This is a genomic window from Geodermatophilus sp. SYSU D00697, assembly GCF_054050175.1.
Window position 1 is genome coordinate 1 of sequence record NZ_JBJGYV010000022.1, and the last position, 57,230, is coordinate 57,230.

The 57,230-nt window shown below is 76.1% G+C and carries 50 protein-coding genes (1 of these 50 running past the window's edge); 23 read left to right on the forward strand and 27 right to left on the reverse strand.

All coding sequences use genetic code 11. The features are described from left to right. Positions 1 to 476: 476 nt before the first annotated feature. From tyrS to ACI79C_RS18015, 10 genes are all read right to left on the reverse strand, one after another. Positions 477 to 1,760 carry a tyrosine--tRNA ligase gene (gene tyrS / locus ACI79C_RS17970; protein WP_456947042.1) on the reverse strand — a complete coding sequence of 428 codons (1,284 nt, stop codon included), beginning with the start codon at positions 1,758 to 1,760 and terminating at the stop codon, positions 477 to 479. Between the two features lie 229 nt (positions 1,761 to 1,989). Further along, entirely contained in the window at positions 1,990 to 2,676 is a 687-nt protein-coding gene (locus ACI79C_RS17975) for a DNA-3-methyladenine glycosylase (RefSeq protein ID WP_456947043.1), read from the reverse strand. Next, positions 2,640 to 4,076 (reverse strand): argininosuccinate lyase, encoded by a 1,437-nt coding sequence (gene argH, locus ACI79C_RS17980; RefSeq protein WP_456947044.1) that lies wholly within the window; start codon positions 4,074 to 4,076, stop codon positions 2,640 to 2,642. Before argH ends, ACI79C_RS17975 begins: the two co-directional genes overlap by 37 nt. Next, on the reverse strand, positions 4,073 to 4,609 hold the full coding sequence (locus tag ACI79C_RS17985) for an arginine repressor (RefSeq protein ID WP_456947045.1): 537 nt from the start codon (positions 4,607 to 4,609) through the stop codon (positions 4,073 to 4,075). Before ACI79C_RS17985 ends, argH begins: the two co-directional genes overlap by 4 nt. After that, the gene (argF, locus tag ACI79C_RS17990) at positions 4,606 to 5,559 is read right to left on the reverse strand and encodes an ornithine carbamoyltransferase (RefSeq protein ID WP_456947046.1); all 954 of its coding nucleotides are present in this window, start codon (positions 5,557 to 5,559) and stop codon (positions 4,606 to 4,608) included. The genes ACI79C_RS17985 and argF overlap by 4 nt, the downstream gene beginning before the upstream one ends. 70 nt (positions 5,560 to 5,629) lie before the next feature. Then, positions 5,630 to 6,820, reverse strand: coding sequence for an acetylornithine transaminase (locus ACI79C_RS17995; RefSeq protein ID WP_456947047.1), 1,191 nt, complete (start codon positions 6,818 to 6,820; stop codon positions 5,630 to 5,632). Beyond that, a complete protein-coding gene (argB, locus tag ACI79C_RS18000) occupies positions 6,817 to 7,842 on the reverse strand; it encodes an acetylglutamate kinase (protein WP_456947048.1) in 1,026 nt (341 codons plus the stop codon). The genes ACI79C_RS17995 and argB overlap by 4 nt, the downstream gene beginning before the upstream one ends. Then, positions 7,839 to 8,990, reverse strand: coding sequence for a bifunctional glutamate N-acetyltransferase/amino-acid acetyltransferase ArgJ (gene argJ / locus ACI79C_RS18005; protein WP_456947049.1), 1,152 nt, complete (start codon positions 8,988 to 8,990; stop codon positions 7,839 to 7,841). Before argJ ends, argB begins: the two co-directional genes overlap by 4 nt. A gap of 55 nt (positions 8,991 to 9,045) precedes the next feature. Then, entirely contained in the window at positions 9,046 to 10,086 is a 1,041-nt protein-coding gene (gene argC / locus ACI79C_RS18010; RefSeq protein WP_456947050.1) for an N-acetyl-gamma-glutamyl-phosphate reductase, read from the reverse strand. 62 nt (positions 10,087 to 10,148) lie between these two features. After that, the gene (locus ACI79C_RS18015; RefSeq protein ID WP_456947051.1) at positions 10,149 to 10,619 is read right to left on the reverse strand and encodes an Lrp/AsnC family transcriptional regulator; all 471 of its coding nucleotides are present in this window, start codon (positions 10,617 to 10,619) and stop codon (positions 10,149 to 10,151) included. Between the two features lie 116 nt (positions 10,620 to 10,735). Between ACI79C_RS18015 and ACI79C_RS18020 the strand changes: the two genes are divergently transcribed. Beyond that, positions 10,736 to 11,620, forward strand: coding sequence for an EamA family transporter (locus tag ACI79C_RS18020; protein WP_456947052.1), 885 nt, complete (start codon positions 10,736 to 10,738; stop codon positions 11,618 to 11,620). Here the strand turns inward: ACI79C_RS18020 and ACI79C_RS18025 are convergent. The 3 genes from ACI79C_RS18025 to pheS all read right to left on the reverse strand — a co-directional run bounded on the left by ACI79C_RS18025 (position 11,593) and on the right by pheS (position 16,082). Beyond that, on the reverse strand, positions 11,593 to 12,369 hold the full coding sequence (locus ACI79C_RS18025; RefSeq protein WP_456947053.1) for an SDR family NAD(P)-dependent oxidoreductase: 777 nt from the start codon (positions 12,367 to 12,369) through the stop codon (positions 11,593 to 11,595). The genes ACI79C_RS18020 and ACI79C_RS18025 overlap by 28 nt on opposite strands. 106 nt (positions 12,370 to 12,475) lie before the next feature. Then, entirely contained in the window at positions 12,476 to 14,953 is a 2,478-nt protein-coding gene (gene pheT / locus ACI79C_RS18030; protein WP_456947054.1) for a phenylalanine--tRNA ligase subunit beta, read from the reverse strand. A 46-nt stretch (positions 14,954 to 14,999) separates the two neighbouring features. Further along, positions 15,000 to 16,082, reverse strand: a complete 1,083-nt coding sequence (gene pheS, locus ACI79C_RS18035; protein WP_456947055.1) for a phenylalanine--tRNA ligase subunit alpha — start codon at positions 16,080 to 16,082, stop codon at positions 15,000 to 15,002. 274 nt (positions 16,083 to 16,356) lie between these two features. Here pheS and ACI79C_RS18040 point away from each other — a divergent pair, with 274 nt between their 5' ends. Together ACI79C_RS18040 and ACI79C_RS18045 are read left to right on the forward strand one after the other, a co-directional pair. After that, entirely contained in the window at positions 16,357 to 17,196 is an 840-nt protein-coding gene (locus ACI79C_RS18040; protein WP_456947056.1) for an EamA family transporter, read from the forward strand. Between the two features lie 70 nt (positions 17,197 to 17,266). After that, positions 17,267 to 19,525: an EAL domain-containing protein gene (locus ACI79C_RS18045; protein WP_456947057.1), complete on the forward strand. Its 2,259-nt coding sequence runs from the start codon at positions 17,267 to 17,269 to the stop codon at positions 19,523 to 19,525. Between the two features lie 124 nt (positions 19,526 to 19,649). On the opposite strand, the gene ACI79C_RS18050 is transcribed toward ACI79C_RS18045, so the two are convergent. The 5 genes from ACI79C_RS18050 to ACI79C_RS18070 all read right to left on the reverse strand — a co-directional run bounded on the left by ACI79C_RS18050 (position 19,650) and on the right by ACI79C_RS18070 (position 22,704). Further along, positions 19,650 to 20,444, reverse strand: coding sequence for a TrmH family RNA methyltransferase (locus tag ACI79C_RS18050; protein WP_456947058.1), 795 nt, complete (start codon positions 20,442 to 20,444; stop codon positions 19,650 to 19,652). Between the two features lie 104 nt (positions 20,445 to 20,548). Then, on the reverse strand, positions 20,549 to 20,932 hold the full coding sequence (gene rplT / locus ACI79C_RS18055) for a 50S ribosomal protein L20 (protein ID WP_456947059.1): 384 nt from the start codon (positions 20,930 to 20,932) through the stop codon (positions 20,549 to 20,551). 34 nt (positions 20,933 to 20,966) lie between these two features. Further along, positions 20,967 to 21,161: a 50S ribosomal protein L35 gene (rpmI, locus tag ACI79C_RS18060; protein ID WP_456947060.1), complete on the reverse strand. Its 195-nt coding sequence runs from the start codon at positions 21,159 to 21,161 to the stop codon at positions 20,967 to 20,969. Between the two features lie 145 nt (positions 21,162 to 21,306). Then, positions 21,307 to 21,891 carry a translation initiation factor IF-3 gene (gene infC, locus ACI79C_RS18065; RefSeq protein ID WP_456947102.1) on the reverse strand — a complete coding sequence of 195 codons (585 nt, stop codon included), beginning with the start codon at positions 21,889 to 21,891 and terminating at the stop codon, positions 21,307 to 21,309. Between the two features lie 324 nt (positions 21,892 to 22,215). Further along, positions 22,216 to 22,704: a PH domain-containing protein gene (locus tag ACI79C_RS18070; protein ID WP_456947061.1), complete on the reverse strand. Its 489-nt coding sequence runs from the start codon at positions 22,702 to 22,704 to the stop codon at positions 22,216 to 22,218. Between the two features lie 40 nt (positions 22,705 to 22,744). On the opposite strand from ACI79C_RS18070, the gene ACI79C_RS18075 reads away from it, so the two are divergent. The 4 genes from ACI79C_RS18075 to ACI79C_RS18090 all read left to right on the forward strand — a co-directional run bounded on the left by ACI79C_RS18075 (position 22,745) and on the right by ACI79C_RS18090 (position 26,779). Then, positions 22,745 to 23,335: a uridine kinase family protein gene (locus ACI79C_RS18075; RefSeq protein ID WP_456947062.1), complete on the forward strand. Its 591-nt coding sequence runs from the start codon at positions 22,745 to 22,747 to the stop codon at positions 23,333 to 23,335. A gap of 62 nt (positions 23,336 to 23,397) precedes the next feature. Next, entirely contained in the window at positions 23,398 to 24,129 is a 732-nt protein-coding gene (locus ACI79C_RS18080) for a GAF domain-containing protein (RefSeq protein WP_456947063.1), read from the forward strand. After that, positions 24,129 to 25,592, forward strand: a complete 1,464-nt coding sequence (locus ACI79C_RS18085; RefSeq protein ID WP_456947064.1) for a PP2C family protein-serine/threonine phosphatase — start codon at positions 24,129 to 24,131, stop codon at positions 25,590 to 25,592. Before ACI79C_RS18080 ends, ACI79C_RS18085 begins: the two co-directional genes overlap by 1 nt. A gap of 59 nt (positions 25,593 to 25,651) precedes the next feature. After that, on the forward strand, positions 25,652 to 26,779 hold the full coding sequence (locus ACI79C_RS18090) for a uroporphyrinogen-III synthase (protein WP_456947065.1): 1,128 nt from the start codon (positions 25,652 to 25,654) through the stop codon (positions 26,777 to 26,779). A 143-nt stretch (positions 26,780 to 26,922) separates the two neighbouring features. Here the strand turns inward: ACI79C_RS18090 and ACI79C_RS18095 are convergent, their stop codons facing one another. Beyond that, positions 26,923 to 28,308, reverse strand: a complete 1,386-nt coding sequence (locus ACI79C_RS18095) for a nitrate/nitrite transporter (protein WP_456947066.1) — start codon at positions 28,306 to 28,308, stop codon at positions 26,923 to 26,925. Positions 28,309 to 28,456: 148 nt separating this feature from the next. On the opposite strand from ACI79C_RS18095, the gene ACI79C_RS18100 reads away from it, so the two are divergent. Further along, complete coding sequence (locus ACI79C_RS18100) at positions 28,457 to 29,257, forward strand: hypothetical protein (protein WP_456947067.1); 801 nt, start codon at positions 28,457 to 28,459, stop codon at positions 29,255 to 29,257. On the opposite strand, the gene ACI79C_RS18105 is transcribed toward ACI79C_RS18100, so the two are convergent. Then, positions 29,241 to 30,719, reverse strand: coding sequence for an aromatic amino acid lyase (locus ACI79C_RS18105; RefSeq protein WP_456947068.1), 1,479 nt, complete (start codon positions 30,717 to 30,719; stop codon positions 29,241 to 29,243). The genes ACI79C_RS18100 and ACI79C_RS18105 overlap by 17 nt on opposite strands. A gap of 171 nt (positions 30,720 to 30,890) precedes the next feature. On the opposite strand from ACI79C_RS18105, the gene ACI79C_RS18110 reads away from it, so the two are divergent. Together ACI79C_RS18110 and ACI79C_RS18115 are read left to right on the forward strand one after the other, a co-directional pair. Further along, positions 30,891 to 32,189, forward strand: a complete 1,299-nt coding sequence (locus ACI79C_RS18110; RefSeq protein WP_456947069.1) for a phenylacetate--CoA ligase family protein — start codon at positions 30,891 to 30,893, stop codon at positions 32,187 to 32,189. Between the two features lie 41 nt (positions 32,190 to 32,230). Then, complete coding sequence (locus ACI79C_RS18115; RefSeq protein ID WP_456947070.1) at positions 32,231 to 33,205, forward strand: methyltransferase; 975 nt, start codon at positions 32,231 to 32,233, stop codon at positions 33,203 to 33,205. 39 nt (positions 33,206 to 33,244) lie between these two features. Here ACI79C_RS18115 and ACI79C_RS18120 read toward each other — a convergent pair whose 3' ends face one another. The 3 genes from ACI79C_RS18120 to ACI79C_RS18130 are packed head-to-tail and all read right to left on the reverse strand — an operon-like array spanning position 33,245 to position 38,768. Continuing rightward, a complete protein-coding gene (locus ACI79C_RS18120) occupies positions 33,245 to 33,652 on the reverse strand; it encodes a Rieske (2Fe-2S) protein (RefSeq protein WP_456947071.1) in 408 nt (135 codons plus the stop codon). Next, a complete protein-coding gene (nirB, locus tag ACI79C_RS18125; protein WP_456947072.1) occupies positions 33,649 to 36,180 on the reverse strand; it encodes a nitrite reductase large subunit NirB in 2,532 nt (843 codons plus the stop codon). The genes ACI79C_RS18120 and nirB overlap by 4 nt, the downstream gene beginning before the upstream one ends. Beyond that, positions 36,180 to 38,768, reverse strand: coding sequence for a molybdopterin oxidoreductase family protein (locus tag ACI79C_RS18130; protein WP_456947073.1), 2,589 nt, complete (start codon positions 38,766 to 38,768; stop codon positions 36,180 to 36,182). Before ACI79C_RS18130 ends, nirB begins: the two co-directional genes overlap by 1 nt. Positions 38,769 to 38,967: 199 nt before the next feature. Between ACI79C_RS18130 and ACI79C_RS18135 the strand changes: the two genes are divergently transcribed. From ACI79C_RS18135 to ACI79C_RS18150, 4 genes are all read left to right on the forward strand, one after another. Beyond that, a complete protein-coding gene (locus ACI79C_RS18135; protein WP_456947074.1) occupies positions 38,968 to 39,900 on the forward strand; it encodes an alpha/beta hydrolase in 933 nt (310 codons plus the stop codon). Between the two features lie 72 nt (positions 39,901 to 39,972). Beyond that, the gene (locus ACI79C_RS18140) at positions 39,973 to 40,620 is read left to right on the forward strand and encodes a GNAT family N-acetyltransferase (protein WP_456947075.1); all 648 of its coding nucleotides are present in this window, start codon (positions 39,973 to 39,975) and stop codon (positions 40,618 to 40,620) included. A gap of 80 nt (positions 40,621 to 40,700) precedes the next feature. Next, positions 40,701 to 41,054, forward strand: a complete 354-nt coding sequence (locus ACI79C_RS18145) for a YciI family protein (protein WP_456947076.1) — start codon at positions 40,701 to 40,703, stop codon at positions 41,052 to 41,054. Next, complete coding sequence (locus tag ACI79C_RS18150) at positions 40,979 to 42,280, forward strand: RNA polymerase sigma factor (protein WP_456947077.1); 1,302 nt, start codon at positions 40,979 to 40,981, stop codon at positions 42,278 to 42,280. The genes ACI79C_RS18145 and ACI79C_RS18150 overlap by 76 nt, the downstream gene beginning before the upstream one ends. Here ACI79C_RS18150 and arfB read toward each other — a convergent pair. Then, entirely contained in the window at positions 42,277 to 42,717 is a 441-nt protein-coding gene (arfB, locus tag ACI79C_RS18155) for an alternative ribosome rescue aminoacyl-tRNA hydrolase ArfB (protein ID WP_456947078.1), read from the reverse strand. The two genes, ACI79C_RS18150 and arfB, sit on opposite strands and share 4 nt — an antisense overlap. A 73-nt stretch (positions 42,718 to 42,790) precedes the next feature. Between arfB and ACI79C_RS18160 the strand changes: the two genes are divergently transcribed. After that, entirely contained in the window at positions 42,791 to 43,414 is a 624-nt protein-coding gene (locus tag ACI79C_RS18160; protein WP_456947079.1) for a hypothetical protein, read from the forward strand. A 3-nt stretch (positions 43,415 to 43,417) separates the two neighbouring features. Here the strand turns inward: ACI79C_RS18160 and yidD are convergent, their stop codons facing one another. Then, entirely contained in the window at positions 43,418 to 43,930 is a 513-nt protein-coding gene (gene yidD / locus ACI79C_RS18165; RefSeq protein ID WP_456947080.1) for a membrane protein insertion efficiency factor YidD, read from the reverse strand. 32 nt (positions 43,931 to 43,962) lie between these two features. On the opposite strand from yidD, the gene mmuM reads away from it, so the two are divergent. Together mmuM and ACI79C_RS18175 are read left to right on the forward strand one after the other, a co-directional pair. Beyond that, positions 43,963 to 44,874, forward strand: a complete 912-nt coding sequence (gene mmuM, locus ACI79C_RS18170) for a homocysteine S-methyltransferase (protein WP_456947081.1) — start codon at positions 43,963 to 43,965, stop codon at positions 44,872 to 44,874. 121 nt (positions 44,875 to 44,995) lie between these two features. Next, the gene (locus ACI79C_RS18175) at positions 44,996 to 45,487 is read left to right on the forward strand and encodes a hypothetical protein (RefSeq protein ID WP_456947082.1); all 492 of its coding nucleotides are present in this window, start codon (positions 44,996 to 44,998) and stop codon (positions 45,485 to 45,487) included. Between the two features lie 66 nt (positions 45,488 to 45,553). Here the strand turns inward: ACI79C_RS18175 and ACI79C_RS18180 are convergent, their stop codons facing one another. Beyond that, positions 45,554 to 46,411 (reverse strand): SDR family oxidoreductase, encoded by an 858-nt coding sequence (locus ACI79C_RS18180; protein WP_456947083.1) that lies wholly within the window; start codon positions 46,409 to 46,411, stop codon positions 45,554 to 45,556. Between the two features lie 387 nt (positions 46,412 to 46,798). Here ACI79C_RS18180 and ACI79C_RS18185 point away from each other — a divergent pair, with 387 nt between their 5' ends. Together ACI79C_RS18185 and ACI79C_RS18190 are read left to right on the forward strand one after the other, a co-directional pair. Next, on the forward strand, positions 46,799 to 49,360 hold the full coding sequence (locus ACI79C_RS18185; protein ID WP_456947084.1) for a DEAD/DEAH box helicase: 2,562 nt from the start codon (positions 46,799 to 46,801) through the stop codon (positions 49,358 to 49,360). Between the two features lie 254 nt (positions 49,361 to 49,614). Further along, positions 49,615 to 52,275 (forward strand): S8 family serine peptidase, encoded by a 2,661-nt coding sequence (locus tag ACI79C_RS18190; RefSeq protein ID WP_456947085.1) that lies wholly within the window; start codon positions 49,615 to 49,617, stop codon positions 52,273 to 52,275. Between the two features lie 144 nt (positions 52,276 to 52,419). On the opposite strand, the gene ACI79C_RS18195 is transcribed toward ACI79C_RS18190, so the two are convergent. Beyond that, positions 52,420 to 53,772 (reverse strand): sensor histidine kinase, encoded by a 1,353-nt coding sequence (locus ACI79C_RS18195; RefSeq protein ID WP_456947086.1) that lies wholly within the window; start codon positions 53,770 to 53,772, stop codon positions 52,420 to 52,422. A 251-nt stretch (positions 53,773 to 54,023) separates the two neighbouring features. Between ACI79C_RS18195 and ACI79C_RS18200 the strand changes: the two genes are divergently transcribed. The 4 genes from ACI79C_RS18200 to ACI79C_RS18215 form a co-directional block, all read left to right on the forward strand. Then, entirely contained in the window at positions 54,024 to 55,217 is a 1,194-nt protein-coding gene (locus ACI79C_RS18200; RefSeq protein WP_456947087.1) for a heparan-alpha-glucosaminide N-acetyltransferase domain-containing protein, read from the forward strand. A 152-nt stretch (positions 55,218 to 55,369) separates the two neighbouring features. Then, positions 55,370 to 56,158, forward strand: a complete 789-nt coding sequence (locus ACI79C_RS18205) for a sulfite exporter TauE/SafE family protein (RefSeq protein ID WP_456947088.1) — start codon at positions 55,370 to 55,372, stop codon at positions 56,156 to 56,158. A 46-nt stretch (positions 56,159 to 56,204) separates the two neighbouring features. Beyond that, positions 56,205 to 56,951 (forward strand): hypothetical protein, encoded by a 747-nt coding sequence (locus tag ACI79C_RS18210; RefSeq protein WP_456947089.1) that lies wholly within the window; start codon positions 56,205 to 56,207, stop codon positions 56,949 to 56,951. Continuing rightward, positions 56,948 to 57,230: the 5' end (the start) of a sulfite exporter TauE/SafE family protein gene (locus ACI79C_RS18215; protein ID WP_456947090.1), read on the forward strand. The gene runs 485 nt beyond the window's last position; 283 of the gene's 768 nt are visible here — the first part of the coding sequence; it begins with the start codon at positions 56,948 to 56,950; the stop codon falls past the right edge of the window. Before ACI79C_RS18210 ends, ACI79C_RS18215 begins: the two co-directional genes overlap by 4 nt.

The following is a 57,230-nucleotide window of genomic DNA, read 5'->3' on the forward strand; positions in this document are numbered from 1 at the left end:
GTAGATGAATTCGAATCCGGGCGAGAACCGAGAGCTGACACTCTCGACATCCATCAACCCAAAGAAACCCACAAAGGGGTTGTTACTTGGCACTGACTTTCGGCACGCTGTTGAGTTCTCAAGGAGCAGACGCGCAACGACTCAACCCTTCCGGGCCTCGTCCCTGGCGGCTTTCTCACGTTACGCCGCTCGTCACGACTGTCAAGCCGGGGGTCTGTCACCCTGGCCGTCCGCGTCGGGCGGCTTCGCCCAGTCCAACCGGCGTTCCCCGGGAGACATTCCCGCGTCCCGCCCGCCTGCTGAGCGATCGGCACCCGGATCGACCGGCGGGCCTCGGGATCTCCTCCCGCGTCCCGCCCCGGTCTCCCCGGGCGCAGAGAGAAAGTTACGTGGATGGGATGCCGGTGTCAAACCGGGAGCAGGTGACGCCCGACACCTGCCGGAGACAGGGGCGTCACACGCCGTTCACCCGCAGGTCACCGCGCCGTCCCGCGGTGCACGCCGGCCACCGAGCGCTTGCCGCGGCGGAGGACCAACCACCCGCCCGGCAGCCACGACTCTTCCCCCGGCACGGCCTCGGGGTCGGTCACCCGCTCGTTGTTCAGGTAGGCGCCGCCCTCCTTCACCGTCCGCCTCGCCTCGGAGAGGCTGCCGACCAGGCCCGTCTGCTGCATGAGGTGGGCGATGGTGGGCGTCTCGCCGTCAACGGTCACCGAGCCGGCCTCGCGCAGGGCGGCACCGAGGGTCTCCGAACCCAGCGCGCCGAGGTCCTCCCGGCCGAACAGGGCGCGCCCGGCCGCCTCCGCCTGGCGCAGCTCGTCGGGCCCGTGCACCAGGAGGGTCAACTCCTCGGCGAGTGCCCGCTGGGCCGTGCGGGCGGCCGGCCGCTCCGCGCTCTCGGCGGTCAGCGCCGCCACCTCCTCGGCGGGTCGCTCCGAGTACAGCGGCAGCCAGGCTCGCGCATCGGCGTCGTCGGCGTTGAGCCAGAACTGGAAGAACGCGTAGGGCGAGGTGAGTGTGGGGTCGAGCCAGACGGCGCCACCCTCGGACTTGCCGAACTTGGTGCCGTCGGACTTGGTCACGAGCGGCGTCGACAGCGCGTGCACCCGCGCCCCCTCCGTGCGGCGCACCAGGTCGATGCCGGCGGTCAGGTTCCCCCACTGGTCGGAGCCGCCGGTCTGCAGCGTCACCCCGTGCCGGCGGTGGAGCTCGCGGTAGTCGTTGGCCTGCAGGATCTGGTAGCTGAACTCGGTGTAGCTGATGCCGGCCTCCGAGTTGAGCCGGGCCGACACCGCCTCCTTGGCCAGCATCTGACTGACCCGGAAGTGCTTGCCGAGGTCGCGCAGCAGGTCGATGGCCGACAGTGGCGCCGTCCAGTCGAGGTTGTCGACGTAGACCGGTCCCCGGGACCCGTCGGTCTCCGCGGGCACCTCCAGGAAGGGAGCGACCTGCTCGCGGATGCGGCCCACCCACTCGGCGACGGTCTGGCGGTCGTTGAGCTGACGCTCGGCCGAGGGCCGGGGGTCACCGATCAGGCCGGTGGCCCCGCCCACGAGGACGACCGGCTGGTGCCCGGCGCGCTGCAGCGCCCGCAGCACCATGAACTGGAGCAGGTGGCCGACGTGCAGGCTGGGCGCGGTCGGGTCGAAGCCGGCGTAGTAGGAGACCGGTCCCTCGGCGAGGTGCGCGCGCAGCGCCTCCTCGTCGGTGCTCTGGGCGATCAGCCCACGGCGGTGCAGCTCGTCGATCACGTCGGTCACGGGTACATCCTCGCTGGCGCTCGTCGTCCCCGTGCCCGGGGTGCCGTGCCCCCGCGTGACCTCGCGAGCTCGGTCACGGCGTACATCCTCGCTGGCGCTCGTCGTCCCCGTGCCCGGGGTGCCGTGCCCCCGCGTGACCTCGCGAGCTCGGTCACGGCGTACATCCTCGCTGGCGCCCGTCGTCCCCGTGCCCGGGGTGCCGTGCCCCCGCGTGACCTCGCGAGCTCGGTCACGGCTGCTCGTCCTGCCCCGCGCTCCGGCGGCGAGGCCGACCGCCCGGGCGGAAGGCGCTCACCGAGACCGAGTCGGTCTCCCAGAACCGCCAGGGCAGCTCGGTGGCGACGCTGATGCCGACCCGCGGCCCGGCCGAGACCGCGGCAGGCGGCGTCCCGCGGTGCAGGCGGACCGAGCTGCCCGGGGACAGGAGGTCGGCCTCCTTGTCCTCCGGCCCGATCGCGAGGGCCTGGGTGAGCCGCGCCGGGCCACGGGCGAGGTCGCGCGCGGCCCGGGCGGCCGGACGCCGGCGGCGCGCCAGCTCCTCCCCCACGACGACGTCCCCGGCCCGGAGCAGCACGGCCGAGCCGTGCCCCTCGGGGCCGACGACGACGTTGGCGCACCAGTGGACCCCGTAGCTGAAGTACACGTAGAGCCGTCCGGGCGGGCCGAACATGACGGCCGCCCGCGGCGTCGGCCCGCGGTGGGAGTGCGCCGCCGGGTCGGTCCCGTTCCCGGCGTAGGCCTCCACCTCGGTGAGGCGCAGGGCCACCTGCCCCTCCGGCCGGTCGGTCACCAGCCAGCACCCCAGCAGCGTCGGGGCGACGAGGTCGGGCGGCCCGAGGAGCTCGTCGGCCGTGAGCAGCGGGCCGGGGGTCGGCGCGGTCAGAGGGCCGCCGCCACGGGCGAGGACGACGCCCACTCGGTGTGCTGCCGCGCCAGCTCGGCGAGGGAGGCCAGCTGCTGGGCGACCCGCTCGGGCGCCGTCCCTCCCCGGGCGCTGCGGGCGGCCAGGGCGCCGCGCACCGACAGCACCGACCGCACGTCCGGGGTCAGCCGCTCGTCGATGCCGGCCAGCTGGTCGTCGTCCAGCTCGTCGAGCTCCAGCCCGGCGCCCTCGCAGAAGGCGACCATCTCACCGCTGATCTCGTGGGCCGACCGGAACGGCACCCCCTGGCGCACGAGCCACTCGGCGACGTCGGTGGCCAGGGCGAAGCCCTGCGGCGCCGCGGCCTCGAGGACCTCGGGCCGGAGCGTGAGGGTGGCGACCATCCCGGTGACGGCCGGGAGGAGCAGGAGCAGCTGCTCCATGGAGTCGAAGACCGGCTCCTTGTCCTCCTGCAGGTCGCGGTCGTAGGCAAGCGGCAGGCCCTTGAGCATCGTGAGCAGGCCGGTGAGGTTGCCGACGAACCGGCCGGACTTGCCCCGCGCGAGCTCGGCGATGTCGGGGTTCTTCTTCTGCGGCATGATCGACGACCCGGTGGCCCAGGCGTCGTCGAGCCGGGCCCAGCCGAACTCGGTCGACGTCCAGAGGACGACCTCCTCCCCCAGCCGGGAGAGGTGGACGCCGATGAGCGCCGCGGCGAAGCAGAACTCTGCGGCGAAGTCGCGGTCGCTGACGCCGTCGATCGAGTTGTCCGAGGCCCGGTCGAACCCGAGCTCGGCGGCGACCGCGTCCGGGTCGAGGGGCAGCGACGACCCGGCCAGGGCGCCGGAACCGTAGGGGCTGACGGCGGTGCGCCGGTCCCAGTCGCGCAGCCGGTCGACGTCGCGGGAGAACGCGTGCGCGTGGGCGAGCAGCTGGTGGGCGATCAGCACCGGCTGGGCGTGCTGGAGGTGGGTCATGCCCGGCGCCGCGACGTCGGAGTAGCGCTCGGCGAGGCCGACCAGCGCGTACTCCAGCGACGCCAGCTCGCCGACGAGCGTGCGGACGGAGTGGCGCAGGTAGAGCCGCAGGTCGGTGGCGATCTGGTCGTTGCGGCTGCGGCCGGCGCGCAGCTTGCCGCCGAGAGGGCCCAGCTTGGCCGACAGCCCGCGCTCGAGCGCCTCGTGGACGTCCTCGTCGGACTCGACCGCGACGAAGGTGCCGTCCTCGACCTCGCGGGAGAGCTCGGTGAGGGCCCGCAGCATCTGCGCCAGCTCGTCGTCGGTGAGCAGCCCGGCGCGGTGCAGCACCCGCGCGTGCGCCCGGGAGCCGGCCAGGTCGAAGGGCGCCAGCTTCCAGTCGAAGTGGGTGGACTTCGACAACGCAGTCAGGGCGTCCGATGGTCCGCCGCCGAAGCGGCCGCCCCACAGCCGGGTGTCCGAGGGTGCCGAGCTCACGGGTGGTCTTCCTCCAGGTCCGACTGCAGTTCCGGGTAGACGGCGGGCGAGCGCTCGGCGAGCGCGCGCAGGCGGTCGGCGAGGGCCGCGCCGCCGTCGGGGTCGCGGGAGACGACCAGCAGAGTGTCGTCCCCCGCGATCGTGCCCAGGACGTCGGGGAGGCCGACCTTGTCCAGCGCGGAGGCCAGGAACTGCGCGGCACCCGGCGGCGTGCGCAGGACGGCGAGGTTGGCGCTGCCCTCGGCGCTGGTCAGCAGGTCGGCCAGCAGCCGGGTCAGCCGGGCCGGTGCGGTCTGCGCCGGGCGCAGCGGGGCGTTCTCCGGGGGCAGCACGTAGGACGCCGGGGCGCCGTCGGACCCCCGCAGCTTGACCGCGCCGAGCTCCTCGAGGTCCCGCGAGAGGGTGGCCTGGGTGACCTCGATGCCCGATGCGGCCAACAGCCCGGCGAGCTGGGACTGCGAGCTGACCGGCTGGGCCTCGATCAGGGCGCGGATCCGCGCCTGGCGGGCCGAGCGGGTCACCGCGCCGGTCATCGCGACAGCAACCAGATGAGGATCGCCTTCTGGGCGTGCAGCCGGTTCTCCGCCTCGTCCCACACGGCGCTCCGCGGCCCGTCGATCACCTCGGCCGCGATCTCCTTGCCGCGGTAGGCCGGCAGGCAGTGCAGCACGACCGCGTCGTCCGCGGCCCGGGCCAGCGCGGCGCCGTCCAGCGCGTAGGGCAGGAAGGGCGCGACGCGGGCGTCGTACTCGTCCTCCTGGCCCATGGAGACCCAGGTGTCGGTGACCAGGACGTCGGCGCCCGTGGCGGCGGCCGCGGCGTCGGCGGTCCACCGCACCGAGCCGCCGGTCCCCGCGGCGATCTCCTCGGCGCGCTCGAGCACCTCCTTGGACGGCTGGAACGACTCCGGGGAGCCGATGCGGACGTGCATGCCGGCGGTGGCGCCGCCGAGCAGGTAGGAGTGCGCCATGTTGTTGGCGCCGTCGCCGAGGTAGGTCAGCGTGAGCCCGGCGAGGGCCCCCTTGCGCTCGGCGACGGTCTGCAGGTCGGCCAGGATCTGGCACGGGTGGTACTCGTCGGTGAGCGCGTTGACCACCGGCACCCGGCTGACCGAGGCCATCGCCTCGATGCGGTCCTGGCCGAAGGTGCGCCACACGATGGCGGCGGCCTGCCGGTCCAGCACGCGGGTGGTGTCCTCGACCGGCTCGCCACGGCCCAGCTGGCTGGAGCCCGCGTCGATCACCAGCGGGTAGCCGCCGAGCTCGGCGACGCCCACCGAGAACGACACCCGGGTGCGGGTGGAGGGCTTGTCGAACAGCACCGCGACGGTCCGCGGGACTCCGTTCGGTGCGGCCAGCGGGGTGGGTGCCTCGGCGGTGTGCCGCGTGCGCTTGAGCTCCGCGGCCAGTGCCAGCACCTCGGCCTGCTCGGCCGGCGTGAGGTCGTCGTCCTTGAGGAAGTGCCGGAGGGTCACTGTGCTCACTGGTCGGCTCCGGTCTCGTTCCGCGCCTCGGTCGCTGGCGTTCCCTGCGATGCCCGCTCGACCGTCGTCCTCACTGGCCCGTCTCCTGGAGTGCGGTGTCGAGCGCGGCCGGCAGTGCGGCGACGAACGCGTCGACCTGCGCGTCGGTCAGCACCAGGGCCGGCGCCAGCCGCAGCACGTCCGGGGCGACGGCGTTGGTCAGGAAGCCGGCGTCCCGCAGCGCCGCCTCCAGCGCCCCGGCGACCGGCGCGGTCAGGACGACGCCCAGCAGCGCGCCCCGGCCGCGGACCCGGGCCACCCCGGCGCAGCCGAGGCCCTCGATGCCGGCGGTGAACCGGTGCTCGATCTCCTTGGCCCGCTCGAGCAGCCCCTCGTCGCGGATGGTGTCGAGCACCGCGAGCGCGGCCGCCGCGGCGATCGGGTTGCCCCCGAACGTGGAGCCGTGCGACCCGGCGGTCATGAGGTCGGCCGCCTCGCCGAAGGCCAGGGTGGCACCGATCGGCAGCCCGCCGCCGAGGGCCTTGGCCAGCGTGACGACGTCGGGCTGCAGCCCGTCGGCCTGGTGTGCGAACCAGTGGCCGGTGCGGCCGGTGCCGGTCTGCACCTCGTCGACGGCGAACAGCGCGCCGGCCTCCCGCGCGGTCCGCGCCGCGGCCGAGAGGTACCCGGCGGGCGCGGGCAGCACGCCGCCCTCCCCCAGCATCGGCTCGAGCAGCACCATCGCCGTCCGGTCGGAGACCGCACCGGCCAGCGCGTCGCCGTCCCCGTAGGGCACGAACCGGACGCCGCCGGGCAGCGGGGCGAACGCGTCGGCCTTGCCCGGCTGGCCGGTGAGGGCCAGCGCGCCCATCGTGCGGCCGTGGAAGGAGCCCTCCGCGGTGATCACCTCGGGCCGGCCGGTCAGCCGGCTGATCTTGAACGCGGCCTCGTTGGCCTCGGCGCCGGAGTTGCAGAAGAACACCCGGCCGGGCCGGCCGGCCAGCTCGAGCAGCCGCTCGGCCAGGGCCACGCCCGGCTCGTGCATCGCCAGGTTGGAGACGTGGCCGAGGGTCTGCGCCTGCCGCGTGATCGCCTCGACGACCTTCGGGTGGGCGTGGCCGAGGATCGTCGTGGCGATGCCGCCCAGCAGGTCGGTGTACTCGCGGCCGTCGACGTCCCAGACGGTGGCGCCGGCGCCGCGTGCGAGCGCGATCGGCGGGGTCCTGTAGTTGCCCATCATCACGGCCGACCAGCGGGTGGCCAGCTCCTCAGTGCGGGTCATGCCGGCTCCTCCCGGTGCGCGGTGTCCGAGTCGGCGGCCGGGACGACCATCGTCCCGGTCCCCTCGGTGGTGAACATCTCCAGCAGCAGGGCGTGCGGCGCGCGGCCGTCGACCACGGTCGCCCGCTTGACCCCGCCGTTGACCGCCCGCAGGCAGGCGGTCATCTTCGGGACCATCCCGGCGTCCAGGGTGGGCAGGATCTCCGCCAGCTCGGCGGCGTCGATCTGCTGCACCAGCGAGTCCCGGTCGGGCCAGTCGGCGTAGAGCCCCTCGACGTCGGTGAGGACGACGAGCTTGACCGCCCCCAGCGCCACGGCGAGCGCGGCCGCGGCGGTGTCGGCGTTGACGTTGTGCACGACGCCGTCGGCGTCCGGGGCGACGGTGGCGACCACCGGGATGTGCCCGGCCTCGAGCAGCGCGGTGACCGGGGCGGGGTCGACGGCGACCACGTCCCCGACCAGCCCGACGTCGACCGGGCGGCCGTCGACCAGGGCGTGGGTGCGGGCGGCGGTGAACAGTCCGCCGTCCTCCCCGGAGAGGCCGACGGCCAGCGGGCCGTGCTGGTTGACCAGCCCGACGACCTCCGGGGTGACCTGGCCGGTGAGCACCATCCGGACGACGTCGATCGTCTCGGGCGTGGTCACCCGCAGGCCGCCGCGGAACTCGCTCTCGATGCCCAGCCGGCCGAGCATCTCGGTGATCTGCGGGCCACCGCCGTGCACGACGACCGGGTGGATCCCGCAGGTCCGCAGGAACACCATGTCCTCGGCGAAGGCCCGGCGGCACTCCTCGTCGACCATGGCGTGCCCGCCGTACTTCACGACGACGACGTTGCCGTGGAACTCCTTGAGCCACGGCAGCGCGCCGGTGAGGACGGCGACCTTCTGCCGGTCCCCCTCGGGGTCGTAGGTGCGCATGACCCGCCGGGTGCCGATGGTGCGCGGCGGCCGGAGCTCGTCGACCCGGACGTCGGGCGGGGTGGGGTCCTGGGGTGCTGCGTCGTTCATGTCGAGGTCGCTCATGTCGAGTAGGCCGAGTTCTCGTGGACGTAGGCGAGGGACAGGTCGTTGGTCCAGATCGTCGCCTCGTCGGTACCCGCCCGGAGGTCGACGTCGATGGTGATCGCCCGGCCGGTGAGGTCGACGCCCTCGCGCGGGTCGCCGATCGCGCCGCCCCGGCAGACGGTGACGCCGTTGATCGTCACGTCCACCCGGTCGGGCTCGAAGGCGGCGTCGGTGGTGCCGATCGCGGCGAGCACCCGGCCCCAGTTGGGGTCGTTGCCGAACAACGCCGTCTTGAGCAGGTTGTTGCGGGCGCAGGCCCGGCCGGCGGTGAGGGCGTCCTCGACGCTGGCGGCGTTGCGGACGGTGATCGCGATGTCCTTGGTCGAGCCCTCGGCGTCGGCGAGCAGCTGCATCGCCAGGTCGGTGGCGGCGGCGGTGAGCGCCTCGGTGACCTCCTCGGCGCCGGGGGTGATGCCGCTGGCGCCGCTGCTCATGACGATGACCGTGTCGTTGGTGGACAGGCACCCGTCGGAGTCGACCCGCTCGACGCTGACGCTCGTGGCCCGCGCCAGCGCCGTCTGCAGGACGTCGGCCGGGACGACCGCGTCGGTGGTGAGGACCACGAGCATCGTGGCGAGGCTCGGCGCGAGCATGCCCGCTCCCTTGGCCATGCCGCCGACCGCCCAGCCGTCGCGGACCTGCACCGTCGTCTTCGGGACGCTGTCGGTGGTCATGATCGCCAGCGCGGCGTCCTGGCCGCCCTCGGCGCTGAGCGCCTTCGCCGCGGCGGTGACCCCGGCGGTGAGCCGGTCCATCGGCAGCCGGACGCCGATCAGGCCGGTGGAGGCCACGGCGACGTCGATCGCGCCGATGCCGAGCTCGGCGGCGACGTGCTCGGCGGTCGCGTGGGTGTCCTGGAAGCCCTCGGCACCGGTGCAGGCGTTGGCGCCGCCGGAGTTCAGCACGACCGCCTTCGCCCGGCCGGTGGAGAGGACCTGCCGGCTCCACTGCACCGGCGCGGCCGGGAAGCGGTTGGTGGTGAAGACGGCGGCCGCGGCGTCGTCCGGGCCGTCGTTGACGACCAGGGCGACGTCGTGGGCGCCGCTGCTCTTGAGGCCGGCGGCGACGCCGGCAGCCCGGAAGCCCTGCGGGGCGGTCGTGCTCATGCCGGGGCCCCCGCGGAGACGTGGAGCGCCAGCGGAGCGTCTTCGTGGGGTGATCTCACGGGGCCACCCCCACGACCGGGAGACCGGTGGTCTCGGGCAGGCCGAGGGCGAGGTTGGCGCACTGGACCGCCGCTCCCCCGGTGCCCTTGGTCAGGTTGTCGACGGCGGCGATCACGACCAGCCGGGCGGCGTCGGCGTCGACCGCGACCTGCAGCGCGACGGTGTTGGCCCCGAGCACCTGCGCCGTCGTGGGCCACTGGCCCTCCGGGAGCAGGTGCACGAACGGCTCGTCGGCGTAGGCCTTCTCGTACGCGGCCCGGGCCCCGGCGGCGTCCGTGCCGGCGGTCAGCGGCGCCGAGCAGGTGGCGAGGATGCCCCGGCTCATCGGCACCAGGGTCGGGGTGAAGCTCACGGTCACCGGGGCGCCGGCGGCCTGGGAGAGGTTCTGCACCATCTCCGGCGTGTGCCGGTGCACCCCGCCGACGCCGTAGGCGCTGACCGAGCCCATGACCTCGCTGCCGAGCAGGTGCGGCTTGGCCGACTTGCCCGCGCCGGAGGTGCCGGAGGCGGCGACCACGACGACGTCGGGCTCGACCAGCCCGGCGGCCAGCGCGGGGGCCAGCGCGAGGGTGACCGAGGTCGGGTAGCAGCCGGGGACGGCGATCCGCCGGGCGCCCGCGAGCTGCTCGCGCTGGCCGGGCAGCTCCGGCAGGCCGTAGGGCCAGGATCCGGCGTGCTCGCCCCCGTACCAGCGCGCCCAGGCCGCCGGGTCGTTGAGCCGGTGGTCGGCGCCGCAGTCGATCACCAGCGTGTCCGCGGGCAGCTGCGCGGCGATCGCGGCCGACTCCCCGTGCGGCAGCGCCAGGACGACGACGTCGTAGCCGGCCAGGTCGGCCGCGTCGCTGGGCCGGACCTCGAGGTCGGCGAAGGGCAGCAGGTGGGGCTGCAGCTCACCGAGGCGTCGGCCGGCACTGGAATTGGCGTGCACCCCGGCCAACCGCAGGCTCGGGTGCCCGGCCAGCAGCCGGCACACCTCTCCTCCCGCGTACCCGGTGGCGCCGGTGACCCCGACCGTCCACGTCTGCCCTGTGTCCACGATGCATGACCATACACGGCTGTGCATGAACGTTCACTCGGGTCCAGGGCGGCGTGCGCCGGTCAGGCGAGCGGGGGCCCGGCACCGCGGGTGGCGGGACCCGGCGCCGGGGCCCGGGGCGGGACGGGGGTCGCGACGACGATCGAGGTGGTCGTCTGCCCGTGCAGCAGGAACTGGTCGAGCACGTCCTCGAGGGCCGCGACCGACGGCACGTGCACCCGCAGCAGGAAGCAGTCCTCCCCGGAGACGCGGTGGCACTCGGCGACCTCGGGCACCCGCGCGGCGAGGTCGGCGATCCGCGGCAGCTGCCCCGGTCCCGGCCTGATCCGCACCCACGCCGTGACGGGCAGCCCGAGGGCCGCCGGGTCGACGTCCACCCGGTAGCCCCGGATCACGCCGGTCCCCTCGAGGCGGGCGATCCGCTCGCGGACGGCCGGCGGCGACATCCCGACCCGGCGGGCCAGCTCGGCGGCGCTGCACCGCGGGTCCTGCTCGAGCAGCCGCAGGAGCTCCCGGTTGACGTCGTCGAGCACCGACCTCCCGTCCGGGAGGTCGAGACGGATCCTGGGGGCGCGACCCGACGGCACCGGCCCATCCTGGCCTTCGATCGCGCCTGGTGTCCGGCCCTCCCGCCTCCGAGGCTCGTCGCATGGCACGACCGGCTCCGCCGCCGACCTCGACACGGCTCCCGCCGCACGTGTGGTTCCTCGTCAGCGCGGTGTTCCACTACCTCGGCCCGGCCTGGGCGGTCCTGCTGTTCGCGCGGGTCGACGTGCTGGGCGTGGCCTGGCTGCGGATCACCAGCGCTGCCCTGGTCCTCGGCCTCTGGCGGCGGCCGTGGCGCTGCCTGCGGGGGTTGGACGGGGCGACCTGCCGGCTGCTGGCCGCCTGGGGCGCGCTGCTCGCGGGGATGAACTGCTGCTTCTACCTGGCCGTCGACCGCCTGCCACTCGGCACGGTGGCCGCGATCGAGTTCCTCCCCGTGGTGCTCCTCGCCGCCGCCGGGGCCCGCACCGGGCGCAACCTGGCCGCCCTGGCAGGAGCCGTGGGCGGGGTCGCGCTGCTGACCCACGTGCGGCTGGCGGGCGAGGCGGCCGGTGTCGCGTTCGCCGCCGCCAACGCGGTGCTGTTCGCCGGCTACGTCGTCCTGGGCCACCGGGTCGCCCGCACCGACCGCCTGGCCGGGGTCGACGGGCTGGCGCTGGCCATGCTCGCGGCCGCGGTCGTGGCCACCCCGGTCGGGATCGCCGGCGCGGCACCGGCGTTCTCCGACCCGGTCGCCCTGCTGGCCGGTCTCGGCGTCGGGATCGCCTCCTCGGTGGTCCCCTACGTCTGCGACCAGCTGGCCATGGCCCGCCTGCCGCGGGCGACCTACGCCCTCCTGGTCTCCCTGCTGCCGGCAGCGGCGACCGTCATCGGGGTCGTCGTCCTGGCGCAGGTGCCCGACGCGCGGGAGGCGCTCGGGGTCGCCCTCGTCGTCGCCGGGGTGGCGCTGCACCGGCCGGCTCAGGCCAGCGGGTCGCCCTCCCCGTAGGGGCGCAGCCGCAGCTGCCGTGCGGCGCCGTCCGGCGTGATCCCCCGCAGCACGGCGGGGTCGTCGACCCCGGCCCGCAGGAAGCGGCCCGACCACGCGTCCAGCTCACCGGCGGCGATGGCGCAGACCAGCGCCACGACCCGGTCGGGCTCGGTCCAGTCGGTGCGGTCGCGGTGGATGGGCATCCGCGCGGTCATGTCGGTGCGGACCACGCCGGGTGCGACGTCGAAGGCGCGGACGGCGGTGCCCTCGAGCGCGTCGTGCAGCGCCTCGGTGACCCGCATCAGACCGGTCTTGGCCACCGAGTAGGCGGAGTACTCCGGGCGGGGCTGCACGCTCATCCCGCTGGCCAGGTTGACGACCCGGCCCCGGTTGCGCAGCACCATCCACGGCACGACGGCGCGGCTGAGGAGGAACGCGCCCCGGATGTGGCTGGACACGACGTCCCACCACTGGTCCGGGTCGGCCTCCCACAGCGGCTCCTCGGCGGCGTCGATGAGGCCGGCGTTGTTGACCAGCAGGTCGACCGGGCCGGCCTCCTCCCGGACCCGTCCGACGGCGTCCTCCACCGCCGCCCGGTCGGTGACGTCGGCGGCGACGGCGAGGGTGCGCGCCCCGGTGGCCGCCGCGACCTCGTCCATCGCCGCGGCCAGGCGGTCGGCACCGCGGGCCAGGCCCGCCACCGTGGCGCCGCGCTCGGCCAGGCCCCGCACGAGGTCCCGGCCGATGCCGGTCCCGGCCCCCGTCACCAGCGCGACGGTGCCGTGGAGTCCAGCGACCCCGTCCCCGGTTCCGCCGGCCCCCTGCAGGGTCTCGCTGCGAGCCTGCGAGTGGCGGGGGGCAGGGGGTCCTTCGTCACGCACGGAGGTGTGCTCCCGTCCGGTCGGCGGCGGAGGCCACCGCGGCGTCGCGCACCGCGGTGGCCTCCTCGCTGGTGAGGGTGCGGTCGGGTGCGCGGAGGGTCAGCGCGTAGGCCAGCGAGCGCGACCCCGCGGGCACCGGCGGTCCGCTGTAGACGTCGAAGAGCCGCAGCGACTCCAGCAGCTCGCCGGCGCCCGCGCGCAGGGCGGCGTCCACCTCCGCGGCGGCCACGTCGTCGCGGACGACGAGCGCGACGTCGACCAGCACCGGCGGGAAGGTGGACACGCGCGGGCCGACCGGCACCGGGGCCGGCGGCAGCGCGTCGACGTCGAGCTCCATGACCGCGGTGCGGGCCGGCAGGTCCAGGGCGGCGCACACCCGCGGGTGCAGTTCCCCGGCGTGGCCCACCGTCCGGTAGCCGTTGTCCCGGTCACCCACCAGCAGCTCGGCGCAGCGCCCGGGGTGCCAGGGCGCCCGCTCCCCCGCGCGCACGGTCAGCTCGACGCCGGCGGCGGCCGCCACCCGGCGCGCGGCCTCCACCGCGTCGGCCCAGACCGCCGGGCGGCCCGGTCCCCACCAGCCGCGGGGCTCGCGGTTGCCGGCCAGCGCCACGCCGACGTGCCACGGCTGGGCGGGCACCGCAGCGAGCAGCGCGGCGAGCGTCTCGTCGTCCGGACGCCGGTCGACCCCCGGCAGCGGAGCGGCGCTGCGCTCCCCGCCGGGGAAGACCGCACCGTGCTCGAACAGGGCCAGGTCGCGCTGCCCCCGGGAGAGGTTGCGGGCCAGTGCTGCCAGCAGGCCCGGCAGCAGCGTCGTGCGCAGCGCCGGCTCCTCCTCCGACAGCGGGTTGCGGACGACGACGACCTCGCGGCGGGGGTCGTCCTCGGCGAGGCCCAGGGCGTCGAGCACGGCGGTCCCGACGAACGGGTAGGACGGCGCCTCGACGTAGCCGGCCTCGGCGAGGCTGCGGCCGATCGCGCGGCGGCGGCGCTGGGTCTCGGTGAGCCCGCGGCCGGGCGGCGCGGTGGGCAGCACCGACGGGACGTCGTCGTAGCCGGCCAGCCGGACGACCTCCTCGACCAGGTCGGCCGGGTCGGTGAGGTCGGGGCGCCACGGTGGCGGGGTGACCGCCAGCGGCCCGGCGTCCCCGTCGACCGTGCAGCCGACCGTGGCCAGCAGCTCGGTCACCTGCGCGGCCGGGTAGGGCACGCCGGCGACCCGGCCGGGCAGCCCCGGGTCAAGGGCGATGGCGGGCCGCGGGCCGCGGGTGTCGACGTCCACCGGCGTGCCGACGACGCGGGCGCCGCCGTACTCCCCGAGCAGCGCCGCGGCGCGGGCCAGCGCGACCATGGTCATCTCCGGGTCGACACCGCGCTCGAAGCGCTTGGCCGCCTCGCTGGGCAGCCGGTGCCGGCGGGCGGTGCGGGCCACCCCGGTCGGCTCCCAGTGGGCCGCCTCGAGCAGCACGCTGGTCGTCCCGTCGCCGATCTCGGTGGAGGCCCCGCCCATGACCGCGGCCAGGCCGATCGGGCCGGAGTCGTCGGTGATGAGCAGGTCGTCGGGGTGGAGGGCGCGGTCGGCGCCGTCGAGGGTGGTGAGCCGCTCCCCCTCACGGGCCCGCCGGACGACGATCGGGCCCTGCACCCGGTCGCGGTCGAAGGCGTGCATCGGCTGGCCGAGCTCGAGCATCACGTAGTTGGTGACGTCGACGGCGAGCGAGATGCTGCGGACGCCGGACTGCGCCAGCCGGCGGCGCAGCCACCAGGGGCTGGGCGCGGTGGGGTCCAGGCCCTCCAGCGCGATCATCGAGAACCGGTCGCAGCGGTCGGCGTCCGCGACGGAGACCTGCCAGGCCGGCTCGCCCGACCAGGCCGGCGGGGTGGCCGCGCCCGGGTCCCGCCAGTCGACCCCCAGGCCGGTGCCCATCTCGCGGGCGATGCCGCGCATGGACAGGCAGTAGCCGCGGTCGGGGGTGACGGCCAACTCGATGACGACGTCGTCGAGGCCGACCACCGGACCCGCCGGGGTGCCCGGGGCGGGGGCGTCGTCGCCCAGCACCAGGATGCCGGTGTGGTCCTCGCCGATCCCGAGCTCCCGGGCCGAGGAGATCATCCCGTCGGAGATCCGGTCGTAGGTCTTCCGCGAGGCGATCGCGAAGCCGCCGGGCAGCACGGCCCCGGGCAGGGCGACGACCACCGCGTCACCGGCGGCGAAGTTGCGGGCGCCGCAGACGATGCCCCGGGGCTCGGGCTCCCCCACGTCGACCTGGCAGAAGCGGATCGGCTTCTTGAAGCCGGTCAGCTCCTCGATCTCCAGCACGCGGCCGACGACGAGCGGCCCGGTGACCTCCTCCGGGCGGTGGATCTCCTCGACCTCCAGGCCCAGCCGCACGAAGGCGGTGTCGAGGTCCTCGACGGCGATGCCCCCGGGCAGGTCGACGTACTCGGCCAGCCAGCCGATGGGGACCCTCACTGCTGCTCCGTCCTGGTGGTGGTGTCGGTGGTCGCGGGCACGGCGGTCACTGCTCCGCGGCGAACGCCGTGGTGAACCGGACGTCGCCCTCGATCATGTCGCGCATGTCGCCCACGCCCGAGCGGAACTGCAGGGCGCGCTCGATGCCCAGGCCGAAGGCGAAGCCGCTGTACTCCTCGGGGTCGACGCCGCAGGCGATGAGCACCCGGGGGTTGACCATCCCGCAGCCGCCCCACTCGACCCAGCGGGGGCCGTCGCGGTGCTCGGGGAACCAGACGTCGAACTCCGCCGACGGCTCGGTGAAGGGGAAGTACGACGGCCGCCAGCGGGTCACCGCGTCGGCGCCGAACAGCGTGCGGGCGAGCTGGTCGAGCGTGCCGCGCAGGTGGGCCATGGTCAGCCCGCGGTCGACGGCCAGGCCCTCGATCTGGTGGAAGACCGGGGTGTGCGTCGCGTCGAGCTCGTCGGTGCGGTACACGCGGCCGGGCGCGACGACGTAGATCGGCGGGGTGCGCGAGAGCATCGTGCGGGCCTGCACCGGGCTGGTGTGCGTGCGCAGCACCAGGCCGGAGTCCTCGTCCTGGTCCCGCCCGCCCGCGATGAAGAAGGTGTCCATCATCGTGCGCGCCGGGTGGTCGCGGCCGATGTTGAGCGCGTCGAAGTTCAGCCACTCGGCCTCGACCTCCGGGCCGTCGGCGACCTCGTAGCCCATGCCCACGAAGACGTCGGCGATCCGCTCGGTGAGGGTGGTGAGCGGGTGCCGGGCGCCGCGGGGCGTGCGGTCCCAGGGCAGCGTGACGTCGACCCGCTCCTCGGCCAGCACCCGGGCGTCGCGCTCGGCCTCGAGCTCGGCGAGGCGGGCGGCGTAGGCGTCGCTGACGGCGACCCGGGCGGCGTTCACCCGCTTCCCGGCGTCGGACCGCGCCGCCGGCGGCAGCGCGCCCAGCTCGCGGCGGGCCAGCAGCACCGGCGCCCGGTCGCCGAGGTGGGCCGGCCGGACGGCGGCGAGCGCCTCGAGGTCATTGGCCTCCGCGAACGCCTCCAGGGCCTCGGCGACCGCGGCCTCGAGGGCCTCGGCGGAGAGCGCGGCGACCTGCTTGGGGTCGTAGGGGTCGTTGGCGCCAGACACGGGAGGCCATTCTGCCCGTCGGCCCCGCTGCGTCGCGCACGGGTTTGCCGCACGCGTGCACCGGTGCCCGCCCGAGCGCCGAGTCCTGCGATCTCGGGGCCATCGGCGGCTGATGGCCACGAGACCGCAGGACTCGGTGGACGGCGACCGCGCGGCCCCGGCCAACGAGGCGAGGAGTCCTGCCGACCTGCCGCGGGAGCCGGATCCGGCCGCGCGGCGGGTGCTAGAACCGGGGCGGGGTGCGCGCCGAGCGTGCCGGGGCGGAGGGTCTGCTGTGGCGGTGCTGCTGGCGCTGGCCAGCGCGGTGGTCTACGGGATGGCCGACTTCTGCGGCGGCCTGGCCTCCCGGCGGGCGACCGCGTTCGCCGTCGTCGCGCTCTCGCAGGCCGCGGGGCTGACCGCGCTGCTGTTCCTGCTGCCCTGGCTCGGCGGCGACCCGACGCCCGCCGACCTGCTGTGGGGCGCCACCGCCGGCGTGGCCGGTGCCGCCGGGCTGGTCCTCTTCTACCGGGCGCTGGCCGCGGGCGTGATGAGCGTCGTGGCCCCGGTGACGGCGGTGTCGGCCGCGGCGCTGCCGGTGGTGGTCGGCCTCGGCTTCGGCGAGCGCCTGGCGTGGTGGGCGGTGGTCGGCATCGGGCTCGCGCTGGTCGCCGTCGTCCTGGTGGCCGCCGAGGAGGGCCTGGGCTCGCTGCGCCGGGCCCGCCCGTCCAGCCTGGTGCCCGCGCTGGCCGCCGGCGCCGGCTTCGGCCTGTTCTTCGTGCTCCTCGACCGGACGCGGGAGGCCGCCGAGCTCAGCCCGCTGGTCGGCGCCCGGGTGGTCTCGGTGGCGCTGGTCGTCGTCCTGGCGCTGTCGACGCGGCAGTCGCTGCTGGTGCCCCGGGCCGCGCTGCCGATCGTGCTGGTGGCCGGCCTCGGCGACATGACGGCCAACGCGCTGTTCCTCCTCGCCACCCAGCAGGGGCAGCTGGCCATCACCGGCGTGCTCGCCTCGCTGTACCCGGTGAGCACCGTCGTCCTGGCCCAGGTGGTGCTCCGGGAGCGGCTGGCCGGCACGCAGGTCGCCGGGCTGGCCGCCGCCGGCGCCGCCGTCGTCCTCATCGCGCTGCCCGCCTGACGTCCTCCGATGGGATGAGGGGACGCCGTCCCGGCTCATCGACGGGACGGCCGTGTCCGATGACGGAGGCGTGGGAACCTCTACGGCCGCGACCCGGACCACGATCGACGACGTGCTCGGGCACGGCGACGTCCGCAGCGTCTTCCAGCCCATCGTCGACCTCGACTCCGGGTCCGTCGTCGCCTACGAGGCCCTGGCGCGGGGTCCGGAGGGCCCGCTGGAACGGCCCGACGCCCTGTTCGCCGCCGCGCGGGCGGCCGGCCGGCTGGCCGAGCTCGACGCCGCCTGCCGCGCCGCGGCGCTGCACGGCGCGCTCGCGCAGGGGCTGACCGCACCGCTGACCCTGTTCGTCAACGTCGAGCCCGAGGTCCTCGACCGCGCGCCGATGGAGGAGCTGCTCGGCATCGCGTCGGCGGCGCCGGGCGGGCTGCGGGTGGTCCTGGAGATCACCGAGCGCGCGCTGGCCACCCGGCCGGCGGAGCTGCTGCGCACCGTCGAGCGGGTGCGGTCGGTCGGCTGGGGCGTCGCCGTGGACGACGTCGGCGCCGAGCCGATGTCGCTGGCCTTCATGCCGCTGCTGCGCCCCGACGTGGTCAAGCTCGACCTGCGGCTGGTGCAGGAGCGGCCCAGCCCCCAGATCGCCGAGATCATGAACGCGGTCAACGCGCACGCCGAGCGCACCGGCGCGGTGGTGCTCGCCGAGGGCATCGAGGACGCCGACCAGCTGGGCATGGCCCGCGCCCTGGGCGCCACCCTCGGCCAGGGCTGGCTGTTCGGCCGCCCGGGCCCCGGCCCGGTGCCCGGCGCACCGACGCGCGCGCTGGACCTGCCCTCGCAGCGGCCGGACAGCGTCACCGAGGACGCCGCCGTCTCCCCCTTCGCCTGCCTGCCCGACGGCGTGCGCCTGCGCCAGGCGCCCAAGGCACTGCTCATCGAGCTGTCCAAGCAGCTCGAGCGGGAGGCGCTGCGCCTGGGCCCGGCGTCGGTCGTGGCCGCCACCTTCCAGGAGGCCCGCCACTTCACCCCCGCGACCTCGTTGCGCTACCGCGACCTGGTGGAGCGGACCGGCTTCGTCTGCGCCCTGGGCGAGGACCTGCCGGTGGAGCCCCTCCCCGGCGTGCGCGGCGCCGCGCTCGACCCGGCCGACCCCGTCCGCGGCGAGTGGGACGTCGCCGTCGTCGGCCCGCACTTCGCCGCGGCGCTGCTCGCCCGCGACCTCGGCGACGACGGCCCCGACGAGCAGCGGCGGTTCGCCTACGCGCTGACCTACGACCGCGACACCGTCGTCCGGGCCTGCGTGGCGCTGCTGGCCCGGGTGGCGCCGCGGCCCGGCGTCCCGGCCTGGTCGGTCGCCCCCGCCGCCGCGGTCCCGCCGCCGGGCACCGTCCCCTCCGGCCTGCCGGCGGCCGACGACCTGCTCCACCGCGCCCTGGAGGCGCTGCCCAGCGGGATCTCGATCGTCGACGTCCGGCTCCCCGACCAGCCGCTGGTCTACGTCAACCCGGCCTTCGAGCGGCTCGCCGGGCTCCCGCGCGAGCAGGTGCTCGGCCGCAACTGCCGCTTCCTGCAGGGCACCGACACCGACCCGGCCGCCGTGGCCGAGGTCCGCCGGGCGGTGGCCGCGGGCGAGGAGTGCCGGGTCACCGTGCTCAACCACCGCGGGCCGGACCGGACGCCGTGGTGGAACGAGCTGCACCTGACCCCGGTCCCCGGCCCGGACGGCGAGGTCGCGCAGTACATCGGCGTCCAGGTCGACGTGACCGCGCGGGTGGAGGCCGAGCGCGCGCTGGCCCGGGAGCGCGACCGCGCCTCCGGCTACCGCGCCCGCCTGCAGGAGCTGGCCGGCACCGACCCGCTGACCGGGCTGCCCGACCGGCGGCGGCTGGCCGAGGAGGTCGAGACGGCGATCTGGAGCGCCCGGGCCGGCGACGACGCGCTCGCCCTGCTCCTCGTCGACGTCGACGGCGTCATCGCGGCGAACGGCATGTGGGGCCACGGCGCCGGTGACGACCTGCTGTGCGCCGTGGCGGAGCGGGTGCGGGCGGTCCTGCGCCGGCGGGACCTGGTGGGCCGGCTCGGCGGCCACGAGCTCGTGGTCGCGCTGCGCGAGCTGGACCCGCGGACCGCCGGGGAGGAGGCGCGCCGGATCGCCGGCGCGCTGCTGGAGGCCGTGCGCGGGCCGGTGCGGGTCGCCGGCGGAGAGCTGCCGGCCGGGGTGCGGGTGGGCGTCAGCGTGTTCCCCGAGGACGGCGCGGACTTCGCCGACCTGCTCCGGACCGCCGCCCTGCGCCGGTACGAGCGACCGGCGACGCCGACCGCCGACCGCTGACACCGCGGCGCCGCTGATCGGTCCCGCTGTGGGGCCCGCCGCGAGCCTGCGAGTGCGGGGGACAGCGGCGGCCCCGCTGCAGGGGCTCGCCGCGAGCCTGCGAGTGGCGGGGGGCAGCGGGGTCCTAGTACTGGGCCAGCTGGGTCGTGTAGAGGCAGATCGCCGCGGCGGCGGCCAGGTTGAGGCTCTCCGCCCGGCCGCGCATGGGGATGCGCACCCGCGCGTCGGCGAGCGCGGCGAGCTCCGCCGGGACGCCGCGGGCCTCGTTGCCGAACAGCCAGACGACGGGGCCGGCCAGCCGGCCGGCGGCGGCGACCTCGTCCAGGGCGGCCTCACCCCCGCCGTCCGCGGCGAGCACGGTGACGCCGGCGGCCTGCAGCCGGGGCAGCACCTCCGGCAGCGACGCCCGGCGGACGACGTCGACGTGGAAGAGGCTGCCCGCGCTGGAGCGCACCGCCTTGCCGCCGTAGGGGTCGGCCGACCCCGCGCCGAAGAGCACCGCACCGGCGCCGCACGCGTCGGCGGTGCGCAGCACGGTGCCGGCGTTGCCGGGGTCGGCCAGCTCGGCGAGGGCGACGGCCAGGGAGGGCGGGGCGGCCACCACCGCGTCGGCCGGCACGTCGCGGAGGTCGCAGACGGCGACCAGCCCCTGCGGGGTGACCGTCTCCGACAGCGACGCGGCGGCCTTCTCGGTCACCGGCCGCACGGGCACCGGCGTCCCGGCCAGCAGGTCGGCGTGCGCGGCGGCGGCCGCCTCGGTGACGAACACCTCGCGGACACCGCCGGGCGCGGCGAGGGCCTCGGCGACGGCCTGCCGCCCCTCGGCGAGGAACAGTCCTGCCGCGTCCCGCCCGGCGCGGCGGGTGAGCTTGCGCGCGGCCGCCACCCGCGCGGACCGCTCGGTCAGCGGCTCGGTCATCGCCCCTCCTCCAGCATCGGGCCCGGACACACCGACGCCGCCGGTGCCGGTCGGCGAGGACCGGGCACCGACGGCGTCGGCGTCGGCGAGGTGCGTACGGCGCCTCAGGCGGCCTGGTCACCGGCCGGCGCGGCGGCGACGGCGGCGCGGGAGGTCTCCACGAGAGCGGCGAAGGCGGCGGGCTCGTTGACGGCGAGCTCGGCGAGCACGCGGCGGTCGAGCTCGATGCCGGCCAGCTTCAGGCCCTGCATGAACCGGTTGTAGGTCATGTCGTTCTGCCGCGCCGCGGCGTTGATGCGGGTGATCCACAGCTTGCGGAAGTCACCCTTGCGCACCTTGCGGTCGCGGTAGTTGTAGGTGGCCGAGTGGAGGATCTGCTCCTTGGCCTTGCGGTACAGGCGGGACCGCTGACCGCGGTAGCCGCTGGCGGCCTCGAGGGTCGTCCGGCGCTTCTTCTGGGCGTTGACCGCCCGCTTCACGCGTGCCACGTGAGTGCTCCTGTCTTCTCGTCAGTACGGGCGCTCAGAGGCCCAGCAGCTTCTTGAGGCTCTTGGTGTCGGCCGGCGAGATGACCTGGTCCTGGTCGAGCCGGCGCTTGCGGCGCGAGGACTTGTGCTCGAACTTGTGCTGGTTGTTCGCCTGCTCGCGCATGAGCTTCCCGCTGCCCGTCACGCGGATGCGCTTCGCGGTGCCCTTGTGGGTCTTCTGCTTCGGCATGTCCTCGGTCCTCGTTCGTGTGTGTCGGCGCCGCGCGGCAGCGTGCAACTGCCGCGACGGCGCCGGCCGTCTCGGTGGTGCGGTGGGCGGCCCCCCTGCAGGCCCCGCCGCGCGTGCGCGTGGCGGGGGGCAGGAGGGGCCTCCCTCAGCCCTGCGGGCTCTGGCCCTCGGCCGCCTGCTTCTCCGCCTTCGCGTGGCGGCGGGAGGCGTCGGTCGCCGCCTGGTTCCGGTGCGGGGCGATCACCATGACCATGTTGCGGCCGTCCTGCTTCGGATTGGACTCGACGACGCCCAGCTCGGCGACGTCGGCGGCCAGCCGCTGGAGCAGCCGGTAGCCCATCTCCGGCCGGGACTGCTCGCGGCCGCGGAACATCACGGTGATCTTGACCTTGTCGCCGCTCCGCAGGAAGCGCTCGACGTGGCCCTTCTTGGTCTCGTAGTCGTGAGGGTCGATCTTGAGGCGCAGCCGCATCTCCTTGATGACGGTGAGCGCCTGGTTCCGCCGGGCCTCGCGGGCCTTCTGGGCGGACTCGTACTTGAACTTCCCGTAGTCCATGAGCTTGGCGACCGGCGGCCGGGCCATGGGCGCGACCTCGACGAGGTCGAGCTCCGAGTCCTGGGCCAGGCGCAGTGCCTCGCCGATCGGCACGATGCCGACCTGCTCGCCCTCGGGGCCGACCAGGCGGACCTCGGGGACGCGGATACGGTCGTTGATGCGGGGCTCGGTGATGGCCTCTCCTCTGCTGTTGCCCGGAGAGGAGTCGCGCCCGTCCGGATGCCGGAGAAGACGAGGGCCCCGCGAGCGGTGTGCTCACGGGGCCCACTCTCCGGGGTGCGCGAGCGGTGGCTCGCGCGCGCCGCGGCCGACCGGCCGGGGCCGGTCCACCGCGATCCGGGGACCTGGGCGCCTGTGACGGCGCCAGGTGGGAGCGGGCTCCTCTTGGTCAGCGGCCCGGGGCGGGGCCGCTGTGTGGTTCGCGCGCCTCGGTGTAGCGGGGAGGCACGCCCATGCTACAGCGCCGAGGGCCCCCTGGTCATTCCCGGGGTCCCGGGGTCACTCGTCGTACAGCAGCGGCGGGGGCGCCGGCTGCTTGGCCCGGTCGGCCGCGAGCAGCGCGCGCAGGCCCTCGACGGCGGCCGCGGCGCGCTCGCCGTCGGCTGCCTGCAGGGCGAGGACGGCGAACTCGTCGTCGCTGGTCAGCAGCACCGTCGCCCACTTGAAGCGGGCGTCGAACCGGATCGCGCGGACCGCCGCCCACGGCACCGCCCGCTCCCCCACCAGGTTGCGCACGCGGATGCCGGATGCGTCGGCGTCCACCCGCGGGCGGCCCAGCGCCAGGATCCCCGCGCCGAAGACCAGCCCCAGCCCGACGACCGCGACCTGGTCGGCGGTCGTGTAGCGGACCACTCCCGAGTCGTCGCTGCCGAGCGTCACGCCGACGTAGGTGAGGACGGCGACCACGACCGCGGCGACGACCGCGCACAGCAGCCGCCACCTGCGGGGGACGGCGGAGACCGAGGACGGGGGCGGAGGCGGCGGCACGCCCCCATGGTGGCAGGTGCCGGCTGGCAGAGTGCCCGCCGTGGAGGACGCCGCCGCGGTGCTGGCCGGCCGGGCGCGGGCGGCCGCCCCCCGGCTGGGCCGCACCCGCCTCGTGTGCGTGGACGGGCCGGCCGGGTCGGGCAAGACGACGCTGGCCGGCCGGCTGGCCACCCGGCTGGACGCGCCGGTCGTGCACATGGACGACCTCTACGCCGGCTGGACGATGACCGGTGCGTTCGCCCGGCTGTCCGCCGGCGTGCTGCGCCCGCTCGCCGCCGGGCGCCCGGGCGCCTACCACCGGTTCGACTGGGCCGCCGGTCGCTTCGAGGCCTCCGCCACGCCGTTGCCGCCGACCGACGTGCTGGTGGTCGAGGGGTGCGGCAGCTGTCCGCGGGCGGCCGACCCGTGGGCGGTGCTGCGGATCTGGGTGGAGGCCCCGCCGGAGGTGCGCCTGAGGCGCGGGCTGGCCCGGGACGGCGCCGCGTTCGAGCCGGAGTGGCGGCGGTGGCAGCGCACGGAGGCGGCCTTCTTCACGGCGGAGGGCACCCGCGAGCGCGCCGACGTCCGGGTGGACGGGACGGCGTCCCCCGCGGGAGAGCCACCTGCCCGAGCGGCCGGGCGACTAGGCTGACGGTGCGCTGCCGTCCCGTCCAGCACCCGGCGGAGACGAGCGGCCGAGCGGATGGGGTGCGCGTGCACCAGAGCCGGTCCATCGACCTGCCCCTCGCCGACGAGCTGTCGGCTGTCTTCGCCCGCATGTCCGGGCTGCTGCTGTCCGAGGAGACGGTGGTCACCGCCCTGGGCCTGGTCAGCTCGCTGGCCCTCGACACCGTGCCGGGAGCGGTCGGGGCGGGCGTCTCGGTCATCGACGAGCGCGGCCGCCGCAGCTCCGGGTCGACGTCCCCCCGGGTGGAGCAGGCCGACGCCCTCCAGTACCAGCTGGACGAGGGCCCCTGCCTGGCCGCCACCGCGGGCCGGAGCCTGGTCCGCGTCGACGACCTGGCGACCGACCCGCGCTGGCCCCGGTGGTCCGGAGCCGTCCTGCCGCTGGGCCTGCGGTCGGCGTTGAGCACCCCGATGGTCGCCGGGGACAGCGCGTTGGGCGCCCTCAAGGTGTACGCCGAGGAGCCCGGTACCTTCGACGCCCACAGCGAGCAACTGCTGGCGATGTTCGCCGCGCAGGCGGCGATCCTCGTCGCCAACGTGCAGACCCACGAGCGCGCCCGGCGGCTCAGTGAGGGGCTGCGCCGGGCGATCGGCACACGGGACCTGGTCAGCACGGCCAAGGGGGTGCTGATGGCGCGCCACGGCGTCAGCGACGACGTGGCCTTCGGCATGCTCGTCGCCCGCTCCGGCGAGGACAGCGGCACGCTGCCCGAGGTCGCCCGCGCGGTCGTCGACTCCGCCGTCCGCCGGAGACGGTGATGGACGGGCCCGGGCCGGCCCCCGACGAGGACGAGCACCGTCGGGCGCTGCGCTCGGCCGTCGAGCTGGCCGACCTCACGCTCGAGCAGCTGTGGACCCGCTACTTCTCCCTCGGCGGCAACGCCGACCTGGTGGAGCTCGAGGCCCACCTCGAGGGGCTGCTGTCGCTGCCGGCGGCCGAGCGCAACGTGCTGGCGCACACGGTCAACGAGCGGCTCGACGAGCTGTTCAGCCAGCGGCGGGTCCCCTACAGCTCCGCCGTCCGCGGGCGCCGACCCTCCACCGGGCCGCTCGCGGCGCTGCTGTACCTGGTGGAGGCCGCCCGCACGGCGCCGCCGGACCGGCTGGGGGCGCTCACGGCCGAGGCCGGGCGGGCCATGGGCGTGGGGGTCACCGTCCACGTGGCCGACCACGAGCAACGGCGGTTGTGGCCGCTCCCCTCGACGGGCACCACCCGCGGCGAGCCCCTCACCGTCGACGGCACCCTGCCGGGACGGGCGTTCCAGGCGACGCGGGTGCTCCCGTCGGAGGCGAACGGCGCGCTGCGGCTGTGGGTGCCGATCCTGGACGGCGCCGAGCGGGTCGGCGTCCTCGAGGTGCGGGTGGGCTCGGAGGTCGAGCTCTACGACCCGGCCGTGCGCGACGAGTGCCGGTGGCTGGCCGGGCTGGTGGGGCACCTGGTCGCCTCGATGGGGCAGTACGGCGACGCCCTGGAGGCGGCGCGGCGGACCCGGGCCCGCACCCCCTCCGCGGAGCTGCTGTGGCAACAGCTGCCGCCGCTCACCGCCGCCAGCGACGCCTTCGTCCTCGCCGGTCTCCTCGAGCCCGCCTACGACGTGGGCGGCGACGCCTTCGACTACGCGCTGTCGGAGGGGACCGTGTCACTGGCGATCGTCGACGCCATGGGCCACGGGCTGCCGGCCGGGCTGCTGGCCGCCGCGGCCCTGTCCGCCTACCGCAGCGCGCGCCGCGACGGCCGCGGCGTCTTCGAGCAGGCCCGGGTCATCGACGAGGTGCTCGCCGAGACCTTCCCGGACAGCGCCTTCGCCACCGGGGTGCTGGCCGAGCTCGACGTCGCCAGCGGGCGGCTGCGCTACGTCAACGCCGGCCACCCGCCGCCGCTGCTGCTGCGGACGGGGAAGGTGGTCAAGCACCTCCTCGGCGGGCGGCGGGTGCCGTTCGGGCTGGGCTCGGGCGCGCTCACCGTCGGCGAGGAGGTGCTCCAGCCCGGGGACTGGCTGGCGCTGCACACCGACGGCGTGACCGAGGCCCGCGACGCGGCGGGCGCCTGGTTCGGCGACGACCGGCTGGCGGACCTCCTCACCCGGGAGGTCGCCGCCGGGCAGCCGCCCCCCGAGACCGCGCGGCGGCTCATGCGCGCCGTCCTGGACCACCAGGGCGGGCTGCTGCAGGACGACGCCAGCGTGCTGCTGGCCCGGTGGCTGCCCCCGGCCCCGTCCTGACACCCGGACCCACCCGGGCCCGTCACACGCCCGCAACGACGACCCCGCACCATGGGGTGGTGACGGACCGCCTGCCCGCCCCCGCGCCCGCGGACGAGCCCCTGCCGCTGGCCGGCTACACCGTCGCGGTGACCGCGGCCCGCCGCCGGGAGGAGCTCGGCGCCCTGCTGGCCCGGCGCGGCGCGCGGGTCGTCCACGCGCCGGCGATCCGGATCGTGCCCCTCGCCGACGACGCCGAGCTGGTGGCCGCCACGCGCGCGGTGCTCGAGCGGCCGGTGGAGCTGGTGGTGGCGACCACCGGCGTGGGGTTCCGCGGCTGGCTGGAGGCGGCTGAGGCCTGGGACCTGCCGCTGGTGGACCACCTGCGCTCCAGCCGGGTGCTCGCCCGGGGACCCAAGGCCCGTGGCGCGATCCGCGGCGGCGGGCTGGTCGATGCGTGGTCACCGGCGTCGGAGTCCTCGGCGGAGGTCCTCGAGCACCTGCTGTCCGGCGCCGAGGGGCCGCTGGAGGGCCGGCGGATCGCCGTCCAGCTGCACGGCGACCCCCTCCCGGACTTCGTCGAGGCGCTGCGCGCGACCGGCGCCGAGGTGCTGACCGTGCCGGTCTACCGCTGGGTGCTGCCCGAGGACGTCGCCCCGGTGCGCCGGCTGGTGGGCACGATCGTGGCCCGCGGGGTGGACGCGGTGACCTTCACCAGCGCGCCGGCCGCGGCCAGCTTGCTCGGGGTCGCCGACGAGCTGGGCCGGCGGGCGGAGCTGGTGGCCGCGCTGTCCTCCGGCGTCCTGCCGGTGGCGGTGGGTCCGGTGACCGCCGGACCGCTGACCGCCGCCGGGATCCGGTCGCTGCAGCCGGAGCGCTCCCGGCTGGGCGCGCTGGCCCGCGAGGTGGTGGCCCGGCTGCCCGAGCGCGACCCGGTGCTGCGCGTGGGCGACCACGAGGTCCAGGTGCGGGGGCACGCCGCGGTCGTCGACGGGCGGCTGGTGGAGCTCGCGCCGGGCCCGATGGCGGTGCTGCGGGCGCTGGCTGCCCGGCCGGGAACGGTGCTGTCGCGGCCGGAGCTGGTCCGGGTGCTGCCCGGCGGGGGCGACGAGCACGCGGTGGAGATGGCGGTGACCCGGCTGCGCGCGGCACTGGGCGCCCCGCTGGTGGAGACCGTCGTCAAGCGCGGCTACCGGCTGGCGGTCTGAGCGGCGGGGCGGTGTCCACTGTCGGCCTCCGGCCTCCCACCGCGGCCGGTTGCCGTCCCCGAGCTGCGCTGAGCCCGACCGCGACCCCTCCGGAGGCCCTGCGGGCCCCGCTCGGGGGCCCGCAGGCCACTCCGCTGGGCGGTTCAGACGCCGCGCATCGCCGCCCCGGGGCGCAGGTAGACCACCCAGGTCACCCCGAGGCAGGCCACGTAGAAGCCGATGAACGCCAGGTAGGCGCCGTCCCCGCTGCCGGTGCTGAGGAACGACTGGCGGAAGGCGAGGTTGACCAGCACCCCGCCGAAGGCCCCGACCGCTCCGGCGATGCCGATGAGCGCCCCGGACATCCGCAGGGCGTGCCGGTCGGCGGCCGCGCTGTCCCCGCCGGCGGCCACCTGCTGCAGGGCCTGGGTGCGGAAGATCGCCGGGATCATCTTGTAGGTCGAGCCGTTGCCGATACCGCTGAGCACGAACAGCGCCACGAAGCCGACGACGAACAGCGGCAGCGACCCCAGCTGGCTGGCCGTCCACACGATCGCCGCACCGACGGCCATCGCGACGAAGGTCGCGCAGGTGATGCGCGCGCCGCCGAAGCGGTCGGCCAGCGAGCCGCCGAGCGGCCGGATCAGCGAGCCGAGCAGCGGGCCCAGCCAGGTGAGGGACGCCGCGGCCAGCGGGGTGGCGAAGTCGTCGGTGAACTGGTTCTGCAGCACCTGCCCGAAGGCGAACCCGAACCCGATGAACGACCCGAACGTTCCGATGTAGAGGAACGACATGATCCAGGTGTGCGGCTCGCGGGTGGCCTCGCGCATCGCCCGAGGCTGGTTGCGCGCGGTCGTCAGGTTGTCCATCAGCAGCGCCGCACCGACGGCGGCGACGACGATGAGCGGGATGTAGACCCACAGGATGACCCGCGGGTGCTCGGCCCCGGCCGTCGCCAGCACCAGCAGGCCCACCAGCTGGACGACGGGGACGCCGAGGTTGCCGCCGCCGGCGTTGAGGCCCAACGCCCAGCCCTTGAGCCGGTCGGGGTAGAAGGCGTTGATGTTCGCCATCGAGCTGGCGAAGTTCCCCCCGCCGACGCCGGCCAGGCAGCTGACGAGCAGCAGCGTCGAGTAGGAGACGCCGGGCTCGAGGACGACCGCCGTGGCGACGGTGGGGACCAGCAGCAGCGAGGCGCTGACGATCGTCCAGTTGCGGCCGCCGAACGTGGCGACGGCGAAGGTGTAGGGCAGCCGGACGAAGGCCCCCAGCGCCGTGGGCAGCGTGGTGAGCAGGAACTTGCCGGCGGGGTCGATGCCGTAGACCGACTCCGGCAGGAACAGCACCAGCACCGACCACAGGCTCCAGATCGAGAAGCCCACGTGCTCCGAGAAGACGGAGGAGAACAGGTTCCGCCGGGCGACGGTCTTGCCGGTGGACGCCCAGAAGGCGGGGTCCTCCGGGCGCCAGTCGTCGATCCAGCGCCCGGACCGGGGTGGGGCGGCGACCGGCGCGGTCGTCGGCGGGGAGGTGCGCGGAGGAGCGGCCATGTCCCGGAACGGTGGCGCGCCGGCGTTCCCCGCCGGTTGCTCCCGGGCTGAACTCGTGTTCCGTTGTGCTCACCGTCGCTGCCCCCCTGTGGTGAGGCCGCGGTCGCCGAGGGTGCACGGACCGCGGCGGACCGGAGAAGATCACCGGGTGACTGCGACCGAGGACTCCTCCGCGACCGGCCGCGCGCTGCTGGAGGCCGGTGCGTCGGTCGCCGGATCGATGAGCCGGGCCGCGGCCGCGGTGGTGTTCGCCGGCCCCGCCGAGCCCGCCCCCGCGGTGCGGATCGACGGGCGGCTGGCCGCGTGCCTGCGGACGGCCGCGGACGAGGCCGCCGCGCTCCCCGTCCCGCGGGAGCGCGCCCGCGCCGGCGCCGCCCTCGCCTTCGCCGTCGAGCACAGCGCGACCCTGTCCCGCAGCGGCCGGCAGGTGCGCGACGACGACTTCTTCGCACCCCGCCCCGGCGGCCGGTCGGCGGCCGACGAGGTCGCCGAGGCCGTCGTCGCGACGGCCCGGGCCGCGGCAGACGAGCGGCGGGTGCGGCACCTGGGCTACCTGCTGGCCGAGGTCGCCGCCTCCCCCGACCTGGACGGCGCGCTGGTCGAGCGCGCGCTGCGGCTGGCCGCCGGCCTGACCTGGCGGCAGCTGGCCCTGCTGGCCGGCGTCGGCCGCCGCGACCGGCTGCCGTTGCCGATGACCCCGCTCGCCGACGACCCGCGGGCCTGGACGGCGTGGGGCGCCCGCGAGGACCTCACCGACCTGCAGCGCGCGGGCCTGGTCGACCCCCCGCCCGCACAGCCGCGTCCCGGCGGGGCCGCCCTGCCCCTGCTGCGGCCGGCCGACCTGCGGCTGACCCGCCGCGGCGTGCTGGTGCACCGGCTGCTGGCGCTGGGGTTCGTGCGCGACGACGAGGTGGCCGCGGCCCTCGCGGCGCTCACTCCCCCCGCCTGACCTCCCCGGGGAACCGCTCCCGCAGGGTGCGGTGGACGGCGTCGGGGTACGGGTCGGCCGCGGCGGTCACCTCCCGCACCAGGTCGAGCGCGGCGGCGGTGCCCGCGCCGAGCCTCGTCCCCTCCGGGGCCGTCGCCAGGACGTCGGCGGCGAGCAGCAGCTCGATCGCGAGGACGTCCTCCAGCAGGCCCAGCGCGGTGTCGGCCGTGCGGGCGGAGAGCGGCGCGCCGGTGGCGTGGTCCTCCACGCCGTTGTCCAGCGGCGGGACGTCGAGGGTCGCCGGCGCCGCCAGCTGCCGCAGCTCGGCCACCACCGCGGCCGCCGGCGGGCGGAGCGCGAGGCCGTGGGCCGCCGTCGGCGGTGGGCCGGCCAGCTGCCGGAAGAACGCCTCCCACAGGTGGGTCATCCGGCGGTCGCTGAGCTGCCCGACGTGGGCGACGGCGATCCGCAGGGCGTCGCAGGCGATGGCCAGCACCATCGGGTGGAAGTTGCCGTTGCTCACCAGTGCCCGGTCCTCGACCGACACCAGGGGGTTGTCGGCCGCGGCGGCGAGCTCGGTCGCGACGGCCGCGCGGGTGGCGGCCACGTACTCGCGCAGGGCCCCGTGGACCTGCGGCACGACCCGGAAGGACAGCGGGTCCTGCACCGAGGCGGCGCCCGCCGGCCCCAGCAGCGCGCTGCCGGCCAGCAGCTCCCGGAGGTGGTCGGCGGCCGCGACCTGCCCGGGGATCCCCTTGGCCCGGCCGACGGCGGGGTGCACGACCGAGGGGTTGGCCCGGATCGCCTCCATCGACAGTGCGGCGGCGACGTCGGCGGCCGCGGCGGCCCGCGCGGCCCGGGCGACGACCAGTGCCGCCTGGCCCACCGACACCCCGTTGGCCGAGATCAGCGCCAGCCCGTCCTTGCCGGACAGCTCCAGCGGGCGGATCCCGGCCCGCCGCAGGGCCTCGGCCCCGGGCAGCTCCTCGCCGCGGTACCGGGCGCGGCCGACCCCGATGGCGACCTGCGCCATCCCGGCCATCTGCCCGATGTCGGCCGCGCCCACCGACCCGGTCTCGGCCACCACCGGGTGGACACCGGCGTTGAGCATCGCCACCAGCGTCTCCGCGGCCGCCACCGAGGCGCCCGACCCGCCGCGCGCGATGCCGGCGAGCCGCACGGCCAGTGCCGCGCGGACCACGGGCACCGGCAGCGACGGGCCGACGCCACCGGCGTGCGAGAGCACCAGGAACCGCTGCTCGCCGCGGATCTCCTCCTCGGTCAGCCGGGTGTCGCGCAGGTGGCCGACCTGCGTGGTGAGCCCGTAGACCGCGGCGTCCGCGGCGAGGGCGTCGTCGACCACCCGGCGCGCCGCGGCGACGGCGTCCCTGGCCCCGGCGTCGAGCTCCACCCGCGCCCCGCCCACCACGGCGAGCAGGTCGTCGACCGACAGCGGCGCGGTGCTGATCGTCACGGTCGTCACGAGGGGCCTCCCGGAGCGGCGGGCGGTGGCCGGCGTGTCCCGACGACGGTAGGCCCGCCGTCCGTCGCCGGGACCCGGATCGCGCGCCGCGACCCGTGACCGGCGCCCCTGGTGGTGACCCGCTCCGGCGCGGACCGTCGGGCCCACGGTGCTCGGCAGGCGGGAGGGGTCGTGGACGGCGAGGCTCTCGACGCACGGGACCGGTGGACCCGGGGCGAGGTCGCGGACCACCAGCGGCGGGCGCTGCGGGCGCTGCTGGAGCACGCGGTGACCCGGTCCCCCTACTACCGGGAGGTGCTGGGACCGGCCGCGGCCGACCGTCCCCTCCCCGACCTCCCGGTGCTCACCAAGGCCACGCTGATGGAGCAGTTCGACCGGATCGTGTGCGATCCGCGGCTGCGCCGGGCAGACCTGGAGGCCCACCTCGCCGGGGAGGACCCCGGGCGGTCGTTCCTCGGTGGGTTCCGCGTGGCCACGACGTCGGGGACCACGGGCCGGCGGGCGATCGTCGTCCTCACCGAGCGGGAGGCCGCGACATGGCGGGCGGTCACCGAGCGGGCCGGACGCCGGGCCGGGATGCGCCCCGGGCAGCGGGTGGCCGCCATCGGCAGCCCGAGCCCCGCGCACCTCACCCGGCAGGTCCTGGCCCCGCCCGGTGGCCCGGCGGCGCTGACGGCCGCCACCCCGCTCCCCGAGATGGTCGCCGCGCTGGACGCCGCGAGGCCCGAGGTCCTCATCTGCGCGGCGGGTCTGGGCAGCGTGCTCGCCGACGAGCAACTGGCCGGGCGCCTGCACATCGCGCCGCGGTCGGTGGCCTTCGGCTCGGAGGCGCTGACCCCCGACCTGCGCCGCCGCGTCCGCGCCGCGTGGGGCGTGGAACCGACCGGCATGTACGCCGCGACCGAGGCGCCGGTGATCGCCTCGAGCACCCCGGAGCACCCCGAGCTCGAGGTCGCCGAGGACGTCGTCGTGGTCGAGGTGGTCGACGAGGACGACCGGCCCGTCCCGGTGGGGGTCCCCGGGGCGAAGGTGCTGGTGACCAACCTCGTGGACCGCGCCCAGCCACTGGTCCGCTACGAGCTGACCGACGCGGTCACCGAGTCCCCGGGGCCCAACCCGGCCGGCCGCCCCTGGCGCTGCCTGGCCTCGGTGGACGGCCGGACCGCGGACATCCTGCACCTGCCCGGCCCGGGAGGAGCCGTCGTGCCGGTCCACCCGTCGGTGCTCGGCTCGGCGGTGGCCCCCTTCCCGGAGGTCGGCCAGTACGCGTTCGTGTACGACGCGGGTGGCCTGCACGCCCGCGTCGTGCTGGGCCCGCGCGCGGCCGCCGACGTGCCCGAGCGGCTGCGCGCGGCCCTGGTCGCGGCGGTCACGTCGACCGGCGCCCTGCCGCTCCCGGTCGACGTCGTGCCGGTGGCGTCGCTGGCTCCCGAGGCCGGGGCGAAGTTCCGCCTGGTCCGCACGGCCTGACCTCCGTTGTCCCGGCCGCGCCCCGGTGCCACCATCCCCGTGTGCCCGGCTCCGCCGCCTCCCGGCTGGCCCGGCTGGCCGACGGCTACCTGGTCACCCAGCTGCTGCACGCCTGCGTGGCCCTGGGGATCCCCGAGGCCCTGGCCGCCGGGCCGCGCAGCGCCGGGGACCTCGCGGCCGAGCTGGGCGCCGTGCCGGGTCCGCTGCACCGCGTGCTGCGGGGGCTGGCCGCCGAGGAGGTCCTCGACGAGCTGCCCGACGGCCGGTTCGCCCTCACCCCGGTCGGCGAGTGTCTCCGGGCCGGCGCCCCGGAGTCCCAGCGCGGGGCGGTGACCGCCCGCGCCGAGCTGTACTACCGGGCGGCCGCCGGGCTGCTGGAGGCCGTCCGGGAGGGCGGCACCCCGTTCGACGTCGTCCACGGCCGGCCGTTCTTCGACTTCCTCGCCGCGTCGCCGGAGCGGCTGGCGGCGTTCCGGGCGTCGATGGCCGACCGCTCCGCGCGGGAGGCCGGCGCCGTCGTCGCCGCCTACGACATGACGCCGTTCGCCTCCGTGGTCGACGTGGGCGGCGGCAGCGGCACCCTGCTGCGCGTGATCCGCACCGCCGCCCCGGCCGCGGAGGTCACGCTGTTCGACCAGCCGGGCGTCGTGGCCGGCTCGGACCTGCCCGCGGTCTCCGGCGACTTCTTCGAGGAGGTGCCCGGCGGCGCTGACGCCTACGTGCTGTCCCGGGTCCTGCACGACTGGGACGACGACGACGCGCGGCGCATCCTGCGCACCTGCCGGACGGCGATGCGGCCGGACTCGGTGCTGCTCGTGGTCGAGGCCGTCCTCCCGGAGCGCGCCGCCGACGACCCGGCCGCGGTGCGGATGGACCTGCACATGCTCGTGCTGCTGCACGGCCGCGAGCGCACCGCCGACGAGTACGCGGCCCTCCTCGAGGCGGCGGACCTGCACCTCACCCGCGAGGTCCCCACCGGCGTCGGGGTGCACGTGCTCGAGGCCCGCCCGTCGTGATCCCGGCGGCCGCCGTCCGCACTCCCTGCTGGGGCCCTTCTAGACCTCCACGACCAGGTCGCCGTCCACCGCGCGCACCGGGTACAGCCGGACCGGCGCCGCCCCGGTCGTCGCGGCGCCGTCGGTCCACCGGTAGGCGTGGAGGTGCAGCGGGCAGACGAGCACGTCGACGTCGGTCTGCCCGTCGGCGAGCGGGCCGCCGGCGTGCGGGCAGGCGGCCTGCGTGGCGTGCAGGGACCCGTCGCGCAGCCGGAAGACGGCGACCTGCACGCCCCCGGCGACGAACGCCCGGCCCTCCCCCGGCGGCACCTCCTCGACGCGGCCGACGACGTGCTCGGTGCCGCGCACCGGGGCGGCGGGGCCGGGCACCGCGACGTCGGTGGCCGGCGTCCCCGTCTCGGTGCCCTCGGAAGTCGGGCGGGCCACCTCCAGGTGGGGTGCGCTCATCGGACCGGCACCTCCGGCAGCGGGACGAGCGGGAGCGACGAGCGGAACTGGCCCGGGGTGGCCGGCTCGCGGGCGTCCTGGCCCCAGGGGTCGCGGTAGGCGTCGACCGAGCGCTGCATGCCGGCGTCGAGGTCGGCGACGATGCCCTCGCTGTCCTCGAGCAGCACCGCCCTGATCCGCTCGAGCCCGATGCGGGGCACGAAGTCGTAGGTGCGCTCGAGCCAGTTGGCGTTCTCCCGGTAGTACTGCAGGAACCGGCCGGTCAGCTCGATGACGGCCGACGGCGAGTCGACGGTGGCCAGCAGGTCGCCCTTGCGGACCGTGGCCCCGGCGGCGCCGCCGACGTAGACCTCCCACCTGCCGTTGCCGACCGCCACCACGCCGACGTCCTTGACGTAGGCCTCGGCGCAGTTGCGCGGGCAGCCGACGACCGCGAGCTTCATCTTCGCCGGGCTCTCGATGCCCTGGAACCGGGTCTCCAGGTCGATGCCCAGCTGCGTGGAGTCGCCCAGGCCGAAGCGGCAGAAGTCGCTGCCCACGCAGGTCTTCACGGTGCGGAAGCTCTTGCCGTAGGCGTACCCCGACGGCATGCCGAGGTCGTTCCACATCGCCGGCAGGTCCTCCTTGCGGACGCCGAGCAGGTCGATCCGCTGGCCGCCGGTCACCTTGACCATCGGGACCTCGTACTCCTCGGCGACGTCGGCGATGCGGCGCAGCTGGGCCGGCGTGGTCACCCCGCCCTTCATCTGCGGGACGACGGAGAAGGTGCCGTCGCGCTGGATGTTGCCGTGGACGCGGTCGTTGACGAACTCGGCGTCCTTCTCGGGCACGTGGTCGGTGCCCCACATCATCTTCAGCAGCGAGGTCAGGCCCATCTTCGACCTCGCGTCCTCCTTGCCCCCGGGTGCGAGCGCGGCGAAGACGGCGGAGACGCTGCGCAGGTCCCGCTCCCGGATGGCGGCCACGAGCTCGGGCTTGGCCAGCGGGATGCCCGGCACGTAGTACGAGGCGGCGGGGTCCTCGGCGAGGTCGCCGTCGGCGGCCCACTCGACGATCTGCTTCACCAGCGACTTGCAGGAGCCGCAGCCCTTGCCGGCGCGGGTGCGGTCCATGACCTCGCCGACGCTGCCGCAGCCCCCGCTGACGGCGCCGCAGATGTCGCCCTTCGACACCCCGTTGCAGTTGCACACCTGCGAGTCGGCCGGCATCTCGGCGACCCCGACCTCCTCGGCGCCGTCGGAGAGGTCGACCAGCAGCCGGATCCGTTCCTCGGGCAGGGGGGCGCCGCGGTCGAAGGCCTGGGTGAGGAAGGCGACCTTGCGGGTGTCGCCGAGCAGCGTGGCGCCGATGAGCCTGTCGTCGCGGATGACCACCGACAGGTGCACGCCCCGCTTGGGCTCGGAGATGACCAGGAACTCGTCGTCCTCGCGCTCCGGGGTGGTCACGCCCATGGTGGCGACGTCGACGCCGGCCACCTTGAGCTTGGTCGCCGTCCGGCTGCCGTGGTACTCGGCGTCCGGGCTCGTGCCGGTGAGGACGTCGGCCAGCACCGTGGCGTGCTCCCACGCGGGGGCGACCAGGCCGTAGACCGTGCCGCGGTGCTGCGCGCACTCGCCGATCGCGTAGACGTCGGGCTCGTCGGTGCGCAGCTGGTCGTCCACGACGATGCCGCGCTCGACCTCCAGGCCGGAGCGCAGCGCCAGGTCGGTGTGCGGCCGGACGCCGGCGGCGACGACGAGCAGGTCGCAGTCGACCCTCCGGCCGTCCCGGAGGACGACGCCCTCGACGTGCCGGTCGCCCAGCACCTCGGTGGCCAGGACGTCGAGGTGCACGGTGATGCCGAGCGACTCGACGCTCCTCCTGAGGATGGCCCCGGCCTCGGCGTCGAGCTGGGCGTTCATCAGCCACGGCGCGGCGTGCACCAGGTCGACGTGCAGGCCGTGCCCCTGCAGCGCCCGCGCCGCCTCCAGCCCGAGCAGCCCGCCGCCCATGACCACGGCCCGGCGGCACCGGCCGGTGGCCTCGAGCAGGGCGCGGGTCTCGTCGATCGTGCGGAACCCGGAGACGCCGGGCAGCAGGGTGCCGTCCGCGCGGCGCACCCCGGTCATCGGTGGGATGAAGGAGTAGCTGCCGGTGGCCAGCACCAGGTGGTCGTAGGGGGTGACGCTGCCGTCGGAGCCGTGCACCGCCTTGGCCGCGGTGTCGATCCGCTCCGCCCGGACGCCGGCCCGCAGGGTCACCCCGTTGTCGGCGTACCAGTCGTGGCTGTTGAGGACGATGTCGTCCTCGTGCGACTCCCCCGCCAGGACCGGGGAGAGCATGATCCGGTTGTAGTTGCCGTGCGGCTCGTCGCCGAGGACGGTGATCCGGAACTGCTCGCCGCCGCCGCGGTCGAGCACCTCCTCGACGAACCGGGCGCCGGCCATGCCGTTGCCCACCACGACCAGCGCGGCGCGCTCGTCGAACTCGTCGACGTCGAACCGGAAGGAGCTCAGCCCCTCCGGCCGGCCACCCAGGACGGTCGTCATCAGACCTCCACCAGCCCGAGGTCGACGACCAGCTCGCCGGTGACACCGAGCGGCGCGGCCGCGTGCAGCTCGACCAGCGTGCCGCCGGGCAGGTCCTCGACCACCCGCAGGGGCACGTGCACGTCGCCCTTCGCGCCGATGGGGAACCAGCGCATCGGGACCCCGTCGCGCATGAGCAGCACGTACACCAGGTGCTCGGTGGAGTTGCCGCCGCGGAAGTACAGCGCCTGCGCGCTGCACCAATCGGGCACGGTGTGGCGCAGCGCGGGGTCGATCGGGCCGGGCTTGTCCAGGCCCTCCCCGGTGATCGGGTAGACGCCTTGCAGGAAGCGTGGGGTGCTCTTCACGCGGGGGGTCCTCCTCCGGGACGGGGGGCGTGGCTCGGCCGGGACGGGGTGTTCGTGGGGGCGGGTCCGGGGTTGGCCGGCGGGGTCGGGCGCGGGCAGCCGCTCGACGGGGCCCGCGACGCGGGTGACGGCGACCGCGCAGACCTTGAAGGCCGGCATCTTCGACGTCGGGTCGAGGGCGCCGGCGTCGGTGAGCGCGTTGGCCGACGAGGCGCCACCCCAGTGGAAGGGCGCGAAGACGACGTCGGGGCGGATGTCGTCGGTCAGTAGCGCCGAGAAGCGGGCGCGGCCGCGGCGGGTGGCCAGCTCGACGACGTCGTCCGGGCCGATGCCGTGCCGGCGGGCCAGGTCCGGGTGCAGCTCGGCGCGCGGCAGCGGGGCGAGCAGCGCGAGGCTGCGGGAGCGGCGGGTCTGGGTGCCCGACTGGTACTGGGCGAGCACCCGGCCGGTGGTGAGCACGTACGGGTACTCCGCGTCGGGCCGCTCGTGGGCCTCGACGTGCTCCACCCGCAGGAAGCGGGCCCGCCCGTCGGGGGTCGCGAACCGCTCGGTGAACAGCCGCGGCGTGCCCGGGTGGTCCGGCGCGGGACAGGGCCAGAAGACGCCCTGCTCCTCGTCGATCCGCCGGTAGGTGATGCCGGAGTAGTCGGCCGCTCCCCCGGCGCTGGCCCGGCCCAGCTCGGCGAAGACCGTCTCGGGGTCGCCGGTGAACCGCTCCCCCACGCCGAGCCGCGCGGCCAGCTCGGCGAGCAGCGCGAGGTCGTCCCGGACGCCGTCGGGTGGGTCCAGGGCGCGGCGACGGCGGATCACGCGCCCCTCGAGGTTGGTCATCGTCCCGTCCTCCTCGGCCCACATCGCGCTGGGCAGGACGACGTCGGCGAGCTCGGCGGTCTCGGAGAGGAAGAAGTCGCTGACCGCGAGGAAGTCCAGGTTCCGCAGCCGGCTGACGACCCGCCGGGCGTCGGGCGCGGAGACGGCGACGTTGGAGGCGAGCACCAGCAGTGTGTGCACCCCTCCCTCGGTGCCCAGGGCGTCGAGCAGCTCGAAGGCCGACGGTCCCGGCCGCGGCAGGTCGTCGGGGGCGACGCCCCACACGGCGGCGACGTGCGCGCGGGCGGCCGGGTCGGCGAGCCTGCGGTACCCGGGCAGCTGGTCGGCCTTCTGGCCGTGCTCGCGGCCGCCCTGCCCGTTGCCCTGGCCGGTGACCGTCGCCCACCCGCTCCCCTCGCGCCCGGGCAGGCCCAGGGCCAGGGCCAGGTTGATCCAGGCCTGCGCGGTGTCGGTGCCGCTGCGGTGCTGCTCGGCCCCGCGGGCGGTGAGGACGATCGCCCGGTGCGCCCGGGCCAGGGCGAGGACGGTGCGCCGCTGGTCGGCGACGGGGACCCCGGTCAGCCGCTCCACCCGGTCGGGCCAGTAGGCGGCCACCCCCGCGCGGACGTCGTCGAAGCCGGTGGTCCGCGCGGCGACGTACTCCTCGTCGACCAGTCCCTCGGCGATCGCGGTGTGCAGCAGCCCGTTGGCCAGCGCCAGGTCGGTCCCGGGCAGCGGCTGCAGGTGCAGGGCGGCGGAGCGCGCGGTCGCCGTCCGGCGGGGGTCGACGACGACGTGCCGGGCGCCGCGGGCCCGGCCTTCGTCGAGGTACTGCATGGCCGGTGGCATGGTGTCGGCCGGGTTGGACCCGACGAGGACGACGACGTCGGCGGAGGCGAGGTCGCTGAGCGGGAAGGGCATGCCGCGGTCGAGGCCGAAGGCCCGGTTGGCCGCGCCCGCCGCCGAGGACATGCAGAACCGGCCGTTGTAGTCGATGGCCGACGTCCGCAGCGCGACCCGGGCGAACTTGCCGAACTGGTAGGCCTGCTCGTTGGTCAGCCCGCCCCCGCCGAAGCAGCCGACGGCGTCCCGGCCGTACCGGGCCTGGGTGCGCCCGATCGCGGCGACGACCCGGTCCAGCGCCTCGTCCCAGGTCGACTCCACCAGCGGGCTGCTCCGGTCGCCGGGGACCGCGCGGACCAGCGGTCGGGTGAGCCGCTCGGGGTGGTCGAGCAGCTCCGGGGCCGACCAGCCCTTGGAGCACAGGCCACCCCGGTTGGTCGGGAAGTCGGCCGGCTGCAGGGTCGCCGGGCGGTCGCCGGCGGTCATGGTGACCCCGCACTGCAGGGAGCAGTACGGGCAGTGGGTCCGGGTGGTGCGGGTCCGTGGGCCCACTCCCGCCAGGGCGCCGGGGAGGGCGGTCGCGGTCACGGCACCGAGGGTGGGGGGTGCCGGTTTCCCGACCGCGGCATCGGCGTCAAGCCTGCGTTCCGACGGCCTCACCGCCGCCGTCCGCGGGCTGTGCGGTCGGGCGCTTCCGGGAAGCCGCAGGTGTGACCTAGGTTACGGCCCTGGCGCCTCCGGCCTGCCGGTTCCCTGGCGCCGTCGTCCGCAGACCGCAGGAGGAACCGTGCCGCTGAACCCACAGACCGCCGGACTGCTCGCCGCCATGGAGGCGCAGGGAGCCCCGGACTTCGCCGAGCTCTCGGTGTCCCAGGCCCGCGACGTCGCGGGCACGTTCACGGCCCTCCAGGGTCCGCTGGTGCAGGTCGCCTCCGTGCGCGACCGCACGGTCCCCGGGCCGGCCGGCGCGCTGCCGATCCGCATCTACACGCCCAACGGCTCCCCCCGTGGCGTGCTGGTCTACTTCCACGGCGGCGGCTGGGTGATCGGCAACATCGAGATCGCCGACGCGCCCTGCCGGGCGCTGGCCGACGCCGCCGGCTGCGTCGTGGTGTCCGCCCAGTACCGGCTGGCGCCCGAGTCGGCCTACCCCGCGGCGCCCGAGGACTGCTACGCGGTCACCCAGTGGGTGGCCGAGCACCAGGCCGAGCTCGTCGCGGAACCGGCGGGTGTCGTGGTCGCCGGTGACAGTGCGGGCGGGAACCTGGCCGCGGCCGTCGCGCTCATGGCGCGCGACCGGGGCGGCCCGGAGATCGCCTTCCAGGCGCTGATCTACCCGGCGACCGACCTCAACACCTTCGAGACCGAGTCCTACGCGCAGAACGCCGAGGGCTACCTGCTGACGGCGAACTCCATGCGCTGGTTCCGCGGCCACTACTTCGTCGACGAGGCCCGGGCCAAGGAGCCCTACGCCTCCCCCGCCCTGGCCGACGACCACTCCGGGCTGCCGCCGGCGTTCATCGCGGTGGCCGAGTTCGACCCGCTGCGCGACGACGGCGTCCGCTACGCCAAGCTGCTGGAGGAGGCCGGCGTCCCGGTCACGCTCCAGCGCTACGACGGGCAGATCCACGGCATCTTCTGGCTGTGCGAGGCCTGCAGCGAGGGCTTCCAGCCGCTGCTGGCCGACCTGTCGAAGGCGGTGAAGGACGCCCTGGCGTGAGCCCGGGCCCCGCCGGCCGGGCCCGGGTGCCCGGCCGGCGGGGTGCGCCCGTGCGGGTGGTGGGATGGGCGGGTGAGCGACCCCGCGACCACCGTCCGCCTCGGGACCCCGTCGGTGCGGCCGGCCGAGCAGCGCGACGTCCCCCGGATCGCCGCGACCCTGACCGTCGCCCTCGCCGACTCCCGCTGGACCCGCTGGGCGCTGCCCGAGGACGGCCGCATGCAGCGGCTGACCCGGCTGCACGAGCTCGACGCCGGCCACCGGTCGGTCGCCACCGGCACCGGGTGGGTCACCGAGGACGTCACCGCGGTCGCCACCTGGGAGGCACCGCCGGGTGCGCCGGGCACCTCGCCGCTGCCGGACGACGTCGCGGCGGCGCTCGCCCGCGAGCTGCCCTACCTCGCCGGCTCGCACGCCGACCGGGTGGCCCGCACGCGGGAGCTGGTCGACGCCGCCCGCCCGGCCGGACCGCACTGGTGGCTCACCCACCTGGGTACTCGGCCGAGCAGCCGTCGGCGCGGCATGGGCAGCGCGCTGCTGCGGCCGGTGCTCGACCGCTGCGACGCCGAGAGCCTCCCGGCCGCGACCGCCGTCTTCACGTGGGCGGCCGCCCGCTTCCTCCGCCGCTCCGGGTTCGAGGTGGCGCAGGCTCTGCGCACCGCGGACGAGGAGCTGCCGCTGTGGCTGCTGGTGCGGGAGCCGGCGTCGCCTGCCGGCTGAGTGTCGATCCGGGGCCGGCCCGTTCGTACAGGGGGTGAGCAGCCGGCACCGGGCCGGCCGCTGACCCGAGGAGGACGACGATGGCGCAGTACCTGCTGACGATCTACCAGCCCGACGGCCCCGTGCCGCCCCCCGAGGTGCTCGAGCCGATCATGCGTGACCTGGACGAGGTCAACCGCGAGATGCGCGAGGCCGGCGCCTGGGTGTTCGCCGGGGGCCTGCACCCGCCGGAGACCGCCACGGTCGCGCGCCTGTCGGGGGACGAGGTCCTGCTGACCGACGGGCCCTACCTCGAGGGCAAGGAGCACGTCGGCGGGTTCACCGTCGTCGAGGCCCCGGACCTCGACGCCGCGCTCGAGTGGGGCCGCAAGGTGGCGCGCGCCATCACGCTGCCGATCGAGGTGCGGCCGCTCCAGGGCGGGCCGGGCTGCTGACCGCGGCGTCCACCGCGCAGGTCGAGCGCGTCTTCCGCGACTCCTACGGCCGCGCGGTCGCCGTCCTGACCCGCCTCCTCGGCGACATCGACGCCGCCGAGGAGGCGGTCCAGGACGCGTTCACCACCGCTGTCGCGCGCTGGCCGGCCGAGGGGGTGCCGCCCAGCCCGGCCGGCTGGATCGTCACCACCGCCCGCAACAAGGCGATCGACCGGCTGCGCCGGGAGTCCACCCGGGACGCCCGGCACCGCGCCGCGGCACTCCCGCACGACCCGGACCCGCCGCCCGAGGAGGGCGCCGTGCGCGACGACCGGCTGCGCATGCTGTTCACCTGCTGCCACCCCGCCCTCGCCCCGGCGGCCCGGGTGGCGCTGACCCTGCGGCTGGTCGGCGGCCTGACCACCGCCGAGATCGCGCACGCCTTCCTGGTGCCGGAGGCCACGATGGCGCAGCGGCTGGTGCGGGCCAAGGCCAAGATCCGGGCGGCCCGCATCCCCTACCGCGTCCCGGCCGAGGCCGACCTGCCCGACCGGCTCCGCGGCGTCCTCGCCGTCGTCTACCTCATCGCCACCGAGGGACACACGGCCACGGCCGGGGAGCAGCTGGATCGTCCCGACCTCACCGCGGAGGCGATCCGGCTGGCGCGGGAGCTGGCCGAGCTGATGCCCGACGAGCCGGAGGTCCTCGGGCTGCTGGCGCTGGTGCTGCTGGTCGCCTCCCGCCGGCCGGCCCGCGTCGGACCCGACGGCGGGCTGGTGCCGCTGCCCGAGCAGGACCGCCGGCTGTGGGACGCCGACCTGGTGGCGGAGGGACAGGCGCTGGTCCGGCGCTGCCTGCGCCGCGGCGCGCCCGGCCCCTACCAGGTGCAGGCGGCCATCCAGGCGGTCCACAGTGACGCCCGCACCGCCGCCGACACCGACTGGCGGCAGGTCGTGGCGCTCTACGACCAGCTCCTGGCCCTGGTCCCGAGCCCGGTGGTGGCGCTGAACCGAGCGGTCGCGGTGGCCGAGGTCGAGGGGCCGGCCGCCGCGCTGGCCCTCGTCGAGGAGCTCTCCGTGACCGGGCACCACCTGCTGCCCGCCGTCCGGGCCGACCTGCTGCGCCGCCTGGGACGCAGCGACGAGGCGGCGGCGGCCTACACCGAGGCGATCGCGCTGGCCGGCAACGCCGCCGAGCGGGCGTTCCTGGAGCGGCGGCGGGAGTCGGTCGGCGGCAGGTCTGGCTAGTCCCACCGCCGCCGGGAGCGCTTGAGCTCGCCGCGCTGCTTCTTGGCCTGGATCCGCCGCTCCTGGGAGCCCCTCGTCGGCTTCGTGCGCCGGCGGGCCGGCGGCGGCGGGGCCAGGGCCGCCCGCAGGACGGCGGCCAGCCGCTCCCGTGCGGCCTGCCGGTTGCGCAGCTGCTGGCGGTGCTCGCTGGCGACCACGGTCACGACGCCGCCCACCAGCCGGTCCCCCAGCCGCGCGGCCAGCCGCTGCCGCTGCGCGTCGCCCACCCCGGGCAGCTCCAGCGGGGCCACCGACAGCTCCACCCGCGAGTCGGCGGTGTTCACCCCCTGGCCGCCGGGGCCCGAGGACCGGGAGAACCGCCAGCGCAGGGCCGTCGCGGGCACCACCAGGGAACCGGTGACGGGCAGGTCACCGGCGACGTCGTCGGCGTCGGGCACCGGTGCAGTCTGGTCGACCGCTCGGGGCGCGCGGTGACGACATCCCCCGGCGCGGTCCGGGAGCCTGCCGCGCATGACCGCGGCCGATCCCTTCCCGGGCTCCCGCTCGCCGGCCGTCCTGACCGGTGTGGCGGCCGGGCTGACGCTGGCGGCCTGCGCGGTCGGGGCCCTGGGCTGGCCGCTGCCGGACCGGACGACCTCGGGCTGGCAGGTGACCCACGTGCCGCCGACCCTGCTCGCCCTGGTGACCGGCACCGCGCTGTCCTGCCTCGCCATCGGGGCGGGCCTGCGCCCCGTGCCGCGCGGCGCGCCGCTGGTCGCGGCGACGTGGGTCGGGCTGGTCGTGCTCACGGCCGCCGCGCTGGTCTGGCACGACCTGTTCCTGGCCGCCCTGGTCGGCACCGGGGGCCCGGTCATCCCGGTGTTCGACGGCCTGCTGACCTTCGTGCCGGCCTTCGCCGTGGGGCTGGTCACCCGCCGCCACGGGCGGGCGGTCCAGGGGCGCGCGATCCGGGCCACGGCCGTCGTCACCCTGCCGCTGGTGGGGCTGGGCTGGTCGCTCACCGACGGGACGACGGGGCTGCTGCCCGCGCTGGGCGGCGGGGTGTACGCCACCGTGGTCTTCGGGCTGCTGCCACTCCTCGTCGCCGGAGCACTGACCCGCGCCCCCGAGCCGGACCCCGACGACGAGGACTGACCGTCAGCCGCCGGCCGGGACCGGGTCGGGGCCACCGGTCGCGCCCGGCCGGCAGCGCAGCAGCCGGCGGAGGGTCAGCCAGGTGCCGCGCCCGGCGCCGTGCCGCTCGAGCGCCTCGACGGCGTAGGACGAGCAGGTCGGCTCGAACCGGCACACCGGTGGGCGGCGCGGGCTGATCTCGCGCTGGTAGACGCGGACGGCGGCGACCAGCCGGTCGCGCACCCGGGTCCCGCGGCGCCCGGTGCCGGCCGCGTGCACGTGCCGCACCGTCGTCGGCACGAGGAACAGCCCGTCGACCCCGCAGCCGATGGCGTTGGCCAGGCAGCACCCGGTGTTGAGGAACAGCAGGTCGCGCAGGCACGAGTCGCTGCCGCCCCCGTACCCCCGCCGGTAGCCGTAGCCGTAGCCGGGCGGTGGGGGCCCGTAGGCGCCGTAGCCCCGCCCGTAGCCGCGGCCGTGGTACCGCCGGGGCGGGCGCCGCCGGGGGCCCCAGTTGCTGCTCCAGATGAACACCATGGGTCGCCCTGTACCGCGGGAGGATCGAGGGCATGCCTGCCCGCGCGCTCGCCGACGCCCTCCGCTCCGGGCCGGTCGTCCTCGACGGCGGGCTGGCCACCCAGCTGGAGGCGCAGGGCCACGACCTGTCCTCGGCGCTGTGGTCGGCCCGGCTGCTGCGCGACGACCCGGACGCGGTGGTGGCCGCCCACGCCGCGTTCGCCGCGGCCGGCGCGCAGGTCGCGACGAGCGCCAGCTACCAGGCCTCGGTCGAGGGGTTCGCCGCGGCCGGGGTGGACGCCGCCCGGGCGCGCCGGCTCGTCGCCTCCTCGGTCGAGCTGGCGCGCCGCGGGGCGCCGGGGTGCTGGGTGGCCGGGTCGGTCGGGCCGTACGGGGCCGTGCTCGCCGACGGGTCGGAGTACACCGGCGCGTACTGCGCGCAGCTGTCGGTCGGCGAGCTGCGCGCCTTCCACCGCCCCCGGATGGAGCTGCTGGCCGAGGCGGGCGCCGACGTCCTCGCCTGCGAGACGGTGCCGGCGGCGGCCGAGGCGGAGGCGCTGGTCGCGGAGGCCGACGCGCTGGGCGTCCCGGTGTGGCTGTCGCTCACCACGGTCGTGGACGGCGACGGCGTCGTCCGCACCCGGCGCGGCGAGCGGGCCGCCGACGTGTTCGCCCTCGCCCGCGGCGTGGACGCCGTCGTCGCGGTGGGGGTCAACTGCACCGCGCCGTCCGCCGTCGGCCCCTCACTGGCCGCCGCGGCGTCGGCCGGCACGCCCCTGGTGGCCTACCCCAACAGCGGCGAGGGCTGGGACGCCCCCGCCCGCCGCTGGACGGGGACGCCGGGGGTCGACCCGGACGAGGTGCCCGCGTGGGTGGCCGCCGGCGCGCGGCTGGTCGGCGGCTGTTGCCGGGTGCGCCCCCAGGACGTCGCCCGCCTCGCCGCCGCGCTCGACCGCCCCGGCTGACCCCGGCGAGGGACCCCGCGATGTTTTGCCAGCCGTTTACCTACGGCTGGGTATCCCCTTGCCGGGGCCTCCATAGCGTGGGGATCGAGCAGGACAACGGACCACCGACGGGACGGTTGCCATGGACGTGCGCATGGCGGTGTGCGAGCTGATCGTCCGCGACCCCGTGCTCCGGGCGCTGTTGCTCAACGCGCCGGACCGCGGTGGACCCGGGAGGTGCTGCGACCGGGAGGGCGCCGCGGCCTGCTGCCTGGTCCTGGGGTGGACCGGCGAGGACCCCGGGCACTGCCCCGCCGCCGTCCAGTGGCTGACGGCCCGGGTGGAGCTCCCCCGCTCGCCGTCGCGCGACCGGTTCTATCTCGACCTGGTGCTGCAGCGGTTGCGCACGGTGGTGGCCACTCCCTCCGCGCCGTTCAGCACCCGGTGCCTGGGGATCTCGCCCGCGCTCCTGGAGGGTCCGGAGGGCACCGTCGCCAAGGTCGGCACGTACGAGTTCACCGCCCTGCCGCGCCGCCGCGACGCGGGGGCCGAGCTCGTCGCGGGTGGGCGCGGGTGGTCCGCCCCGGCGGTGACGTTCCCCGCCCCGGGCTGCGCGTCACCGAGCCTGAACTGATCCCGCGGGCCCCGGCGCGGGGAGTGCCACGGAGCGGGGGCCGCGCCGTGGCACTCCCCCGAGCGGTCAGAGGATGGGCTTGCCGCCGGTCACCGCGACGCGGGCGCCGGACACGTAGGACGCCTCGTCACTGGCCAGCATCACGTACACCGGCGCGAGCTCGGCGGGCTGGCCCGGGCGGCCGATCGGCACCTGCTGGCCGAAGCTCTCCACCTTCTCCTCGGGCATGGTCGCCGGGATCAGCGGCGTCCAGATCGGCCCCGGGGCGACGCTGTTGGCGCGGATCCCCTTCTCGGCGTACATCTGCGCCAGCGACGCGGTGAAGTTGGCGATGCCGGCCTTGGTCATGGCGTAGGCGATCAGGTGCGGGCTGGGGTTGTCGGAGTTCACCGACGACGAGTTGATGATCGACGCACCGGGCTGCATGTGCGGGATCGCGTCCTTGCACAGGGTGAACATCGCCGACAGGTTCACCGCGACGGTGTGGTCCCACTCGTCGTCGGAGATCTCCTCGAGCGACGGGTGGCTCATCTGGAAGGCCGCGTTGTTGACGAGGACGTCGATCCTGCCGAACGCCTCGACCGCCGTGGGGACGATCGTCTTGGCGTGCGCCCGGTCGGCGAGGTCACCGGGGACCAGGACGCACGTGCGCCCCGCCTCCTCGACGTACTTCTTGGTGTCCTCGGCGTCCTCGTGCTCGTTGAGGTAGGAGATCAGGACGTCGGCGCCCTCACGGGCGAACGCGATCGCGACCGCGCGGCCGATGCCGCTGTCGCCGCCGGTGATGACCGCCGCCTTGCCGGTCAGCCTGCCCGAGCCGCGATAGCTCTCCTCCCCGTGGTCGGGCTTGGGGTCCATCTCCCCCAACGTGCCGGGGACGTCCTGCTGCTGGGCGGGCTGGGTTTCCGGGCGGGGCTCGGACACGGGTCCTCCATCGGGGTTCCTGAGCGGTACCGCCCCCGCCTACCCTCGCCGTCCGTTCCGGAACCGGACCGACGGGCTCCGGGCGGATCTCCCCCCGGCCGACGGCGGACGCCTCCGGGACCACCCCGTGAGACAGGTCCTCTCCTCGTGCGGCGGCGGCCGTCGCGCAGGTCGCCGGTCGACCAGCGCTGCAGGGCCTCAGGGGCCGCGCCCGGTCTTGGCCGCACCCGTCGCGCGGACGCAGGCGGGTCGGCGGGACAGCTGGGGCCACCGGGCCCGATGAGCCGGGAGCGTCACTCCTCGGAGGCCCTCCGGACCGACCGGAGGATGACGCGCGGCACCGGCCTGACGGGAAGGGAACGCGGGTCGGGCACGCTGTCTCCCACGATGACCATGCCGACCGCCTCGAGGACCGCCCCTCCCCTCCTCGACGACACCAGCGACCTCTCCGCCCTCCGGGCGCGGGGCGCGGACCCCGACGAGCTGTTCACCTCCTTCGCCGCCTGGGCGGAGGGCAACGGCACGGTCCTGTACCCGCACCAGGAGGAGGCGCTGATCGAGCTGGTCAGCGGCGCCAACGTCGTCCTGGCCACGCCGACCGGTTCGGGCAAGTCGCTGGTGGCCACCGGCGCCCAGTACGCGGCGCTGGCCGCCGGGCGACGCAGCTGGTACACCGCGCCGATCAAGGCGCTGGTCAGCGAGAAGTTCTTCGCGCTCTGCGGGGTGTTCGGCGCCGAGAACGTCGGCATGCTCACCGGCGACGCCGCGGTGAACCGGGACGCGCCCATCATCGCCTGCACCGCCGAGGTGCTGGCCAACATCGCGCTGCGCGAGGGGGCGGACGCCGACGTCGGCCTCGTGGTGATGGACGAGTTCCACTTCTACGGCGACCCCGACCGCGGCTGGGCCTGGCAGGTCCCGCTGCTGGAGCTGCCGCGGGCGCAGTTCCTGCTGATGAGCGCGACCCTCGGTGACACGACCTGGCTGCGCGAGGACCTCACCCGCCGCACCGGCCGGCCCACCGCGCTGGTCGCCGGCGCCGAGCGCCCGGTGCCGCTGCACCACTACTACGCGACGACGCCGATGCACGAGACGATCCAGGAGCTGCTCGACACCCGGCAGGCCCCGGTCTACGTCGTCCACTTCACCCAGGCCTCGGCGCTGGAGCGGGCCCAGGCGCTGATGAGCGTCAACGTGTGCAGCAAGGAGGAGAAGGCCGCGATCGCCGAGATGATCGGCGGCTTCCGGTTCTCCTCCGCCTTCGGGACGACGCTGTCACGGCTGGTGCGCCACGGCATCGGCGTCCACCACGCCGGGATGCTGCCCAAGTACCGCCGGCTGGTGGAGCAGCTCGCGCAGGCCGGCCTGCTCAAGGTCATCTGCGGCACCGACACCCTCGGTGTCGGCATCAACGTGCCGATCCGCACCGTCGTGTTCTCCGCGCTGTCCAAGTACGACGGCAGCCGCACCCGGCTGCTCAACGCCCGCGAGTTCCACCAGATCGCCGGGCGGGCCGGTCGCGCCGGCTACGACACCGCGGGCACCGTCGTCGTCCAGGCGCCCGAGCACGAGGTGGAGAACCTCAAGCAGTTCGCCAAGGTCGCCGACGACCCGAAGAAGCGCCGCAAGCTGGTGCGCCGCAAGGTCCCCGAGGGCATGGTGCCGTGGAGCGAGGCGACCATGCGCCGGCTCGTCGAGGCCGACCCCGAGCCGCTGACCAGCAACATGCGCGTGACGACGGCGATGGTCCTCGACGTGGTCGACCGGCCCGGCGACCCGTTCGTCGCCATGCGCCGGCTGCTCACCGAGAACCACGAGCCGCGCAAGCGGCAGCTGCGGCACGTCCGCGAGGCGATCGGGATCGCCCGGTCGCTGCTCCAGGCGGGGATCGTGGAGCGGCTGCCCGAGCCCGACGCCGACGGTCGCCGCTACCGGCTGACGGTCGACCTGCCGCAGGACTTCGCGCTGTACCAGCCGCTGTCGACCTTCGCGCTGGCCGCGATCGAGCTGCTCGACCCCGCGTCGGAGACCTACGCCCTCGACGTCGTCAGCGTCATCGAGGCCACCCTCGACGACCCCCGCCAGATCCTGGCCGCGCAGCTGAACAAGGCCCGCGGCGAGGCCGTGGCGCAGATGAAGGCCGAGGGCATCGAGTACGACGAGCGCATGGAGCTGCTCGAGGAGATCTCCCACCCCAAGCCGCTGGAGGAGCTGCTCGAGCACGCGCTGGAGGTCTACACCCGGTCCAACCCGTGGGCCGCTGACGCGCACCTGTCGCCGAAGTCGGTGGTCCGGGAGATGTGGGAGCGGGCCGCCACCTTCCGGGAGCTGGTGAACACCTACGGGCTGACCCGCGCCGAGGGTGCGGTGCTGCGCTACCTCTCCGACGCGTTCAAGGCGCTGCGCTCCGGCGTCCCCGCGGGCGCACGCACCGAGGAGGTCACCGACCTCGTCGAGTGGCTCGGCGAGCTGGTGCGGCAGGTCGACTCCAGCCTGCTCGACGAGTGGGAGCAGCTGACCAGCCCGGACCAGCCGCTGGACGAGCCGGTCGCCGTCCCGGCCCGGCCGCGCCCGCTCACCGGCAACGAGCGGGCGTTCACCGCGATGGTGCGCAACGCGCTCTTCCGGCGGGTGGAGCTGTGGGCGCGCCGGCGCTGGTACGACCTGGGGGAGCTGGACGCGGGTTCCGGCTGGGACGCCGACCGCTGGGGTGAGGTCGTGCAGGGCTACTTCGCCGAGCACGACGAGGTGGGCACCGGCGCCGATGCCCGAGGGCCGGCGCTGCTGATATGGGACAAGACCCAACCCGGTGTCTGGCGGGTCCGGCAGATCGTCGACGACCCCGACGGCAACCACGACTGGGGCCTCGACGTCGAGGTCGACCTCGCCGCCTCCGACGAGGAGGGCGCCGTGGTCCTGCGCCTGGTCGACGCCGGCCGCAGGGACTGACCGCCCGGTCTGCTCGCCCTCCTCGCCCGCAGGGGTGACCCCCCGTCCCGAGGGACAGACACCGTCAACTGCACAGAGCTACGTTCCGCCCACTGCGTGTGAGGCCGGGCGACCCCGGTCGCACCGGCCGGCACGGAGCCGGCCCGCCGCGGACCTGCGGTCCGCACACCACGGATGGGACGGGGATGACGACTTCGGCTGGGGCCGGCGCGGGCGGCTCGCGCGGATGGCTCGGGACACGCACCGGCAGGGCGGTGGCGGTGGTCGCCACGGCCACCCTCGGGTTCGGCGGCGCCGCGGTCATCGACACGGTGGCGCTGGCCGCCCCGCTGGAGATCGCCGACGCCGCCGACTACGGCCCGGCCGGTGACGGCCTCACCCGCCTGGTGGTGACCGTCCCGGGCGGGGTCACCGACGAGCAGCTCGCCGCGCTGGCGCAGTCGGCCCCCGTCGACAGCGCCCAGCGGCTCTTCGACGGCAGCGCGCTGGTCGCCGGCGACGGCCTCAGCCCGGACGACGTGCGCGCGGTCGTGCCCGGGGCCGCCGTCGAGCCGTCGGTCCCCGGCCGGGTCACCGCGGAGTCGGTCAGCGACCCGTACTGGCCCTACTACGGCTGGAACCTGGCGAACACCGGCTCGAACGCCTACGGCCAGCAGGCGGTCGCCGGCGCCGACGTCGACGCCCCCGCCGGGTGGCAGGCCGGCACCGGGCGCGGGGTCACCGTGGCCGTCGTCGACACCGGCGTCGTGACCAGCCACCCGGACCTGGCCGGCGGGATGTGGCGCAACCCCGACGAGATCTGCGGCTCCCCGGTCGACAACGACGGCAACGGGTACGCCGGCGACTGCGCCGGCTGGAACTTCTACCGGGACAGCCCGGACGTCGTCGGCACCGGCAACGCGCACGGCACCGGGGTGGCCGGGATCGCCGGTGCGCGGGCCGGCAACGGCGAGGGCTCGGCCGGGGTCGCGCCCGGCGTCACGCTCATGCCGCTGGTGGTGGGCGAGGGCAGCGGCGTCGACCTGTGGGCCGGCGCGCAGGCGATCCGCTACGCCGCCGACAACGGCGCCGACGTCGTCAACGCCTCCTGGGGCGGTCCCGGTGGCGCGGCGATCCTGCAGGCGGCCATCGACTACGCCAACAGCAAGGGCGTCGTCGTGGTGGCCGCGGCGGGCAACGACGCGCTCGACCGCGACACGTCGCCGTTCTACCCGGCCAGCCTCTCCGCGCCGAACCTGGTGACAGTCGGGAACAGCACCGCCGCCGACACGGTGAGCAGCAGCTCGGCCTACGGCCGGCGGTCGGTCCACCTCTTCGCCCCCGGGGAGCTGGTGTTCGCCCCCAGGAACGACGGCGGGTACTGGCTCATGACCGGCACCTCGATGGCCGCTCCGCAGGTCGCCGCCGCGGTGGCGCTGTACCGGGCGCAGGACCCGGACGCCCCCGCGACCGCGCTCAGGACCCGGCTGCTCGAGGACGTCGACCCGGTGGCCGCGTTCGCCGGCAGGTCGGTCACCGGAGGGCGGCTGTCGCTGTCGGCCCTCGGCGGTGCCGTCGCGCCGGTCGCGTACACCTTCTCCGGCATGACCGCCGACGCAGGCACCGTGACGCCGACCGTGGTCGCCACCGGCTCGGCCCCGGCCGGCGCCTTCTCCGTCCGGTTCGCGCTCGGCATGGAGCACGAGGGCCGGCTGCTCGCGCTCACCCGGCACCCGGTCACGTTCGGCGGCGCCACGGTCGCGACCGACGACGCCGGGGAGGCCGCCTTCTCCCTGGGCGACCGGTCGGACCTCGGCTCGGCGGTCCTGTCCCCCAGCACCGACCTCGCGGAGGGTCGCTACGTCCTCTGCGCCCAGGTGTTCCGCGACGGCGCGCCGCTGGGCCCGGCCTCCGCCGCGCCCCTGCTGGTCGGGGCGGCGTACACGACCCCGGACGACGGCGCGGACTCCCCGGCCCCCTCGCCGGTGCCGGGCAGCGGCACCCCCGCCCCCGGCGGCTCGGCCCCCGCCCCCGGCAGCTCGACCCCCGCCCCCGGCGGCTCGACCCCGGCCCCGACGAGCCCCGCTCCCGGCGCGGCGACCCCGGCTCCGGGGACCGGCAGGCCCCCGGCCCCGGGCACCCGGCCCGGCGGCAGCAGCCCGGCCACACCGTCGACCCCGCCGCCCTCCGGTGGCCTCGCTCCCGGTGCGCCGACCCCGGACAGCGACAACGGCTCGGGTGGCCAGCGGGACGGCTCGGGCAGCCCGGCGCCGGGTGGGAACACCCCTCCCCGCGGTGGGTCCTCCCCCGCGCCCGGCACCTCGCCCACACCCGGCACGTCCCCCACCCCGGGTACTTCCCCCTCGCCGGGAAGCGCCGCGCCGGCGCCGGGCGGACAGCAGCCCGGCAGCACCCCGGACCTCGGCGGGCAGCGGACCTACCCCGAGGTGGGGCCGTTCCGGCTGACCTCGATCGCGCCGAGCCGGGTCAGCGTGGCCGGCGGTACGCGCGTCACCATCACCGGCGGGGCCATCCCCGGCGGCGTGCGGGTGCGCGTGGGCGACAGTGCCGCGGCGACGGTGGTGGGCGCCTCGGCCACGAGCGTCACGTTCACCGCCCCGGCGCGGGCCGCGGGCTCCTACGACGTGCACGTGTTCGCCCCCGACGGCACCTCGTCGGTGCTGACCGCGGGCCTCACCTACGTCGCCGCGTCCGGCGACAGCAGCCCGGCGGCGCCGGCCACCCCGACGGCCCCGTCCGCCCCGTCGTCCCCCGGGCCCGGTGGGCGGCAGCCCGGCGGCGGGGACCGCGCGGCGGACGGGTCGGTGCCCGGCCCGAACGGCCAGCGGCTGCTGTACTCGGCGCGGTTCGCCGCGCTGGACAGCGCGATCTGGTCGCTGGACTGCCGGCGGTCCTGCAGCGGGCTGGCCGTCTGACCGGGTGAGCCGGTCCGGTGCAGCTGTGTCGGCGCCCAGGAGCCGGGCGGCGAGAGCCGGGTCAGCCCGCCGTGGATCCGGGTGGACCGCAGCCGGCGACCCTGCACCGGTCGTCGGGCACGCCCACCGACGGCGGCGCCGCCGTCACCGCCTGCCCGGGCGCGACGCGCCGGAACCCGTGGCACCCGTCCCGGCGTCCTCGGCCTCGGGCAGCAGGAGGGTGAACACCGGGGGTGAGTGCTGGGTGAGGTGCAGCCGGCCACCCTCGGCCTCGGCGAGGCGGTGGGCCAGCGCCAGGCCGACGCCGTGCCCGTCCGACCGGTCTGCTCCCTGGGCGAACGGCAGCCCGGAGCCCGGGGGGACGCCGGGCCCCTCGTCGCAGACGTCCACCGCCACCGCTCCGCTGGCCCGGCGCACCGCGACGGTCACGGCACCGACGCCGTGCACCGTCGCGTTGTCGACCAGCACGCCGAGGACCTGCCGGACCGCGGCGGCCGACGCGCGCACCTCCGGGACGTCCGGGTCCGCCCTGACCACCAGGTCGCGGCCGTGCAGCGCCAGTCGCGCACCCCACTCCGGGGACAGCTCCCCGATCAGCACGCCGAGGTCGAGCGGCCCGGATCCCGTGCGCTGCCCGGCACGGGCCAGGAGCAGCAGCTCCTCGATGGTGGCCTCCAGGCGGTCGGCATCGGCCAGGCTCGCGAGGATCGCCGGCCAGGGGTCGTGGTCGCGCTGCTCCAGCGCCGCCTCCAGCCGCAGCCGCAGGCCCGCCAGCGGCGTCCGCAGCTGGTGGGAGGCGTCGGCGGAGAACGCGCGTTCGCGGGCGAGCAGGTCGTCGAGTCGCTCGGCGGTCGTGTCGAGCGCCGCACCGACGGAGTCGATCTCGGGGATGCCGCCCGGACGGCTGCGGACGCTGAAGTCCCCATCGCCGAGCCGGCGGGCGCTCTCCTCCAGGTCCTCCAGCGGGCCGGCCAGCCGCCGGGCCTGCCACCGCCCGACCAGCCAGGCCACGGTCACCGCCGCCACGGCCAGCCCGGCCATGGCAGCCCAGACCAGGGCGACCTCGCCCAACACGTCCCCGCGGTCCTCGGAGACCAGCACCGCGCCGATGACGTCCTCGCCGTGCGTGACCGGAGCCGCCGCGACCAGCACGTCACCGTCGACGTCGGCTCTGATCTCGCCGTCGAGCGCCGACGCCAGGACCGCGACGTCCCCATCGGGTGTCGCACCCGCCAAGAGGTCCCCGTCCTGGTCGAACACAGCGGCGGTGAGGTCCTCGCCGTCGTCGCCGACGTCGATGACGTCGGCGGGGTCGATCGGAGAGCCGCCCTCCACGCCGTCGGCGACGTCGATCGCCACGTCGTTGGCGACCCGCACGAGGTGGCCGCGCTCCTGCCCCATGAGGTGTCTCAACACCGCGAGAGCCAGGGGGACGCCGAACAGGAAGGTCGCGACGGCCGAGGCCAGCACGGCCACGCCGATGATGCGAGTGCGCACGAGCATCGCCTCCGTTCCGCCCCCCGCACGGTGCTGGCCACCCGGCAGCTCCCACGATGCAGGGTCCCTGCAGCCGTGTCACCGCATCGCTGAGCGGTGCTCGACCAGGCGGAGGGGGCTGCCCCGGGAGCGGGGGCCGGTGCAGGCGCCTGTGCGATCGGCAAGGGGTTGGCAAAGGGTCCTTCATGAGTTGGCAAAGGGTCCTCGATGGGCGTCACGACCCCGTTCCGTGCCGCTTACCGTGCCCCGCCATGAGCTCCGCCCCTGGCGCCGCGTGCGCGACCGCACCGCCGACGACCCCGGCCCACCCCACGAGACGGTCCGGCCGGGTCGTCGGTCTCGACGTGGCTCGCGCGCTCGCGGTGTTCGGGATGCTCGGCGCCCACGTCGGGGCCGTGCCGGGCGACGTGCAACCGACGCCCGCGGGGTGGCTGGGTGTGGTCAACGGGCGGTCGTCGATCCTGTTCGCCGTCCTCGCCGGGATCTCCGTGGCGCTGCTGTCCGGGCGCACCGAACCGGTCACCGGCGACGAGCTGGTCCGCGCGCGGATGCGGATCCTGGTCCGGGCCGCGTGGCTGTTCGTCATCGGCGGCGCGCTCGAGGCGCTGGGCACCGACATCGACGTGATCCTCGGCGTGTACGCGCTGCTGTTCGTCCTCGCCCTGCCGTTCCTGCGATGGTCGCCCGCGCGGTTGCTCGTCGCGGCCGCTGTGCTGGCCGTGCTGACCCCGCCCGCCGACCTGCTGCTGGCACACTTCGCCGACGGCAACGACGCCTTCGACACCCCGTTCGTCTCGCTGGCCGTGACCGGCGCCTACCCCGCGCTGATCTGGTGGACGTTCATCCTCGTCGGGCTCGCCGTCGGGCGCTGCGACCTCACCTCGGCACGCGTGCGGGTGCGGCTCCTGGGCGCCGGCGGAGCCCTCGCCGTCCTCGGCTACGGCGGCGGCTGGCTGACCACCCAGGCGTGGGCCGGCGGGCAGCCGGTGCGGAGTCCGGACGGCTTCTCCGAGCGTCCTGACATGTGGGACCCGACCTGGCTGGTCGGCGCCTCGCCGCACAGTGGCACGACCTTCGAGATCGCCGGATCGGTCGGCGTCGCGCTGACGGTCATCGCCGTGTGCCTGGTGCTCGCCGACCGGCTGCCGAGGGTCCTCTCCCCGTTGGCGGCGGTCGGGTCGATGGCCCTCAGCGCGTACGTCGGCGGGCTCGTCGCCGTGTGGCTCCACGGCACCCTCGACCACGACACCAACGGCCCCTGGCTGGTCCACGTGCTGATCACCACCGCCGCCGCCACGATCTGGCGGCTGCTCCTCGGCCGGGGGCCACTGGAGCGCCTCCTCACCTGGAGTTCCCTGCGCACGGCCGGGCGAGGACTCCCTGCTGGGACGACGCGGACCGAAGGCGGCGCGGACGTCGCTCCGGGCCGGCGCCTCGGCCGCTGAACTGCGACGAGCACCGCAGCGTCGTTGGCATCGCGGGTGGAGTCGTGACCGTGCTGCGAGGTGGCTGCTGGAGACGGGGAGCACGCGGCTCGACCGACTCCCCTCTCCCCCGCCACCCTCGCGGGCGTGGCAACCTCACCGGTGATGACCACATGAGCGGGTGGGAGATGCTGGCCGTCGCCGCGGCGGGGCTGGCGGCCGGGAGCATCAACGCCGTCGTCGGCTCGGGCACGCTGGTCACCTTCCCGGTGCTGCTCGCCGTCGGTCTGCCACCGGTCACCGCGACGGTCAGCAACTCCCTCGGGCTGGTGGCCGGCAACCTGACCGGCGCGGTCGGGTACCGGCGGGAGCTCGCCGGCCAGCGCTGGCTGCTGCTGCGGTTGCTCCCGGCGTCGGTCCTGGGCGCGCTCACCGGCGCCTTCCTGCTGCTGCACCTGCCGGCGGAGGCCTTCGAGTCGGTCGTGCCGGTCCTCGTCGCGCTGGCGGTGGTGCTGGTCGTCGTCCAGCCGCTGCTGCAGCGGACGCTGGCCCGCCGGAGACGTGCCGAGGAGGACCCGCCGCCGCCGGAGCGGATCGGGCGCGGCCGGCTGGCCGCGCTGTTCGCCGGTGCCTACGCCACCGGCAGCTACGGCGGCTACTTCGCGGCCAGCCAGGGCGTGCTGCAGATCGGCATCTTCGGGCTGCTGCTCCACGAGTCGCTGCAACGGCTCAACGCGCTGAAGAACGTGCTGACCCTGGCGGTGAACGCGGTGGCGGCGGGCGCCTACGTCGTCGTCGCCACCGACCGCCTGGACTGGCGGGCTGCCGGGCTGGTGGCGGCGGGGTCGCTGCTGGGCGGGCACACCGGCGCGCGGTTCGGCCGGCGGCTGCCCTCGGCGGTCCTCCGGACGGCGATCGTGCTGCTCGGCTGCGTCGCGATCGGGGTGCTGCTGTCCCGCTGACGGCCCGGCACGGGTGTGAACCGGGCCACCCGGCAAGCTGGAGGTCATGACGGGTCCGGTGGCCGAGCGCTTCGACGACGCCCTCCGCAACGCCCCGCCGACATCCGCCGGCCCCGAACTGCTGCCCTCCCGCCTGGCGCGCGCCACCGCCGGCGTCCTGGGCGTCGACGGGGCGGGGCTGAGCCTGCACGCCGGCACCCTGCGGACCCCCATCGGCGCCAGTGACGAGTCGGCCGCGCACGCCGAGCGGCAGCAGTTCACCCTCGGCGACGGGCCGTGCCTGCGTGCCCACGACGACGGCACGGTCATCGCCTTCGCGCCGAGCGACATCGAGCGCAACTGGCCGGAGCTGTTCGCGTCCCTCATGGCCGAGACGGCGCACCGGGCCGTGCTCTCGGTGCCGCTCCCCCCGCCGCTGGGCCCGCTGGTGGTCCTCGACCTCTACGTCCACGACCCCGCGGCGTTGACCCGGCTGGACCGCCGCGACGTCGCCGTGGTCGCCGGGCGGGTGGCGCAGGAGCTGCTGCTCTCCGTCCGCGGGCCGGAGTTCCCCGACGACGGCAGCGACTGGCTGGTGGGGCCGGACGCGCAGCGGCGGACCCGGGTCTGGCAGGCCATGGGGCTGATCGGCGTCACCCTGGACCTGCCCCCCGCCGACGCGCTGGCGACCATGCAGGCGGCCGCGATCACCGCAGGGCGGGTCGTCGACGACGTCGCCGCCGACCTCGTCGCCGGCCGGCTGCGGCCGCGCGAGCTGCGGGCGGCCCCCGTCCGTGAGGACGACGCCGGGTGAGTCCCGTCGGGTTCGGCTTCTTGGTCCTCGCCGGGATCGGCGCCGGCCTGACCGGGAGCATCGCCGGGCTGGCCTCGCTGATCAGCTATCCCGCGCTGCTCGCGACCGGCCTCCCCCCGGTGACGGCCAACGTGACCAACACCGTCTCCCTGGTGCTCAACAGCGTCGGCTCGGTCAGCGCCTCGCGGCCCGAACTGCGGGGGCAGGGCCGCCGGCTGCTCCGCCTGTCGGTGGGCGCGCTGCTCGGCGGCGCCGCCGGAGCAGCACTGCTGCTGCTCA

Bases quoted from the DNA above. Each gene is read 5' to 3' on its own strand.
- yidD (WP_456947080.1), bottom strand. From the start codon at position 43,930: ATGGTGTTCATCTGGAGCAGCAACTGGGGCCCCCGGCGGCGCCCGCCC.
- mmuM (WP_456947081.1), top strand. From the start codon at position 43,963: ATGCCTGCCCGCGCGCTCGCCGACGCCCTCCGCTCCGGGCCGGTCGTC.
- rpmI (WP_456947060.1), bottom strand. From the start codon at position 21,161: ATGCCGAAGCAGAAGACCCACAAGGGCACCGCGAAGCGCATCCGCGTG.
- ACI79C_RS18120 (WP_456947071.1), bottom strand. From the start codon at position 33,652: ATGAGCGCACCCCACCTGGAGGTGGCCCGCCCGACTTCCGAGGGCACC.
- nirB (WP_456947072.1), bottom strand. From the start codon at position 36,180: ATGACGACCGTCCTGGGTGGCCGGCCGGAGGGGCTGAGCTCCTTCCGG.
- ACI79C_RS18200 (WP_456947087.1), top strand. From the start codon at position 54,024: ATGAGCTCCGCCCCTGGCGCCGCGTGCGCGACCGCACCGCCGACGACC.
- argJ (WP_456947049.1), bottom strand. From the start codon at position 8,990: ATGAGCACGACCGCCCCGCAGGGCTTCCGGGCTGCCGGCGTCGCCGCC.
- ACI79C_RS18160 (WP_456947079.1), top strand. From the start codon at position 42,791: ATGACCGCGGCCGATCCCTTCCCGGGCTCCCGCTCGCCGGCCGTCCTG.
- ACI79C_RS18050 (WP_456947058.1), bottom strand. From the start codon at position 20,444: ATGACCGAGCCGCTGACCGAGCGGTCCGCGCGGGTGGCGGCCGCGCGC.
- ACI79C_RS17985 (WP_456947045.1), bottom strand. From the start codon at position 4,609: ATGACCGGCGCGGTGACCCGCTCGGCCCGCCAGGCGCGGATCCGCGCC.
- argB (WP_456947048.1), bottom strand. From the start codon at position 7,842: ATGAGCGACCTCGACATGAACGACGCAGCACCCCAGGACCCCACCCCG.
- ACI79C_RS18095 (WP_456947066.1), bottom strand. From the start codon at position 28,308: ATGGCCGCTCCTCCGCGCACCTCCCCGCCGACGACCGCGCCGGTCGCC.
- ACI79C_RS18020 (WP_456947052.1), top strand. From the start codon at position 10,736: ATGGCACGACCGGCTCCGCCGCCGACCTCGACACGGCTCCCGCCGCAC.
- ACI79C_RS18145 (WP_456947076.1), top strand. From the start codon at position 40,701: ATGGCGCAGTACCTGCTGACGATCTACCAGCCCGACGGCCCCGTGCCG.
- ACI79C_RS18210 (WP_456947089.1), top strand. From the start codon at position 56,205: ATGACGGGTCCGGTGGCCGAGCGCTTCGACGACGCCCTCCGCAACGCC.
- ACI79C_RS18175 (WP_456947082.1), top strand. From the start codon at position 44,996: ATGGACGTGCGCATGGCGGTGTGCGAGCTGATCGTCCGCGACCCCGTG.
- ACI79C_RS18085 (WP_456947064.1), top strand. From the start codon at position 24,129: ATGGACGGGCCCGGGCCGGCCCCCGACGAGGACGAGCACCGTCGGGCG.
- ACI79C_RS17995 (WP_456947047.1), bottom strand. From the start codon at position 6,820: ATGACCCGCACTGAGGAGCTGGCCACCCGCTGGTCGGCCGTGATGATG.
- ACI79C_RS18185 (WP_456947084.1), top strand. From the start codon at position 46,799: ATGACCATGCCGACCGCCTCGAGGACCGCCCCTCCCCTCCTCGACGAC.
- ACI79C_RS18205 (WP_456947088.1), top strand. From the start codon at position 55,370: ATGAGCGGGTGGGAGATGCTGGCCGTCGCCGCGGCGGGGCTGGCGGCC.